The sequence below is a fragment of the Streptomyces sp. NPDC051913 genome (assembly GCF_044593635.1).
Lineage (GTDB): Bacteria > Actinomycetota > Actinomycetes > Streptomycetales > Streptomycetaceae > Streptomyces.
Window position 1 is genome coordinate 365,066 of the sequence record NZ_JBIUCI010000006.1, and the last position, 55,540, is coordinate 420,605.

Consider the following 55,540-nt stretch of genomic DNA (forward strand, 5'->3'; position numbering starts at 1 on the left):
AGCGGCGGCTGGACGGAGTTCCTCGCGGACTTCCGTACGGCCCTGCGTGGCGGCTGGGTCGTCGGGGCCGCCGGGTGGGCCGTCGCCGCCGTGGTCTGGGTGGACGTCCTGGCCGCGCGGGCCGGGCTGCCCGGTGGGCCGCTCGTCGGGGCCGTCGGCATCTTCGCGCTGATCGGAGCCGTCGTGGCCCTGCTGCGGGCGGCCGCCGTCTGGGCGCCCGGGGACAGCTGGCGGGCGCTGCTCGCCGCTGCCGGGCGGCGGACCGTGCTCGATCCCGCCGGGTCCTTCCTGGTCGTCTGCGGGCTGGGTGTGGTCGCCCTGTCCGCCATGTTCGTCGCGCCGCTGGCGGTTCCCGTCCTGGGAGCCGTCGCGGCGGCCGCCGTCGCCGTCGAGGAGCGGTACCGCAACCGCTGACGGCCGGTGTCCTCGCACCACAAGGTCGGCGCCCCCGGGCGCCGTACCTCCCTCTGTCATGCCCCTGACCAGCCGCACCGTCGCACATGGAAAGGAATGACCATGTCTCCCATCCCTCGCAGGTCCCTCCTCAAGGCAGCCGCCGTCGCCGGCGCCGCCGCGCAGTTCAGCTGGGCGCTAGGAGCGAAGGACGCGCAGGCCGCGCCCAGAGCCGCCGAGGCCGACGCCGATCCCGTGACCCTGGACTGGCTGGAGGACGGCGGACTCGGCGCCGCCCCCGGCTCCACCCTCGGTGTGCCCTGGCCCAAGGGCGTCTACCAGGAGGACCAGACCTTCGCGCTGACGGACGCCGACGGCAAGTCCGTACCCGTGCAGTCCTGGCCGCTCGCCTACTGGCCGGACGGCTCCCTCAAGTGGACCGCCCACGCGGTGAGTTCGGGCAACGGCAAGCTCACGCTTGCCGCGGGCGAGGCCGCCGTGCCCGACAAGAAGGTCACCGTCGACCAGGGCGGCGGCATGATCACCGTGTCCACCGGTGTCATCACCGCGAAGATCGGCAAGTCCGGTGCCACGCTGATCAAGTCCGTCACCCGCGGCTCCACCGAGATCGCCAAGAACGGCAAGCTCGTGCTGATCCGCCAGCCCGAGATCGAGGACGAGGACCAGGGCGCGGTCAAGACCGAGCGCTTCGACGGGGCCATCTCGCAGGTGACCGTCGAGCAGGACGGTCCGGTCCGCGCGGTCGTCCGCATCGACGGCAAGCACCGCAAGGGCGACCGGAGTTGGCTGCCGTTCTCCATCCGCCTGTACTTCTACGCCGGCGCCGACTCCTTCCGCATGGTGCACACCATCACCTTCGACGGCACCCAGGAGCCGGGCAAGGCCAGCGGTGACTTCATCCGCGGCATCGGCGTCCGCTTCACCGTGCCGATGCGCGACCAGTCCTACGACCGCCACATCCGCATCGGCGGCGAGGGCACCGGTCTGCTGCGCGAGGCCGTCAAGGGCATCACCGGTCTGCGCCGCGACCCGGGAGCCGCCGTCCAGGCCGCCCAGTACGCGGGCGAGAGGCTGCCCGATCCCTCCACCTGGGACCAGCGGGTGACGACCAGGTTGCAGTACATCCCCGAGTGGGGCGACTACACCCTTTCCCAGCTCTCCGCCGACGGCTTCACCCTGCGCAAGCGCACCAAGAAGGGGCACGGCTGGATCGGCGCGGGCGGCGGCAAGCGGGCCTCCGGGTTCGGCTACGTCGGCGGCGTCAGCGGCGGACTCTCCTTCGGCCTGCGCGACTTCTGGGAGAAGTTCCCCGCCCAGCTCGACATCCGCGACGCCCAGACCGACGAGGCCGAGGTCACCCTCTGGCTCTGGTCGCCCGAGGCGCAGCCCATGGACCTGCGCTTCTACCACGACGGCATGGGCCAGGACACCTTCGCCGAGCAACTCGAGGGCCTCAACATCACCTACGAGGACTACGAGCCCGAGTTCGGCACCCCGTACGGCATCGCCCGCACCTCGGAAATGCTGTTCTGGGCCAACGAGTCGACCCCGACCCCGGCCGAGCTCGCCGAACAGGTCGAGGCCGTACGGGTGCTGCCGCAGCTGGCCGCGCCGCCCAAGCAGCTCATCAGGGCGAAGGTCTTCGGGCCCGGCCTGTACTCCGAGCCCGACCGTTCCACCGCCGCCAAGGCGAAGATCGAGGACCACCTCGACTTCCTCTTCACCTACTACAAGGACCAGGTGGAGCAGCGCCGTTGGTACGGCTTCTGGGACTACGGCGACATCATGCACACCTATGACACCGTCAGGCACCAGTGGCGGTACGACATCGGCGGCTACGCCTGGGACAACTCCGAGCTCTCGCCCGACCTGTGGCTGTGGTTCGCGTACATCCGCTCCGGGCGCGCGGACATCTTCCGGTTCGCCGAGTCGATGACCCGGCACACCGGTGAGGTGGACGTCTACCACCTCGGCAAGTGGGCCGGACTCGGCACCCGGCACGGTGTGCAGCACTACGCCGACAGCGCCAAGCAGCAGCGCATCGCCAACACCACCTACCGGCGCTACTACTACTTCCTCACCGCCGACGAGCGGGTCGGCGACCTCATGCACGCCAACGTCGACTCCGACGAGACGTTCCTCGTCCTCGACCCGCTGCGCAAGGTCCGCACCGACGTCTACACCCCTGACCGGCACGCCCTGTCGGTCGGCTTCGGCACGGACTGGAGCGGCCTCGTCTCGGCGTGGCTGACGGAGTGGGAACGCAAGGGCCCCAAGTGGGAGAAGGCCAAGGCGCGGGTCTTGTCCACCATGGAGGGCATCGCCGCGCAGCCCAACGGATTCGTCCAGGGCAGCGGCCTGTACGACCTCGACACCGGCGAGTTCGCGGTCGCCGCGACGCCGGTGGTCGGGGTCTCGCACCTCTCCGCCGTCTTCGGCCTCAACGAGCTGTGCGCCGAACTCATCGACCTCGTCGACATGCCCGAGTTCAACGAGGCGTACTTCGACTACTGCCGCTACTTCAACGCCACCAAGGCCGAGCAGGCGGCGCGGTACGGGTCCAACTTCGGCACGTTGCTGCTGTTCCAGGGGCACTCACGGCTCGACGCGTACGCGGCCGTGAAGACCGGGGACGAGAAGCTGGCCAAGCGGGCCTGGGAGAAGTTCTACAACTCCGACGGGTACAAGGAGTCGGCACCCTGGAAGACGGAGGAGCTGAGCGGGCCGGTGACGTTGGTCGCGGGTAGTGAGGCGGCCTGGATCTCCACCAACGACACGGCTCTGTACGGGCTTGCCGCGATCGAGAACCTGGCGCTGCTCGGGGACAAGATGCCTTCGTAGCGATTCAGGCTGTGGGGAACTGCGGGACCGTTGTGGCTGGTCGCGCAGTTCCCCGCGCCCCTTGGGGGCGTCTCAGTGGAGGTTGCCCAGCTTGTTCCGTAGCCGTCGTACGTCCCTGATGCGTTGCTCGTACGTCGCTCCCAGGGCGAGGAGCAGGAGACCCGCCAGTGCCGGGGGGACCCAGCGGGGGAGGGCGTCCGTCACCTGGACGATGTACGGGGCCAGTTCGTGGAGGGCGTCCAGGGCCAGGACCGAGCCGCCCAGGACCAGGGGAGCCTGGAGGCTGTAGCCGCCGCCCAGCAGAGTGAGGGACAGGGCCGCCAGGCCCAGGAGCAGGGGGCGGGTCCAGTTCGGGTCGCCCCAGGCCGCGGCCAGGCTCGGCAGGAGTGTGGTGGCCAGGCCCGGGCCGTACGCCGTCCAGGACGACGTCCGCGGATCGCGCCGCCTGCGGAGGAAGCCGACGAGCAGGGCCGGGACCGTCACCGGGAGGGTGTAGGCCTCGGGGATGCCGACGTCCCAGGCCGCCAGGCGCACCCAGCTGGCCAGGACGAAGAGGACGGCGGCCGCGTAGCCGACGGAGCGGCGGTCGGGGCGCAGCGCGGTGCCCGTGGCGATCACTCCGCACAGGGCCAGGACCAGGGCGAGCATCGGCAGGTCGGTCGCGGAGAGGGCAAGGGCCAGGAGTGCGGCCACGGCTCCGGTGACCTCCACCGCCACGGTCGCCCGGGCGTCCTTGAGCCGTGCCGCCGACAGGGCCGCCGCCACCGGCACCGCCAGCACGAGCAGGGCCGTGTACTGCGGCTGCCAGTCGGCCGCCGCGCCGGTGGCGCAGGCCAGCGCGGTGGCGTAGGCGAGGGCGGTCGGGGCGGTGATCGCGGTGCACCGCCAGGAGACCACGGCGAAGAACACCGTGAGCGCGCCGAGCGCGGTGAGGGTCGCCGACTGGGAGGCGAGGGCGGTGAAGGCTAGGTCGGCCGAGGTGGCGAGGGCCAGCACGGTCGCGGTCGGCTGCCCGTAGGGAGAGGCCAGGACCACGCCCGTCACCGAGCCCAACACCAACAGGCCGAGCGTGTACGGAAGTTCCAGCACCGCCGGGAGCGTCAGCGCCGCCGCCCACGTCAGTACCAGGGCACCGGTGAGGGCTCGCGGACGCCAGTCCGTGTGCCGTACGGCCAGGGCCAGTACCGCCGCCACGGCCACCAGGACCAGCGGAGCCGTCGCCGCGTCCGGCGGCCAGGGGGCGTCCACCGTGACCGCCTCGCGAAGGTCGGCCGGCGCCCCGGACCAGGCATGGGTCACCCAGGCGACCGGGCCGAGCAAGGTCACCGCCACGACGGGCAGCGCCCACACCACGGCCAGGGCCTGTACGGCACCGGAGGCCATCGCGAACCCGCGCCGCACCTGCTCCGGCAGCCGGCCCGGTCGTACCGCCGCCAACAGGGCGATCCCGCAGGCGAGATGGACCGGAACGGTCCAGACGCCGGGCAGCGCGGAGCGCGCCACGCCGCCGAGCGCGTCGACCGTCAGGAGGGCGGCGGCGACCGAGAGGCCGAGGGCGTGACCGCCGCCCTGTGACGCCGGGGCGTCCGCCGCGCGCCGGCCGTCGCTCGCGCCTCGCCACGCCGCGGCCAGGGTGATGGCCGCGGCGAGGAGGAGGAGCGCCGCCGCACGGGCGGCGGCGCTCGGGCCGGTTGCCGTCCAGGACAAGGAACCGGCCGCCCAAACGCCCGAGCCGCCCAGACCGTACGCGCCGACGACGGCGAGCAGACGTACGGGACCGGCGGTCGCTCGGAGCGCCACACCTGTGTCGAACGCGGCCGTCACCAGCAGGGCCGCCGTGACGCCGTAGGAGTCGGCGTCCAGTGCCAGCGCGCCGAAGAAGAGCGGCAGTTGGGCCGCCAGGAGGGCCGAGGGGAGCGGCAGCCGCAGCTCCCGCAAGGGCGGCAGCAGGCCGTACGCCGGCCACAGGGCCGCCAGCAGCGTCGACGCGATCGCCGTGTAGGGCGCGCCCTCCGCCGCCACGAACACCGCCCCGTGCAGCGCGTACGCGTCGAGGACGGTCAGCGCCAGGCCCAGGCCCGCCACCGACTCGGCGGTGGAGCGCAGGCCCCGCTTCAGCAGCGCAGGGGGTGCGGCCAGCGCGGCCGCGGTGACCGCGCCGAGCACCAGGGCCCGCCCGGTGATCCCCAGCTCACCCCAGCTGACCAGGGTGAACGCCGTCGCCGCGATGACCAGCAGCACACCGCCGAGCATCAGCAGCACGTTCTGCACCCGGGGCGCGGCGGCCTCGGGGCGGGGCGGGGTGGACGGGCGCGGCGGAGCGGACGGCGTCTGGAGCGCGGTGACCAGCCAGGCGCGGCGCCTGAGCAACTGGACCCGGCGCGCGTCGAGATGGAACAGCTCCGCGTCCAGGAGCCGCAACTCCTCGGCCGGGGGCGGAAAGTGCGTCATGCCTTGGAGTGTGGTCCGGGTCACGTCGTACGGCATGAGTGCGCGTACTCAGAACGTACTCAGTTCCCTGCGGGCAGACTCTGTGCATGGACTGGAGCCATTACCGCTTCCACACCGGGTGGACCGTGCCCGCGCCGCCCGCCACCGTCTACGACGTGCTCGAACAGGCCGAGGAATACCCCCGCTGGTGGCCCCAGGTGCGTGCCGTGGAGCGCCTCGACGACACCACCGGCGTCATCAGGATCCGGGCCACGCTGCCGTACGACCTCGTCTTCACCGCGCGTGAAGTGCGGCGCGACCGGGCGGGCGGGGTGCTGGAGATCGCCATGACCGGGGACCTGGAGGGCTGGGCGCGCTGGACGATCACGGCGGACGGGGCGGGCACCCTCGCGCTGTACGACCAGGTCGTCGACGTGAACAAGCCGCTGCTGCGACGGCTCGCCGTGCCGGGGCGGCCGGTGTTCCGGGCCAACCACCGGCTGATGATGCGGGCCGGACGGCGGGGACTGGTCGCGTACTTGGAAGCGGTTTGAAGGAAGCCCGTCGGGGCCTGTATTGTTCAGTGCGTTCCCGGGCGATTAGCTCAGTGGGAGAGCGCTTCGTTCACACCGAAGAGGTCACTGGTTCGAACCCAGTATCGCCCACCGGGAGAAAGCCGGTCCGCATCACGCGGACCGGCTTCTTTCATGCCCGGGTCGCTCTTCAGGCGGCAGCGGCCGGCAGCTCCGGACGCAGGGGCCACGCCGGGTCCACCGCCTCCGGGGTCCCACTGCGCGCGAACCACGCCTGGAGCCCCCGCGCCTGTGCCGCGTGCCAATCCGTCTGGAGGGTGTGCAGCTCGTTCGGGGACAGCCGCTCCAGCCGGGCCGCGAAACGGCGCCCCACCGCTCGTACGACCTCCAGTGCGGCCAGGGCGTCCGCCCCCGCGTCATGCGCGCCGTCCAGCGTGACACCGTAGTGCGCGCACAGGTCGGTCAGGGTGCGGCGGCCCTTGCGGTAGCGGTCCAGATGCTTGTCCAGGACCCGCGGATCGAGGACCCGCAGCGGCGCCGACTCGAACCAGCGGTCCAGGGACGAGGCCCGGTGGCGGCGCAACTCCCGGTCCAGGAGCGTCAGATCGAAGGGCGCGTTCATCACCACCAACGGCCGCCCCGCGGACGCCTGTTCACCCAGGTGTTCCGCTATCTCGTACATCACCGGCGCCGGCCAGCGGCCGTTGCGCTGGAGGTGTTCGTCCGTCAGCCCGTGCACCGCCGTCGCGCCCTCGGGCACCGGCACACCCGGGTTCACCAGCCATCGGGCCACCCGCGGCCGGGTACCCGGGGCGTCCTGGACGACGACGGCGGCCGACACGATCCGGTCGGTCTCCACGTCGACGCCCGTCGTCTCCGTGTCGAAGGCGGCCAGGGGCCCCTCGTACCAGCACGTCATACCAACACAACCCCTCGTTCACCCACGGCAGCTGACGCACCGTCTTCTGCCTGTTTGGTGATACCCGGGCTGTTTGCGCCGTACGCCGGAAGGACACAACAGGAATACGGGTCTTTGCAGTTCAGAGACCCGCGGTTCGGATTCACCGAGCGTGGAAGGCTGTTGGTCATGGCGATAGCGCAGCCCGAGCGGGGCGGGCTGCTGCCCGAACGTACGGGCTCCCTGCGCGGCACACTCGCCACCACCGCCTGCATGGAGACCCTGCAGGTCGGTTATCTGCACGCGGTCGCCGCGGCGGCCGGCTGCTCGCTGTCGCAGCCCTTCCCCGACAACGGCATCGACTGGCACGTCAGTCACGGCTCGCCGGGGCACACCGTCGACGACGAGGTGACCATCAAGGTGCAGCTCAAGTGCACCTACCAGGTCGCCCCGAACCCACCCGGCCGGTTCTTCTCCTTCACCCTCGACAACGACCATCTGCGCAAGCTCGCGCGCACCCCCGTCTCGGTGCACAAGATCCTCGTGGTCATGCTGGTGCCGAGATCCCAGGACGACTGGCTGCGCGCCAGCCACGACCGCCTCGACCTGCGGCACTGCTGCTACTGGGTCAACCTCGCCGGGCACCCGATCACGGGCCGGACCCGGACCACCGTGCGGATACCGACCTCACGCATCTTCGACGACCGGGCGCTGTGCGAGATCATGACGCGGGTCGGGACGGGAGGCAGACCATGACCCACCGCCCCGTGGAGGAGCCCCTGCGGCCGGTGCGACCGCACCCGGTGGACGCCGCCTGGAACCGCGCCCCCGAACCGGACGAGGTCGATCCCGCCGTCCTCAGCGCCCTGCTGCACCGGCACGGCTGGCAGCGCCGAGGCGGCGCTCCCGGGCGCTACGGCCGCTGGACCCCGCCGGGACCGGGCGGTGGCGGCACCAGTCTCCTCGTACCCGAGAGCCGTGCCTTCCCCGACAGCGACGACCTGCTCGGTGAGGCGCTCGACGCGCTCGCCCGCAGCGGCACGCCCTCCGCGCGTGAGGTCCTTGTCGGCCTCGCCGTGCCCAGCGACGAGATCCGCTGGTGGCGGGACACGCCGGCCGGCCCGGCGGGAGCCGCTTCCTGGGCGGTGGAGGAGCAGTTGCGCGCCGCTGCCCGCCAGAGCCTCCTCGCGGGCGCGCTCGCCACGCGCGCGCGTGCCGGTTACTACGGTGCCAGGCATCGCCGTGCCGCGCTCTCCCTGCTGGAGAACGTCCTCGTCGGTGCCGCCACCGACGGCAGACTGACCGCCTTCGTCCCCGTCGGCACCGGCCGCCCCCTCGCCGTACGCCTCCACCAGGCCCTGTACGCCGCCCGCGAGGCCATCGACTACCAGCGGGCCACCGGCGGCATGGACGCCTTCGACGGGGCCGTCGAGGCGGGCGTCAGCCGTGAGCTCACCGAGGCCCTGATCGCGCTCGTGCGCGGTACGGAAGGGGCGCGCATCGCCGTGGACTGGGCACCGGCCGCCGGGGTGCCCGAGGGGTGCGCCGCCTCCGGCGAGCCCGTCGAGTTCTCGCCCGGCGACCTGCCCGTGCTGCGTGAGGCCGGGGCCCGCTATCTGCGCGAGGAGCCGTCCGTGCCGGTGCGGGTCACCGGGACGGTGGTGCGGATGCGCAGGTCGGGGCCGCGCGGGGAGGGCAGCGTACGGCTGCGGGTGATCGCCGGGGTGGAGGTGCCGCACGTCCGGCTGACCCTGGACGAGGAGGCGTACCGGATCGCCGGGCACGCCCATCTCGTCGGGCTGCCGGTGCGGGTGCACGGGCGGCTGGAGAGCCGGGGCGGCTTCCGGCGGCTGACCGCCGCCACCGCGGTCGTGCCCGTGCAGGTGGACGAGGCCGAGCGGGACCGGCTGATGAAGTCCTTGCAGGAGAACCTGGACTTCTTCGAGGAAGCCTGTGGCGGGGAGTACGACGGGGACTGATTTCGCGGTCGGTGGGTGCGGGTCGGTACGATCCCCTATTGCGCGCGCTCACGGTACGGCGCCCGCATCCCCTTCAGTCAGGAGAGACCGGTGTCAGACGTCCGTGTGATCATCCAACGCGATTCCGAGCGGGAAGAGCGCACGGTGACGACGGGCACCACGGCCGCCGAGCTGTTCGCCGGCGAGCGCTCGATCATCGCCGCGCGCGTGGCCGGTGAGCTGAAGGACCTGGCGTACGTGGTCGCCGAGGGCGACGAGGTCGAGGGCGTCGAGATCTCGTCCCAGGACGGCCTCAACATCCTGCGCCACTCCACCGCGCACGTCATGGCACAGGCCGTGCAGGAGCTCTTCCCCGAGGCCAAGCTGGGCATCGGCCCGCCGGTCAAGGACGGCTTCTACTACGACTTCGACGTCGAGAAGCCGTTCACGCCCGAGGATCTCAAGGCCATCGAGAAGAAGATGCAGGAGATCCAGAAGCGGGGGCAGCGCTTCGCCCGCCGTGTGGTGACCGACGAGGCGGCTCGCGAGGAGCTGTCGGACGAGCCGTACAAGCTGGAGCTGATCGGCCTCAAGGGCTCGGCGTCGTCGGACGACGGCGCGGACGTCGAGGTCGGCGCCGGTGAGCTGACGATCTACGACAACCTCGACGCCAAGACCGGCGACCTGTGCTGGAAGGACCTCTGCCGCGGTCCCCACCTGCCCACGACCCGGAACATCCCGGCGTTCAAGCTCATGCGCAACGCGGCCGCCTACTGGCGCGGCAGCGAGAAGAACCCCATGCTCCAGCGCATCTACGGCACCGCCTGGCCCTCCAAGGACGAGCTGAAGGCGCACCTCGACTTCCTCGCCGAGGCCGAGAAGCGCGACCACCGCAAGCTGGGCAACGAGCTCGACCTGTTCTCCATCCCGGAGCAGATCGGTTCCGGCCTCGCCGTCTTCCACCCCAAGGGCGGCATCATCCGCCGGGTCATGGAGGACTACTCGCGCCGCCGGCACGAGGAGGAGGGCTACGAGTTCGTCTACACCCCGCACGCGACGAAGGGGAAGCTCTTCGAGACGTCCGGGCACCTGGACTGGTACGCCGACGGCATGTACCCGCCCATGCAGCTCGACGAGGGCGTGGACTACTACCTCAAGCCCATGAACTGCCCGATGCACAACCTGATCTTCGACGCGCGCGGTCGTTCCTACCGTGAACTGCCGCTGCGCCTCTTCGAGTTCGGGACGGTGTACCGGTACGAGAAGTCGGGCGTCGTGCACGGCCTGACCCGCGCGCGCGGCTTCACGCAGGACGACGCGCACATCTACTGCACCCGTGAGCAGATGTCGGAGGAGCTCGACAAGACCCTCACCTTCGTCCTCGGCCTGCTGCGGGACTACGGTCTGACCGACTTCTACCTGGAGCTGTCCACCAAGGACCCGGAGAAGTTCGTCGGCACCGACGAGGTCTGGGAGGAGGCGACCGAGACGCTGCGCGAGGTCGCCGAGAAGCAGGGCCTGCCGCTGGTCCCGGACCCGGGCGGCGCCGCGTTCTACGGGCCGAAGATCTCCGTCCAGGCCAAGGACGCCATTGGCCGTACCTGGCAGATGTCGACGATCCAGCTCGACTTCAACCTGCCCGAGCGGTTCGACCTGGAGTACACGGGCCCGGACGGCTCGAAGCAGCGCCCGGTCATGATCCACCGCGCGCTCTTCGGCTCGATCGAGCGTTTCTTCGCCGTCCTCCTGGAGCACTACGCGGGCGCGTTCCCGGCGTGGCTGGCGCCGGTGCAGGCGACCGGTATCCCGATCGGCGACGCGCACGTCGAGTACCTGGAGAAGTTCGCCGCCGCCGCGCGGAAGCAGGGGCTGCGCGTGGACGTGGACTCCTCCTCGGACCGGATGCAGAAGAAGATCCGCAACGCCCAGAAGCAGAAGGTGCCCTTCATGGTCATCGCGGGCGACGAGGACATGTCGGCCGGCTCGGTGTCCTTCCGCTACCGCGACGGCTCGCAGGAGAACGGCATCCCGTTCGACGAGGCCATCGCGAAGATCGCGAAGGTCGTCGAGGAGCGCGCACAGATCTGATCGCCCTGTGCTGGAGAGGCCCTCGGGAGGCTCAGCTTCCCGGGGGCCTCTCGTCGTCCTCCCGTGAGAAGACCTGGAGCAGCCAGGAGGCGAAGGTGCCGGTCACCGCGCCCAGCAGGGCCAGTCCTACGGCCATGATCCAGACCGCGATGAACCGCCCGGCCGGGGTGACGGGGGTGACGTCGCCGTATCCCACGGTCGCGAGCGTGGCGCACGTCCACCACATCGCGTCCCCGAAGGTCCGCATGGTCGCCCCCGGCGCCCCGCGCTCCTGCTGGTAGACGGCGAGGGCGCCGGCGAAGCCCAGCAGGACGGTCGAGAGCCCGGCGTAGAAGATCACGCGCGCGTGCAGCGCGAGGCGGGGCTGTCCGTGCCGGCGCTGGACCGCCTCGTACACCTTGACCACCCGCAGCGGGCGCAGCAGCGGCAGCACCAGCACCACCGTGTCCAGCCAGTGCGTCCGCACGAACCGCAGCCGCATCCCGCTGAGCCGCCAGCGCACCGCGTAGTCGACCGCGAACAGCGCCCAGGCGGCCAGTGTCACCGCGAAGCAGAGGTCCTTCCAGCCGTCCGACAGCCCCTCGGCCAGCACCCGGATCGCGTAGGCGGCCAGGAACACCAGCGAGGCCACGGCGAGCGGCAGCTCAGTACGTTGCTCCCAACGACCGTCGGGGCCCGGCTCCTCGCTGTCCTTGCGGCTGTCTGCGTCCACCCGGTCAGCTTCGCGCGGGACGGCTTCGCCGCAACCCCGGCGACACGCCGCGAACGGGCGAAGCCATATGCTTCCCTGCATGACGAGTGAGCCGGAGCAGCAGTGGGGAGTGGGGACCCAGGACGCGTTCCAGCGTCTGTGGACGCCCCATCGGATGGCCTACATCCAGGGCGAGAACAAGCCGACCGGCCCGGGTGCCGACGACGGTTGTCCCTTCTGCTCCATCCCGGCCAAGTCCGACGAGGACGGTCTGATCGTCCGGCGCGGCGAGCAGGTGTACGCGGTGCTGAATCTGTACCCGTACAACGGCGGTCACCTGATGGTCGTGCCCTACCGGCATGTGGCCGACTACACCGATCTGACCGATGAGGAGACGGCTGAGCTGGCGGCTCTGACCAAGCAGGCGATGACGGCCCTGCGCACCGCGTCCGGCGCGCACGGCTTCAACATCGGCATGAACCAGGGCACGGTGGCCGGCGCCGGCATCGCCGCCCACCTCCACCAGCACATCGTTCCGCGCTGGGGCGGCGACACGAACTTCATGCCGGTCGTCGGCCACACCAAGGTGCTGCCGCAGCTGCTCGCCGACACCCGGAAGATGCTGGCGGACGCCTGGCCCGCATAGGGGCTGCCTACGCGTCGTAGAGGTCGGCCTTCCTGGGCGACGGGTCCTGGATCGCCGTGCTGAGGAACGCCGACCTGTTGCCGAACTTCTCCGTGTCGACGCCGTTGTCCTCCAGGACCTTGATCGCCGCCGCGTGCACCACCCGCAGTACCGGCGTCGCCGCGCGCATGGCGTCGTCGGCCATGAAGCGATGGCGCCAGGGCTTGTCGGCCCACACGTGCCGCAGGCCGAAGGGCTCGGGGAGGGCGATGGTCCCGCCGAGCCAGTTCAGCAGCGGCGGGTACCAGGTCAGTGGGGCGCGCACGGTCAGTCGTACGACCTCGTCGGTGGGGACCAGCGGGAGGTTCACCTTGCGGGTCTCCCACGGCTTGAACGACTTCGGGACGTCCTTCGAGGGGGCCTCGGAGGCGCCCGTGAACAAGGAGTTCACGGGACCCAGCGCATGGCCGGTCACCTCGATGCGCAGCGTCTCGTGCAGCACGGTGACGGTGATCATCATGGTGAGGATCAGCTGGCCGTCCCAGAGCGTCCACTGCACGCCGAGGTAGTGCCGGTTGCCGCTGCCGAACTGCTGCTTGTTGCAGATGTCCTGTATCGAGTGCTGGCGGTGCTGGAACGCCTCGATGTCCGCCGACTGCTCGGTGCGGGCCACCGCCTTGGCGTTCTCGCCGACCGGGGTGACGATCCAGTGGCGTATGGACGCCTTCGGGAAGCCGCCCGTGTTGATCGTGTTCCGCTCCAGCATGCGCAGCCGGGCCTCGATGTTGCGGATGACGTCCCAGCTGCGGAACGGGTGGATCTCCCGGGTCGGGTCGGCGGGGGTGAGGTCCTCGGCGAGCTGCCAGCTGCCCCAGCGCGTGCCCATGCCCAGGATGCCCTTGGGACCGGCGTAGAAGACGGAGTTGGACTGCTGCTCGGCGCTCAGCTTGGCCAGGGACTGGCGCTTCTGCTCGGCCTGGGTCTCGCCGGGGCTGCTCGGCACCGCCTCGGGGACCTGGGCGCCGACGCTGCTGCCCGCGATCAGCCCGTCCCAGCGGGCCCGCAGATCCCGCGCGGCGCCGTCGCAGATCTGCTTGGCCCAGAACCAGCCGACGACGGGCGCGACCACGCACGCGCGTGCGTACCAGCCCCAGAAGCCCGTGAACGGCATCTTGATCAGGAAGATGACCGCGAGCGCGCCGACGCCGAGGAGCAGCGTCGTGGCCAGGGCGGAGGCCCGTTTGTTGGGGTTCTTGTCGATGGTGGTGCGGATCGCGAAGACCAGCAGCCACACGATCAGGCCGGGCAGGAACAGCACCCCGCACAGCAGCATCACGGTCGACAGCCGCAGGTCCCGCGCCCGGCGCAGCCGGTAGGCGGCCAGACAGTGGTCGACGACGACCTGGGGCTCGGTACCGAAGGACTGGATGAGCGGCTTGCGGCCCGGACCGATCATGCGGTCGATCACCGCCCGGGAGAACGCCTCACCGAGGTTGGGCTTGAACAGTCCGCCGGCCCAGGACTGGCCCTCCTTGACCGTCGTCTCGTGCCACTCGCTGTTGGCCTTCTTGATGTCGTCGACCGGGTTGTCGCGGTACGCCGCCGAGGCAAGCGCGAACGTCGCCGTCTGGCTCTCGTCCCCCGTGCGCGGAACCTGTGGTCCGAAGACGCTCTCGTACCCGGTGTCAACGGTCATTCCCGCCCCCGATCGCCGCCATGGTCGCTCCTGCGGCCTTCCCGACTTGCTTGCTTCGCACACCTGTTGATCAGGTCATCAGCGTATCCGCAGCCACCGACATTCGTCGGCGGACGGCCGAAGCCGCCCGCCGACTCGGAGGGGAGCGTTCCACAAAGGTCTGTCGTACGGGCACTTGGAGTCTGCCCGGTGCGGACCGTCGGTCAACTCCTAGGCGTCGCGCGTCTCTTCACGGATCCTCTCGGCGACCTGCGCCGGCATCGGTTCGTGCCGCGCGTAGGAGCGGTTGAAGCGGGCCGTGCCGTGCGACAGGGAACGCAGGTCGACGGCGTACCGGCCGATCTCGATCTCCGGCACCTCGGCCTTGACGACGGTGCGGTTGCCGCTGGTCTGCTCGGTGCCCAGCACCCGGCCGCGCCGCCCGGACAGGTCGCTCATCACGGCGCCCACGTAGTCGTCGCCGACCAGGATGCTCACCTCGGCGACCGGTTCCAGCAGATGGATCTTGGCGTCGGCCGCCGCCTCCCGCAGCGCCAGCGCCCCGGCCGTCTGGAAGGCGGCGTCGGAGGAGTCCACCGAGTGCGCCTTGCCGTCGAGGAGCGTGATCCGCACGTCGATGAGCGGATAGCCGGCGGCAACTCCCTTGGTCGCCTGGGCCCTCACGCCCTTCTCGACCGACGGGATGAACTGCCGCGGCACGGCGCCGCCGATGACCTTGTCCACGAACTCGATGCCCGAGCCGTTCGGCAGCGGTTCCACCTCGATCTCGCAGATCGCGTACTGCCCGTGCCCGCCGGACTGCTTCACATGCCGCCCGCGCCCGCCCGACTTGCCGGCGAACGTCTCCCGCAACGGGACCTTGTGGGGTACGACGTCGACCTGGACGCCGTAACGGCTGCGCAGCCGCTCCAGCGCGACGTCGGCGTGCGCCTCGCCGAGGCACCACAGTACGACCTGGTGGGTGTCCTGGTTCTGTTCGAGACGCATCGTCGGGTCCTCGGCGACCAGCCGGGACAGGCCCTGCGAGAGCTTGTCCTCGTCCGCCTTGCTGTGCGCCTGGATGGCGAGCGGCAGCAGCGGGTCGGGCATCTCCCAGGGCTCCATCAGGAGCGGGTCGTCCTTGGCCGAGAGGGTGTCGCCGGTCTCCGCGCGGCTGAGCTTCGCCACGCACACCAGGTCGCCGGCGATGGCGTGGGTCACCGGGCGCTGCTGCTTGCCGAAGGGCATGGACAGGGCGCCGACGCGTTCGTTGACGTCATGGTCCTCGTGGCCGCGGTCGGCCAGCCCGTGCCCGGAGACGTGGACGGTCTCGTCGGGGCGCAGGGTGCCGGAGAAGACACGGACCAGGGAGACGCGGCCCACGTAGGGGTCGGAGGACGTCTTGACGACCTCCGCGACCAGCGGGCCCTCGGTGTCACAGGCCTTGATCTCGCGCGGCTTGCCGTCGATGGTCGTGACGCCCGGCGTCGGGTGCTCGAACGGCGTCGGGAAGCCCCGGGTGATCAGCTCCAGCACCTCGACCGTGCCGAGCCCCTGCTTGCCGCCCTCGCCCGCGGGGGCGGCGGCCAGGACGGGATGGAACACCCCGCGCGCGACGGCCCGTTCGAGGTCCTCGATCAGGGTCTTGACGTCGACCTGCTCGCCGCCGAGATAGCGGTCCATGAGGGTCTCGTCCTCGCTCTCCGAGATGATCCCCTCGATCAGCCGGTTACGTGCGTCCTCCAGCTCCGGGAGCTCGTCCTCGCCCGGCTCGGACTCCTTGCGCTCGCCCGTGGAGTAGTCGAACAGCTTCTGCGACAGCAGCCCGATCAGACCGGTCACGGGCGCGTGCCCGTCCGGCCCCTGCGGGCCGTGCAGCGGCAGATACAGCGGGAGCACGGCGTCCGGGTCGTCGCCGCCGAAGGCCTCCGCGCAGGTGCGCGTCATCTCCTCGAAGTTCGCGCGGGCGGCCTCCAGGTGTGTGACGACGATCGCGCGGGGCATGCCGACGGCCGCGCACTCCTCCCACACCATGCGGGTCGAGCCGTCCACGCCGTCCGAGGCGGAGACGACGAAAAGGGCCGCGTCCGCCGCTCGCAGACCGGCCCTGAGTTCCCCGACGAAGTCGGCGTATCCGGGGGTGTCCAGCAGATTGACCTTGATGCCGTCCCATTCGACGGGCACCAGGGAGAGCTGCACCGAACGATTCTGCCGGTGCTCGATCTCGTCGTAGTCGGAGACGGTGCCGCCGTCCTCCACGCGGCCCGCCCGGTTCACCGCCCCCGCGGTCAGCGCGAGAGCTTCCACCAATGTCGTCTTGCCCGATCCGGAGTGGCCGACCAGCACCACATTCCGTACGGACGCGGGGTGGTCGGCCGCTGTTGCCCTTCCGGCGGCTCCGGGGTGTGCGTTCGCCTTGTCGCCCATGGCCTTGCCTCCCGTGCACGGTGAGGTCACTGTGGGCGCGGACATGCCGGTCCGCGTGCGATGGCGGCTCCGGTGACGCCCGCGGTTCTTCGAGCTTTCCACTCTCGTCACGGTGCGTCCATACGGCGGACGCGATCGCCCCGTGACCCGTATGCCGTCGGGCCGTGACACGGGGCTCGGGTGCCCGGCGGTCGCCCACGCGCGCGCGTGGCTACGATGGGCCAGCCGGTGGCCAGCAGGGGCCGCGCGGCGACACCGACCCTCGGGAAGGCCATGCTGAACAAGTACGCGCGTGCATTCTTCACGCGTGTCCTCACACCGTTCGCCGCGTTTCTGATCCGCAGGGGCGTCAGCCCCGACACGGTGACCCTCCTCGGAACCGCCGGGGTGGTCGCGGGTGCGCTGGTCTTCTACCCCATGGGCGAGTTCTTCTGGGGCACGGTCGTGATCACGCTCTTCGTGTTCTCCGACCTCGTCGACGGCAACATGGCCCGCCAGCTCGGCCGTTCCAGCCGCTGGGGCGCCTTCCTGGACTCCACCCTGGACCGGGTCGCCGACGGCGCGATCTTCGGCGGCTTCGCCCTCTGGTACGCCGGTGGCGGCGACGACATCGCGCTGTGCGCCGTCTCGATCTTCTGCCTGGCGAGCGGCCAGGTGGTGTCGTACACCAAGGCCCGGGGCGAGGCGATCGGGCTGCCGGTCGCGGTGAACGGACTGGTCGAGCGGGCCGAGCGGCTGGTGATCTCCCTGGTCGCGGCCGGCTTCGCGGGCCTGCACAAGTTCGGCGTGCCGGGTATCCAGTACCTGCTGCCCGTCGCCCTGTGGATCGTCGCCGTGGGCAGCCTGGTGACCCTGATCCAGCGCGTGGTCACGGTCCGCCGCGAGTCGGCGGAGGCGGACGCGGCGGCGGGCGCGCAGGAGGCCGCGAAGTGAGCGCACAGGACCGGCTGACCGATGCCGTGTACGGCCTCGGTTGGGGAGCGGTCAAGAAACTCCCCGAGCCGGTCGCCGTGCGCCTCGGACGGACCATCGCCGACCTCGCCTGGAAGAAGCGCGGCAAGGGCGTCCAGCGCCTGGAGAGCAACTACGCGCGCGTGGTGCCCGACGCGAGCCCGGAGCGGCTCGCCGAGCTGTCCCGCGCGGGCATGCGTTCGTACCTGCGCTACTGGATGGAGTCCTTCCGGCTGCCCGCGTGGAGCGCCGAGCGGGTAAGGACCGGCTTCGACCCCGAGGACGTCCACCACCTGACCGACGGCATCGCCTCCGACCGGGGCGTCATCCTGGCGCTGCCCCACATGGCCAACTGGGACCTCGCGGGTGCCTGGGTCACCACCAAGCTGGAGACGCCTTTCACGACCGTGGCGGAGCGCCTCAAGCCCGAGAGCCTGTACGACCGTTTCGTCGCCTATCGCGAGGGCCTCGGCATGGAGGTCCTGCCGCACAGCGGCGGCTCCGCCTTCGGCACTCTGGCACGGCGGCTGCGCGACGGCGGTCTGGTCTGCCTGGTCGCCGAGCGCGATCTGTCGTCCTCCGGTGTCGAGGTCCAGTTCTTCGGCGAGGTGACCCGTATCCCGGCCGGGCCCGCGCTGCTCGCCCAGCAGACCGGGGCGCTGCTGCTCCCGGTGACGCTCTGGTACGACGACTCACCGGTGATGCGGGGCAGGGTGCATCCCCCGATCGAGGTGCCCGAGTCAGGTACGCGGGCGGAGAAGACGTCTGTCATGGCACAGGCGCTGGCCGATGCCTTCGCCTCGGGGATCGCCGACCATCCGGAGGACTGGCACATGCTGCAACGGCTGTGGCTCAAGGATCTCGACCCCAGTAAGGCGCCCTCGTGAGGATCGGCATCGTCTGCCCGTACTCCTGGGACGTGCCGGGCGGCGTCCAGTTCCACATCCGTGATCTCGCCGAGTACTTCATCCGGCTCGGCCACGACGTCTCCGTCCTCGCCCCCGCCGACGACGACACCCCGCTGCCGCCGTACGTCGTCTCGGCCGGCCGCGCGGTGCCGGTGCCGTACAACGGCTCGGTGGCCCGGCTGAACTTCGGGTTCCTGTCGGCGGCACGCGTGCGCAGATGGCTGCACGACGGCGAGTTCGACGTGGTCCACATCCACGAGCCGTCCTCACCATCGCTCGGCCTGCTGACCTGCTGGGCGGCGCAGGGCCCGCTGGTCGCCACCTTCCACACCTCCAACCCGCGCTCCAAGGCGATGATCGCCGCGTACTCGATCCTCCAGGCCGCCCTGGAGAAGATCAGCGCGCGGATCGCGGTGAGCGAGTACGCCCGGCGCACGCTGGTGGAGCACCTCGGTGGCGACGCGGTCGTGATCCCCAACGGCGTCGACGTCGACTTCTTCGCCAAGGCCGAGCCCAAGCCGGAGTGGCAGGGCGAGACCATCGGCTTCATCGGCCGCATCGACGAGCCCCGCAAGGGCCTGCCGGTGCTGATGAGGGCCCTGCCGAAGATCCTCGCCGAGCGGCCCCGGGCCAGGCTGCTGGTGGCGGGCCGCGGCGACGAGGAGGAGGCGGTGGAGTCGCTGCCCGTGGAACTCCGCTCGCGCGTCGAGTTCCTCGGCATGATCAGCGACGAGGACAAGGCCCGCTTCCTGCGCAGCGTCGACCTGTACATCGCCCCCAACACCGGCGGTGAGAGCTTCGGCATCATCCTGGTCGAGGCCATGTCGGCGGGCGCCCCGGTGCTCGCCTCCGATCTGGACGCCTTCGCCCAGGTCCTCGACCAGGGCGCCGCGGGCGAGCTCTTCACCAACGAGGACGCGGACGCGCTCGCCGCGGCGGCGGTACGCCTCCTGGCGGACCCGGACCGGCTCGCCGAACTGCGGGAGCGGGGAAGCGCACATGTGCGCCGCTTCGACTGGTCGACGGTCGGCGCGGACATCCTCTCGGTCTACGAGACGGTGACGGCCGGCGCGGCGGCGGTGGCCGCGGCGGACGACGACAGGGCGACGGGGCTGCGGGCGCGGTTGGGGCTGGCGCGGGACTGAGCGGGCGGAGCCGGCCCGCCAGGGTCCCGGTGAGTCCGAAGCGAGGGGCGGGTAGGACGGCGGCCGGGCGTCGGTAGGGTTTGGGCCCGTGACCGCAACCCTCATCTGGACCCTCGTCGCCCTCGTGGCGGTCGGCCTGTACTTGAGCTGGACCGCAGGCCGGCTGGACCGCCTGCATGCCCGGATCGACGCCGCCCGCGCGGCGCTCGACGCGCAGTTGCTGCGCCGTGCCTCGGTGGCCCAGGAGCTGGCCACGTCCGGCGTCCTCGACCCGGCCGCGTCGATCGTCCTCTACGAGGCCGCCCACGCCGCCCGGCAGGCCGAGGAGGAGCAGCGGGAGGTCGCCGAGAGCGAGCTGAGCCAGGCTCTGCGGGCGGTTTTCGCGGAGAGTCCGCAGGTGGAGACGGTCAAGGAGGCACCCGGGGGAGAGGCCGCGATCCATGAGCTGACCGAGGCGGTACGCCGGGTGCCGATGGCCAGGCGCTTCCACAACGACGCCGTCGGCGCGGCCCGCCGACTGCGCGAGCACCGCAAGGTCCGCTGGTTCCGGCTGGCCGGCCACGCCCCCTTCCCGATGGCGTTCGAGATGGACGACGAGCCTCCGGTGGCCCTGGTGGACCGGTCCACCTGAGGCCACGGCGCGGCTGATCCACTCGTAGAACCCGCAAAACGATCCACCGCCTCACCATTGGCCCTTGCTGTGGCCTGGTCTCTTCACGTTTCCTCGGTGCCGTAGAAATCCTCTTTTCACATCAGTGAGGTCAACCCGTGTCCAGCACCGAGAACCAGACCCCCGAGACCGGCACCGCGCGCGTGAAGCGTGGCATGGCCGAGCAGCTCAAGGGCGGCGTGATCATGGATGTCGTGACCCCGGAGCAGGCGAAGATCGCCGAGGACGCGGGCGCCGTCGCCGTCATGGCCCTGGAGCGGGTCCCGGCCGACATCCGCAAGGACGGCGGCGTGGCCCGGATGTCCGACCCGGACATGATCGAGGGCATCATCAACGCGGTCTCCATCCCCGTGATGGCCAAGTCCCGCATCGGCCACTTCGTCGAGGCCCAGGTCCTTCAGTCCCTCGGGGTCGACTACATCGACGAGTCCGAGGTCCTCACCCCGGCCGACGAGGTCAACCACTCCGACAAGTGGGCCTTCACGACCCCGTTCGTCTGTGGTGCCACCAACCTCGGTGAGGCCCTGCGACGGATCGCCGAGGGCGCGGCCATGATCCGCTCCAAGGGCGAGGCCGGTACCGGCAACGTCGTCGAGGCCGTCCGCCACCTGCGCCAGATCAAGAACGAGATCGCCAAGCTGCGCGGCTTCGACAACAACGAGCTGTACGCCGCCGCCAAGGAGCTGCGCGCCCCGTACGAGCTCGTCAAGGAAGTCTCCGAGCTCGGCAAGCTCCCCGTGGTGCTGTTCTCCGCCGGTGGCGTCGCCACCCCGGCCGACGCCGCGCTCATGCGCCAGCTCGGCGCCGAGGGCGTCTTCGTCGGCTCCGGCATCTTCAAGTCCGGCGACCCGGCCAAGCGCGCCGCCGCCATCGTGAAGGCCACCACCTTCTACGACGACCCGAAGATCATCGCGGACGCGTCCCGTGACCTCGGCGAGGCCATGGTCGGCATCAACTGCGACACCCTCCCCGAGGCCGAGCGTTACGCGAACCGAGGCTGGTAATGACCGATCCCGTGATCGGAGTGCTCGCACTCCAGGGGGACGTACGGGAGCACCTGATCGCCCTGGCCGCGGCTGACGTCGTGGCCAGGCCGGTCCGGCGCCCCGAGGAGCTCGCCGAGGTGGACGGCCTGGTCCTCCCCGGCGGCGAGTCCACGACCATCTCCAAGCTGGCCGTCCTGTTCGGCGTCATGGAGCCCCTCCGCGCGCGCGTGCGGGCCGGTATGCCGGTCTACGGCACCTGCGCGGGCATGATCATGCTGGCCGACAAGATCCTCGACCCGCGCTCGGGCCAGGAGACGATCGGCGGCATCGACATGATCGTGCGCCGCAACGCCTTCGGCCGGCAGAACGAGTCCTTCGAAGCGGCTGTCGACGTGACCGGCGTCGAGGGCGATCCTGTAGAAGGCGTCTTCATCCGCGCCCCCTGGGTCGAGTCGGTCGGCGCCGAGGTCGAGGTGCTCGCCGAGCACGACGGCCACATCGTCGCGGTCCGCCAGGGCAACGCGCTCGCCACGTCGTTCCATCCGGAGCTGACCGGCGACCACCGTGTGCACTCCCTGTTCGTCGACATGGTGCGCGCGAACCGGGCGGCGGAGTCCTTGTAGGATCTCTGGCGTTCGTTGTTTGGATGGGTTACGCGAAGGAGACAGGCAGATGTCCGGCCACTCTAAATGGGCTACGACGAAGCACAAGAAGGCCGTGATCGACGCCAAGCGCGGCAAGCTCTTCGCGAAGATGATCAAGAACATCGAGGTCGCGGCCCGCACGGGTGGCGCCGACGTGTCCGGCAACCCGACGCTGTTCGACGCCATCCAGAAGGCCAAGAAGAGCTCGGTCCCCAACAAGAACATCGACTCCGCGGTCAAGCGCGGCGCCGGTCTTGAGGCGGGCGGCGCCGACTACGAGACGATCATGTACGAGGGCTACGGCCCGAACGGTGTCGCGGTGCTCATCGAGTGCCTCACCGACAACCGCAACCGTGCCGCCTCGGACGTGCGGGTCGCCATGACCCGCAACGGCGGTTCGATGGCCGACCCGGGCTCCGTCTCTTACCTCTTCAACCGCAAGGGCGTCGTGATTGTCCCCAAGGGCGAGCTGACCGAGGACGACGTCCTGGGAGCCGTCCTGGACGCGGGCGCCGAGGAAGTCAACGACCTCGGCGAGTCCTTCGAGATCCTCTCCGAGGCCACCGACCTGGTCGCGGTCCGCACCGCGCTCCAGGACGCCGGGATCGACTACGACTCCGCCGACGCCAACTTCGTCCCGACCATGCAGGTCGAGCTCGACGAGGAAGGCGCCCGGAAGATCTTCAAGCTGATCGACGCGCTCGAGGACAGCGACGACGTGCAGAACGTCTTCGCCAACTTCGACGTCAGCGACGAGGTCATGGAGAAGGTAGACGCCTGAGCCGACGCTCCGGATGCGAACGGGCCGACGGGACACACCCGTCGGCCCGTCGCATTGTCGGTGGCACCCGATAGCCTGCACAAACAGGCGATCGAGTGGGAGGGGGCACGGTGCGTGTACTCGGGGTCGACCCCGGACTGACGCGGTGCGGAGTCGGGGTGGTCGAGGGGGTCGCCGGCCGGCCGCTCACCATGATCGGCGTCGGAGTCGTCCGCACGCCCGCCGACGCCGAGTTGGGGCAACGGCTCGTCGCCATCGAGCAGGGCATCGAACAGTGGCTGGACGAGCACCGGCCCGAATTCGTCGCCGTGGAGCGGGTGTTCAGCCAGCACAACGTCCGTACGGTCATGGGCACCGCCCAGGCCAGCGCCGTCGCCATGCTCTGCGCCGCCCGCCGCGGCATCCCCGTCGCCCTGCACACCCCCAGCGAGGTCAAGGCCGCCGTCACCGGCAGCGGCAGGGCCGACAAGGCCCAGGTCGGCGCCATGGTCACCCGGCTGCTGCGGCTCGACGCCCCGCCCAAGCCGGCCGACGCCGCCGACGCCCTCGCGCTCGCCATCTGCCACATCTGGCGCGCCCCCGCGCAGAACCGACTCCAGCAGGCCGTGGCCCTGCACGCATCGAAAGGCCGTAGGGCATGATCGCCTTCGTGAGCGGCACGATCGCCGCGCTCGCCCCCGACACCGCAGTCGTCGAGGTCGGCGGTGTCGGCATGGCCGTGCAGTGCACGCCGAACACGCTGTCCACGCTCCGCCTGGGCAAGCCGGCCAAGCTCGCCACCTCCCTCGTCGTACGAGAGGACTCGCTGACCCTCTACGGTTTCGTGGACGACGACGAGCGCCAGACCTTCGAGCTGCTCCAGACCGCGAGCGGCGTCGGCCCGCGCCTGGCCCAGGCGATGCTCGCGGTCCACACCCCCGACGCCCTTCGCAGAGCGGTGGCCACCGCCGACGAGAAGGCGCTGATCGCGGTCCCCGGCATCGGCAAGAAGGGCGCCCAGAAGCTGCTCCTCGAACTGAAGGACCGGCTCGGCGAGCCGATCGGCGCCCCCGCGATCGGCGCCCCCGTCACCCAGGGCTGGCGCGACCAGCTGCACGCGGCGCTCATCGGGCTGGGCTACGCGACCCGCGAGGCCGACGAGGCGGTGTCCGCGGTGACCCCGCAGGCCGAGGCCGCCGAGGGCACGCCCCAGGTGGGCCAGCTGCTGAAGGCCGCCCTGCAGACCCTGAACCGCGCCCGCTAGGAGAACGTCAGTGAACTGGGACGACACGACCGACGAGACGGCCGCCGCCGAGCGGCTGGTGGGCTCTGTCGCCGACCGTGAGGACCAGGCCGTCGAGGCCGCCCTGCGCCCCAAGGACCTGGGCGAGTTCATCGGCCAGGAGAAGGTCCGCGAACAGCTCGACCTCGTCCTGCGCGCCGCACGCGCGCGGGGCGCCACCGCGGACCACGTGCTGCTCTCCGGCGCCCCGGGGCTCGGCAAGACCACCCTGTCGATGATCATCGCGGCCGAGATGGGCGCCCCCATCCGCATCACGTCCGGCCCCGCCATCCAGCACGCCGGCGACCTCGCCGCGATCCTCTCCTCCCTCCAGGAGGGCGAGGTCCTCTTCCTCGACGAGATCCACCGCATGTCCCGGCCCGCCGAGGAGATGCTCTACATGGCGATGGAGGACTTCCGGGTCGACGTCATCGTCGGCAAGGGCCCCGGCGCCACCGCGATCCCCCTCGAACTGCCCCCGTTCACCCTGGTCGGCGCCACCACGCGCGCGGGGCTGCTGCCGCCCCCGCTGCGCGACCGCTTCGGCTTCACCGCGCACATGGAGTTCTACGAGCCGGCCGAGCTCCAGCGCGTCATCCACCGCTCGGCGGGCCTCCTCGACGTCGAGATCGACACCGACGGCGCCGCCGAGATCGCCGGCCGCTCCCGGGGCACGCCCCGCATCGCCAACCGCCTGCTGCGCCGGGTCAGGGACTACGCGCAGGTCAAGGCCGACGGCGTGATCACGCGCGAGATCGCGGGCGCCGCGCTCCAGGTCTACGAGGTGGACGCGCGCGGGCTCGACCGGCTCGACCGCGGTGTCCTCGAAGCCCTGCTCAAGCTGTTCGGCGGCGGCCCGGTCGGCCTGTCCACGCTCGCGGTCGCGGTGGGCGAGGAGCGCGAGACCGTGGAAGAGGTCGCCGAACCCTTCCTCGTCCGGGAGGGACTGCTCGCCCGCACCCCGCGCGGCCGGGTCGCCACCCCCGCGGCATGGGCGCATCTCGGCCTCACCCCGCCCCGCCCCGCGGGCACAGGAAACGGACAACAGGACCTGTTCGGGGCGTGACGACCCGTGTGACGGCCGACGTGATGGGTTTGTGACGGCGGGGTATTGGCCGGGCCAGGAACCCGGGTGCCATGCTGAGCGTTGTTCCATGCGCGCGGACTCGCTTAGACTCCGCCGATGCCGCCTTTGTCGGCGGCGCACACACCCCCAACCATCAGGCCGCTCAGCATCGCGGTCGCGTGAAGGAAGTACCGACCCGTGAGTCTCGTGACCCTCCTCCCGTTCATCGTGCTCATCGGGGCCATGTTCCTGATGACCCGGTCGGCGAAGAAGAAGCAGCAGCAGGCCGCCAACATGCGGAATGACATGCAGCCCGGCAGTGGCGTCCGCACCATCGGGGGGATGTACGCCACGGTCAAGGAGGTCAACGAGGACACGGTCCTCCTCGACGCCGGCCCGGGTGTCGACCTTCTCTTCGCGAAGAACGCGATCGGTGCCGTCCTGACGGACGACGAGTACAACCGCATCGTGCACGGCATCGAGCACGACCTGAAGACCGACGTCGTCCCCGACGACGCCTCCTCTCTTGCCGGCCCCGACGAGTCCGACGACGAAGCTGCCGCCGCCTCCGACGAGAAGTCCGTCGACCTCGGCAAGAAGGACGAGCCCGCCGAGGAGGCCGTCAAGGCCGACGAGGCCGCCGAGGCGAAGACGGACGACGAGCCGAAGAAGACCGACGGCGACTCCGACGCGAAGTAGTCGTACCCGGGGCGCGCGGGCCACGCCTGCGCGCCCTCGGATGTACGCAGCTCGCACGGGATCGACACCATGTCATGGCCGCCCGCCCGCAGACCCGGCGCGCAGCGGCCCGAGAGGGAGTACGAGAAGGTGGCAGCACCTAAGAGGGGCCGGAGCGCGAGCGCCCAGAGCAAGCCAGGGCGCTCGCTGGTCCTGATCCTGATCGCCATCGTGGCGCTCACCGGGGGAATGTTCCTCTCCGGGCACACGACCCCGCGCCTCGGCATCGACCTGGCCGGCGGCACGAGCATCACGCTCGAGGCGAAGGCCGATCAAGGGTCCGCGATCAACAAGGCCAACATGGACACCGCGGTCGAGATCATGAACCGCCGTGTCAATGGTCTGGGCGTCTCCGAGGCGGAGGTGCAGACCCAGGGCGACAAGAACATCATCGTCAACATCCCCAAGGGCACCAACTCCAAGGAAGCCCGGGACCAGGTCGGCACCACCGCCAAGCTGTACTTCCGTCCCGTCCTGGCACAGGACGCCACCGGCTCCGCCGCTGCGGCCTCGCCGAGCCCGTCCGCGAGCGGCTCCTCCAGCGCCTCGCCGAGCCCCTCCGCGAGCAAGTCGGGCTCCACGGGCGAGACGGCGACCTCGTCGTCCTCCCCGTCGGCCTCCGCCACCACCCAGGGCCGTCCCGTCACCGACGCGCTGAAGGCCGACGCCTCCCCGTCGGCGTCCGCCACCGCGTCGTCCTCCGCGAGCCCCTCCGCCTCGGCGAGCGGCGACACCGGCACCTCCGCCGACGCCAAGCTCCAGGCCGCGTACACCGCCCTCGACTGCTCCAAGCCGGCCCAGCGCGCCAAGGCGGGCGAGGGCGCCAAGCCCGGCGAGTCCACCGTGGGCTGCGGCGAGATCAACGGCGTCTGGTACAAGTACCTGCTCGGCCCGGCCAGCCTGGCCGGCACCGAGGTCAAGAAGGCCGACGCCATCTACAACACGCAGACGGCGGCCGGCTGGCAGGTCAACATGACCTTCACCGGCAGTGGCGCCAAGAAGTTCGGCGAGGTCACCGGCCAGCTCGCGCAGAACGCCACGCCCCCGCTGAACGAGTTCGGCATCGTCCTCGACGGCGAGGTCGTCTCCAGCCCGACCGTCAGCCAGGCCATCACCGGCGGCGAGGCCCAGATCTCCGGCAGCTTCACGCAGGAGGAGGCCCAGAGCCTCGCCAACATGCTGTCGTACGGCGCGCTCCCGCTCTCCTTCCAGGAGCAGAGCGTCACGACCGTGACCGCCGCGCTCGGCGGCGACCAGCTGCACGCCGGTCTGCTGGCCGGTGCGATCGGCCTCGCCCTGGTCGTGCTCTACCTGGTGTTCTACTACCGCGGACTGTCCGTCGTGGCCATGGCCTCGCTGCTGGTCTCCGGCATCCTCACCTACGTGATCATGGCGCTCCTCGGCCCGGCCATCGGCTTCGCGCTGAACCTGCCGGCCGTCTGCGGTGCCATCGTCGCCATCGGTATCACCGCGGACTCGTTCATCGTGTACTTCGAACGGATTCGGGACGAGATCCGTGAGGGCCGCTCGCTGCGCCCCGCCGTCGAGCGGGCCTGGCCGCGCGCCCGGCGCACCATCCTGGTCTCCGACTTCGTGTCGTTCCTCGCCGCCGCCGTCCTGTTCATCGTGACCGTCGGCAAGGTCCAGGGCTTCGCGTTCACACTGGGCCTCACCACCGTCCTCGACGTCGTCGTGGTGTTCTTCTTCACCAAGCCGCTGATGACGCTGCTGGCCCGCCGGAAGTTCTTCGCGAGCGGCAACAAGTGGTCCGGCCTCGACCCGAAGAGCCTGGGCGCCCAGCCGCCGCTGCGCCGCACCCGCCGTCCTGCCGCCCCCGTCGAGACGAAGGAGGCGTGAGCATGTCGAAACTCGGCAACCTCGGCGCCCGACTGCACCGTGGCGAGATCAGCTACGACTTCATCGGTCACCGCAAGCTCTGGTACGGCATCTCGATCCTGATCACCATCACGGCGATCGTGGGCCTCGCGGTACGCGGCCTCAACATGGGCATCGACTTCCAGGGCGGCGCGGTCTTCACCACCGAGAAGACCAGCGTCTCCGTCTCCCAGGCCGAGGACTACGCGAAGGAGGCCTCCGGCCACGACGCGGTCGTGCAGAAGCTCGGCAACGGGACGATGCGCATCCAGATCGCCGGCATGGACACCCAGCAGTCCGACGAGATCAAGAACAAGCTCGCCGAGGACTTCAAGGTCGACCCGGAGAAGATCGCCGCCGACCTCGTCGGCCCCAGCTGGGGTGACCAGATCGCCAACAAGGCCTGGCAGGGCCTGGCGATCTTCATGGTCCTCGTCGTGATCTATCTGGCGATCGCCTTCGAGTGGCGCATGGCCATCGCGGCGCTCGTCGCGCTGATCCACGACATCACCATCACCGTCGGCATCTACGCCCTGGTCGGCTTCGAGGTCACGCCCGGCACGGTGATCGGCCTGCTGACGATCCTCGGTTACTCGCTCTACGACACGGTGGTCGTCTTCGACTCCCTCAAGGAGCAGACGAAGGACATCACCAAGCAGACCCGCTTCACCTACAGCGACGTCGCCAACCGTTCGATCAACGGCACCCTGGTCCGTTCGATCAACACCACGGTCGTCGCCCTGCTCCCGGTCGCCGGTCTGCTGTTCATCGGCGGCGGCTTCCTCGGCGCGGGCACGCTCAACGACATCTCGCTGTCGCTGTTCGTCGGCCTCGCGGCCGGCGCGTACTCCTCGATCTTCATCGCCACGCCGCTCGTCGCCGACCTCAAGGAGCGCGAGCCGCAGATGAAGGCCCTGCGCAAGCGGGTCCTGGCCAAGCGCGCCCAGGCCGCCGCCGAGGAGGAGCTCGCGGAGACCCGCGGCGACGCCACCGCCGACCCCGAGGACGCCACCCCGGCCGTCGTCGGACCGCGCGCCACGCGCCGCCGCCCCTCGGGGAAGCGCCGATGACCGACATCCAGGAGCTGCTGCTCAGCCGCATCCGTGACGTGGCGGACTACCCGGAGCCGGGCGTGATGTTCAAGGACATCACCCCGCTCCTGGCGGACCCGGCGGCGTTCACGGCACTGACGGACACGCTGGCGGAGATCGCGGAGCGCACGGGCGCCACGAAGATCGTCGGCCTGGAGGCCCGCGGCTTCATCCTGGGCGCCCCGGTCGCCGTCCGCGCGGGCCTGGGCTTCATCCCCGTACGCAAGGCGGGCAAGCTCCCCGGAGCGACGCTGGCCCAGGCGTACGACCTGGAGTACGGCTCGGCGGAGATCGAGGTCCACGCCGAGGACCTGACCGGCGACGACCGCATCCTGATCGTCGACGACGTCCTCGCCACCGGCGGCACGGCCGAGGCCGCGATCCAGCTGATCCGCCGCGCCGGCGCCGGGGTGGCGGGCCTGGCGGTCCTGATGGAACTCGGCTTCCTGGCGGGCCGCCCGCGCCTGGAACCGGCTCTGGAGGGCGCTCCTCTGGAAGCGCTGCTGGTGGTCTGAGGTCTCCTCACAGAAGCGGCCGTCCCGGTACGTCAGGGGCGGCCGTTGTCGTGCCCGCCAAGGCTCATCGGCCCCTCACGTTTCACCGGTGGACGTTCCTCACATCGGCCTGAAGGCGATCCCGAGCCGCAGGATCGCTACCATGGGTTCTCCGGAGCCTGATCGGGGGACCCGGTTCGCGCACGAGGAGTCCTCTTGCCAGACGAGGCCCAGCCACTGACCGCCGCCAAGCCCGAGCCCGCCTCGGGCCCCGCGGCGACGCCCGCGAAGAACGCCACGCAGGGCTCGGTCGAGCACGCCCAGTCCGCGCCCGTCGACAAGTCGGCCGAGCAGCCGCGCCCCAAGCCGGCCCCGCCCGAGCGTTCCGCGCCCGCGTCGACGCCCCCCGCGGTCCGCCCACCCGCAGGTCAGCCCGCCCGCTCCGGCTCCTCCAACCGCGTCCGCGCCCGCCTCGCCCGTCTCGGTGTCCAGCGCTCCAACCCGTACAACCCGGTCCTGGAGCCCCTGCTGCGGATAGTGCGCAGCAACGACCCGAAGATCGAGACCGCGACGCTCCGCCAGGTCGAGAAGGCCTACCAGGTCGCCGAGCGCTGGCACCGCGGCCAGAAGCGCAAGAGCGGCGACCCGTACATCACGCACCCCCTCGCGGTGACCACCATCCTCGCCGAGCTCGGCATGGACCCGGCCACGCTCATGGCCGGACTGCTGCACGACACGGTCGAGGACACCGAGTACGGCCTCGACCAGCTCCGCCGCGACTTCGGCGACTCCGTCGCCCTCCTCGTCGACGGCGTCACCAAGCTGGACAAGGTCAAGTTCGGCGAGGCCGCGCAGGCCGAGACCGTGCGCAAGATGGTCGTCGCCATGGCCAAGGACCCGCGCGTCCTGGTCATCAAGCTCGCCGACCGCCTGCACAACATGCGCACCATGCGCTATCTCAAGCGCGAGAAGCAGGAGAAGAAGGCGCGCGAGACCCTGGAGATCTACGCGCCGCTGGCCCACCGCCTGGGCATGAACACCATCAAGTGGGAACTGGAGGACCTCGCCTTCGCGATCCTCTACCCCAAGATGTACGACGAGATCGTGCGTCTGGTGGCCGAGCGGGCGCCGAAGCGCGACGAGTACCTCGCCATAGTGACCGACGAGGTGCAGCAGGACCTGCGCGCGGCCCGCATCAAGGCGACCGTCACCGGCCGCCCGAAGCACTACTACAGCGTCTACCAGAAGATGATCGTCCGCGGTCGCGACTTCGCGGAGATCTACGACCTGGTCGGCATCCGAGTCCTCGTGGACACGGTCCGGGACTGCTACGCGGCCCTGGGCACCGTCCACGCCCGCTGGAACCCGGTTCCGGGGCGGTTCAAGGACTACATCGCGATGCCCAAGTTCAACATGTACCAGTCGCTGCACACCACGGTCATCGGCCCCAACGGCAAGCCCGTCGAACTCCAGATCCGCACCTTCGACATGCACCGCCGCGCCGAGTACGGCATCGCCGCGCACTGGAAGTACAAGCAGGAGGCCGTCGCCGGTACCTCCAAGGTCCGCTCGGACCAGCCGCGGACCACCGGCAAGGACGACCACCTCAACGACATGGCGTGGCTGCGCCAGTTGCTCGACTGGCAGAAGGAGACCGAGGACCCAGGCGAGTTCCTGGAGTCCCTGCGCTTCGACCTGTCGCGCAACGAGGTCTTCGTCTTCACGCCCAAGGGCGACGTGATAGCGCTGCCGGCCGGCGCCACCCCCGTCGACTTCTCGTACGCGGTCCACACCGAGGTCGGCCACCGGACGATAGGGGCACGCGTCAACGGACGCCTCGTCCCGCTCGAATCCACCCTGGACAACGGCGACCTGGTGGAGGTCTTCACCTCCAAGGCGGCAGGCGCGGGACCGTCCCGCGACTGGCTCGGCTTCGTCAAGTCACCGCGCGCCCGCAACAAGATCAGGGCCTGGTTCTCCAAGGAGCGCCGCGACGAGGCGATCGAGCAGGGCAAGGACGCCATCGTCCGCGCCATGCGCAAGCAGAACCTGCCGATCCAGCGCATCCTCACCGGCGACTCCCTGGTCACGCTCGCGCACGAGATGCGCTACCCCGACATCTCCGCCCTGTACGCGGCGATCGGCGAGGGCCATGTCTCCGCGCAGAACGTCGTCCAGAAGCTCGTCTCCGCCCTCGGCGGCGAGGAGGCCGCCACCGAGGAGATCGACGAGGCGGTCCCGCCGACCCGCACCCGAGGCCGCAAACGCCGCTCCAGCGCCGACCCCGGCGTCGTGGTCAAGGGCGTCGACGACGTGTGGGTCAAGCTCGCCCGCTGCTGCACCCCCGTACCCGGCGACCCCATCATCGGTTTCGTCACACGCGGTAGCGGCGTATCGGTTCACCGCAGCGACTGCGTCAACGTGGAGTCACTGTCCCGCGAGCCCGAGCGCATCCTCGACGTCGAGTGGGCGCCCACCCAGTCCTCGGTCTTCCTGGTCGCCATCCAGGTCGAGGCCCTCGACCGCTCCCGGCTCCTCTCCGACGTCACCCGCGTCCTGTCCGACCAGCACGTCAACATCCTCTCCGCGGCCGTCCAGACCTCCCGCGACCGCGTCGCCACCTCCCGCTTCACCTTCGAGATGGGCGACCCCAAGCACCTCGGCCACGTTCTGAAGGCGGTACGCGGCGTGGAGGGCGTCTACGACGTCTACCGCGTGACGTCGGCACGCGCCCGGTCGTAGGGCATACGACGAGAAGGGCCCCGTACACGAGGTACGGGGCCCTTCTCGTCGTAGCAGCGGAACCGCGGCCTGTCAGCCGCCGAACTCGTGCAGACCCTTCAGCGCCTGGTCCAGAAGCGCCTGGCGGCCCTCCAGCTCACGCTCGAGCTTGTCGGCGCGGGCGTTGTTGCCCTGGGCGCGCGCCTGCTCGATCTGGCCGCGGAGCTTGTCCACGGCGGCCTGGAGCTGGCCCGTCAGACCCTCGGCACGCGCGCGTGCCTCCGGGTTGGTGCGACGCCACTCGGTCTCCTCGGCCTCCTGGATGGCCCGCTCGACGGCGTGCATCCGGCCCTCGACCTTGGGGCGGGCGTCGCGCGGGACATGGCCGATGGCCTCCCAGCGCTCGTTGATCTGACGGAACGCGGCCCGCGCGGCCTTCAGGTCGGTCACCGGGAGGATCTTCTCGGCCTCGTCGGCCAGCTCCTCCTTGAGCTTGAGGTTCTCGCCCTGCTCGGCGTCGCGCTCGGCGAAGACCGAGCTGCGGGCGGCGAAGAAGACGTCCTGGGCGCCGCGGAAGCGGTTCCACAGGTCGTCCTCGTGCTCGCGCTGGGCGCGGCCCGCGGCCTTCCACTCCGCCATCAGCTCGCGGTAGCGGGCCGCCGTCGGACCCCAGTCGGTGGAGTTGGACAGCGCCTCGGCCTCGGAGACCAGCCGCTCCTTGGTCTTGCGGGCCTCCTCGCGCTGCGCGTCCAGCGAGGCGAAGTGCGCCTTGCGGCGCTTGGAGAACGCCGACCGGGCGTGCGAGAAGCGGTGCCACAGTTCGTCGTCCGACTTGCGGTCCAGACGCGGCAGACCCTTCCAGGTGTCCACCAGGGCCCGCAGCCGCTCGCCGGCCGCGCGCCACTGGTCGGACTTCGCCAGTTCCTCGGCCTCGACGACCAGCGCCTCCTTGGCGTGCCGGGCCTCGTCGGACTGCTTCGCGCGCTGCTGCTTGCGCTCCTCGCGACGCTTGTCGACGGTCTCCACGAGCTTGTCGAGACGCACCTTGAGGGCGTCCAGGTCGCCGACCGCGTGGTGCGCGTCGACCTGCTCACGGATGTGGTCGATGGCTACCGACGCGTCCTTCGCCGACAGATCGGTGGTCTTCACTCGCTTCTCGAGGAGGCCGATCTCGACCACCAGGCCCTCGTACTTGCGCTCGAAGTAGGCCAGCGCCTCCTCAGGGGAGCCGGCCTGCCAGGAACCGACGACCTGCTCGCCGTCGGCCGTACGCACGTACACGGTCCCCGTCTCGTCGACGCGGCCCCACGGGTCGCTGCTCACAGCGCCTCCTCCACATGATGCCTGCGGAAGGCTTCAGCGCCCCCGGGCATCGTCCACAGTTTCGTCACGGCCAACATAGGCGACCGGCGGGTTGCCTGTCCGCATCCCGCGCGACCGAAATTTCGCTGCTGAGGGTCAGGATTTGCTGACCGTTGCCTTGTTGATCACGACCGTCGCGTTGGGAGCGCCGTCGCCCGCGCCGGTGTTCTCACCCGCAGCGGCGATCTTCTTCAGGACGGTCATACCGGATTCGGACACGGTACCGAACGGTGTGTAGTTGGCCGGCAGTGGACTGTCCTGGTAGACGAGGAAGAACTGGCTGCCGCCGCTGTTCTTGCCCTCGCCCGTCTGGGCGTTGTACTGGTTCGCCATCGCGACCGTGCCGGCCGGGTAGGTGTCGCCCTTGAGCGACTTGTCCTTCAGGTTCTCGTCCGGAATCGTGTAGCCGGGGTCGCCGCTGCCGCTGCCCGTGGGGTCACCGCACTGGAGCACGTAGATGCCGTTGGTGGTGAGCCGGTGGCACTTGGTGTGGTCGAAGTAGCCCTTCGACGCCAGGAAATTGAACGAGTTCACCGTGTGCGGGGCCGCGGAGGTCTTGAGCGCTATGTCGATGTCGCCGCAGGTCGTCGCCAGCTTCATCGTGTACTTGGCCGACTTGTCGATCGTCATCGCCGGCTCCTTCTTCCACGTCGCCGTCTTGACCTTGCCCTCGGCGGCCTTCTTGCACGGGTCGGAGACCGCGCTGGGCGTCGCGGACGCCGTCGCGCTCGCGTTGGCCTTGTCGTCGCCGTCGTCCTTGAGGACACCGGTCGTGTAGAGCGCCAGGCTGCCCACGATGATCACGCCGAGCACCGACGCGATCACGGAGTTGCGCATGCGGGCCTTGCGCCGCGCGGCGGTGCGCCGCTGCTGCTGCCGCAGAAACTTCTCCCGGGCGAGCTGCCGCTTCCGCTGTTCCTGGGTGACCACCGGGTTCTCTCCTCATGCGTCTCGTACGCCGACTGGGACGCGTGCGTCTTATGAGCCGACCGCCTGCGTGTGCCCCGTACCGTATATGGGTTCGCTGAGGAAACGGCAGCGCCGGTAGGCTCTCACCACAGGTGCAGCCGTTTTGAGGCCACCGCAGTCCGCACTTATCGACACAACGAAGGACGATCGTGCTCATTGCCGGGTTCCCCGCCGGGGCCTGGGGGACGAACTGTTTTCTCGTCGCCCCCGCCGCGGGTGAGGAGTGCGTGATCATCGACCCGGGCCACCAGGCCGCCCAGGGAGTCGAGGAGACGCTCAGGAAGCATCGGCTCAAGCCCGTCGCCGTCGTCCTCACCCATGGCCACATCGACCATGTGGCCTCGGTCGTCCCGGTCTGCGGCGCGCACGACGTGCCCGCGTGGATCCACCCCGAGGACCGGTTCATGATGAGCGACCCCGAGAAGGCGCTCGGCCGCACCATCGGCATGCCGCTCATGGGCGAACTGGCCGTGGGGGAGCCCGACGACGTCAAGGAGCTGACGGACGGGGCGAAGCTGGAGCTGGCGGGCCTTGAGCTCACCGTCGCGCACGCGCCGGGCCATACCAGGGGGTCGGTGACCTTCGGCCTGCCCGAGACGGCGGACATCCCGCCGATCCTGTTCTCGGGCGACCTGCTGTTCGCCGGCTCCATCGGACGCACCGATTTCCCCGGTGGCTCCATGGACGACATGCTCGAGTCCCTGGCCCGCGTGGTCCTGCCGCTCGACGACTCGACCGTGGTGCTGCCCGGCCACAACGAGCAGACGACCATCGGCCGTGAGCGTGCCACCAACCCGTATCTGCGGCAGGTGGCAGCCGGCCCGGGAGCGGATGTCGACGCTCCCCGACGAGGAATGTGACGAGACTTTCCGTGAGCACCTTCAAGGCCCCCAAGGGCACGTACGACCTGATCCCGCCGGACAGCGCCAAGTTCCTCGCGGTCCGCGAGGCGATCGCCGCCCCGCTGCGCAACTCCGGCTACGGCTACATCGAGACGCCCGGCTTCGAGAACGTGGAGCTCTTCGCGCGCGGTGTCGGCGAGTCCACCGACATCGTCACGAAGGAGATGTACGCCTTCGAGACCAAGGGCGGCGACCAGCTCGCCCTGCGCCCCGAAGGCACCGCCTCCGTCCTGCGGGCGGCCCTGGAGGCCAACCTGCACAAGGCGGGCAACCTCCCCGTCAAGCTCTGGTACTCGGGCTCGTACTACCGCTACGAGCGCCCGCAGAAGGGCCGTTACCGCCACTTCTCCCAGGTGGGCGCCGAGGCGATCGGCGCCGAGGACCCGGCCCTGGACGCCGAACTGATCATCCTGGCCGACCAGGCGTACCGGTCGCTGGGGCTGCGGAACTTCCGCATCCTCCTCAACAGCCTGGGCGACAAGGAGTGCCGTCCGGTGTACCGCGAGGCGCTGCAGACCTTCCTGCGCGGTCTGGACCTCGACGAGGAGACGCTGCGCCGGGCGGACATCAACCCGCTGCGTGTCCTGGACGACAAGCGCCCCGACGTCCAGAAGCAGCTCGGCGACGCCCCGCTGCTGCGCGACTACCTCTGCGACGCCTGCAAGGCGTACCACGAGGAGGTCCGTGAGCTGATCACGGCCGCGGGCGTCGCCTTCGAGGACGACCCGAAGCTGGTCCGCGGCCTGGACTACTACACCCGTACGACCTTCGAGTTCGTCCACGACGGTCTGGGCTCCCAGTCCGCGGTGGGCGGCGGCGGCCGCTACGACGGCCTCTCCGAGATGATCGGCGGCCCCGCGCTCCCGTCCGTGGGCTGGGCCCTCGGCGTCGACCGCACGGTCCTCGCCCTGGAGGCGGAGGGCGTCGAGCTCCCACTCCCCTCCACGACCAGCGTCTTCGCGGTGCCGCTCGGCGAGGAGGCCCGCCGGGTCCTGTTCGCCAAGGTGACGGAGCTGCGCAAGGTCGGCATCGCGGCCGACTTCTCCTACGGCGCCAAGGGCCTCAAGGGCGCGATGAAGAACGCCAACCGCAGCGGCGCCCGCTACACGGTCGTCGCCGGCGAGCGCGACCTCGCCGAGGGCGTCGTTCAGCTCAAGGACATGGAGTCCGGTGAGCAGACGGCGATCGGCGTGAACGAGATCGTGGCCGAGCTGGAGGCCCGTCTCGGCTGACGGACCGCCACGAGGGCCGGACGGCGATGTTGCCGTCCGGCCTTCGGGTTTTCCGGCGGCGGACCGGCCCCGAGGGGGGTGGCCGGAGACGGGAACCGGCCAGATCTCGCCGCTCGTCAACGCCGTGGACGCCGATTCGCTCTGCCGGGCGGTTCCCCCACGGGACCTCCACGCGCGCGTGGAGGTCGCCGGATCGGCGCCGACATCCCCGCGCTGTTCGCTCAGCTCCCGCACACTCCGTCGCGAGTCTGTTCGCGCGGGTCGTCATCGCATTCGAAGCCCGGCCGGAACCGAGCGTTCAGGGACGGCCGTGCGTCCTTCCTTATCTCCAGCGAACGGTGGACAGAGCCCTGTGTGCGGCACAATGGCCCTGCCCGAAGAAGGTCCAACTCTCAAGCAGACGGAATCGGCGTGATGAGCAAGACGACAGTCAAGGACGTCTCCACCGAGCCCGGGCCGGACCGCTCGGCCGCCGAGCCACGGACGGAGGGCGGCAGCCGTGCCTTCGCCATCCTGCTGGTGCTCACCGGCGCGGCCGGCCTGCTCGCCGCGTGGGTCATCACGTTCGACAAGTTCAAGCTCCTCGAAGCCAAGGTCGAGGGCAAGTCCTTCACCCCCGGGTGCAGCCTGAACCCCGTGGTCTCCTGCGGCAGTGTCATGGAGTCCAAGCAGGCCGCCGTCTTCGGCTTCCCCAACCCGATGCTCGGTCTCGTCGCCTACGGCATCGTCATCTGCGTCGGCATGAGCCTGCTCGCCCGCGCCCGCTTCCCGCGCTGGTACTGGCTGACCTTCAACGCCGGCACCCTCTTCGGTGTCTCGTTCTGCGCCTGGCTGATGTTCCAGTCCCTGTACCGGATCAACGCGCTGTGCCTGTGGTGCTCCCTGGCATGGGTCGCGACGATCATCATGTTCTGGTACGTGACCTCGTTCAACGTGCGCAACGGCTTCATCCCCGCCCCGCGTTGGCTGAAGAGCTTCTTCGGCGAGTTCACCTGGGTCCTGCCGGTCCTGCACATCGGGATCATCGGCATGCTGATCCTGACGCGCTGGTGGGACTTCTGGACCAGCTGACCGTCGGGACCGACTGTCAGTGCGGTGATTTAGGGTTTTGGACGTGGAGCCCGATCTGTTCACCGCCGCAGCCGAAGAACGCCAGGAGAAGGACCCCGCCGGGAGTCCCCTGGCGGTGCGGATGCGTCCGCGCATCCTCGACGAGGTGGTGGGCCAGCAGCATCTGCTGAAGCCCGGCTCGCCGCTGCGCCGCCTCGTCGGCGAAGGCGCGAGCGGCCCGGCCGGGCCGTCCTCCGTGATCCTGTGGGGCCCGCCCGGCACCGGCAAGACGACCCTCGCCTACGTCGTCTCCAAGGCCACCAACAAGCGCTTCGTCGAGCTGTCGGCGATCACCGCGGGCGTCAAGGAGGTCCGCGCGGTCATCGACGGCGCCCGCCGCGCCACCGGGGGATACGGCAAGGAGACCGTCCTCTTCCTCGACGAGATCCACCGCTTCAGCAAGGCCCAGCAGGACTCCCTGCTCCCGGCCGTCGAGAACCGCTGGGTCACCCTCATCGCGGCGACCACCGAGAACCCCTACTTCTCGGTGATCTCCCCGCTCCTGTCGCGCTCCCTCCTCCTCACCCTCGAACCCCTCACCGACGACGACCTGAGCGGTCTGCTCCGCAGGGCCGTCACCGACGAGCGCGGCCTCAAGGGCGCCGTCACCCTCCCCGAGGACACCGAGAACCACCTTCTGCGCATCGCCGGTGGTGACGCCCGCCGCGCGCTGACCGCCCTGGAGGCCGCCGCCGGGGCAGCCCTCGACCAGGACGAGAGCGAGATCAGCCTCCAGACCCTGGAGCAGACGGTCGACCGCGCGGCCGTGAAGTACGACCGCGACGGCGACCAGCACTACGACGTCGCCAGCGCCCTGATCAAGTCCATCCGCGGCTCGGACGTCGACGCAGCGCTGCACTACCTGGCCCGCATGATCGAGGCGGGCGAGGACCCCCGCTTCATCGCCCGGCGTCTGATGATCTCGGCGAGCGAGGACATCGGCCTCGCCGATCCGAACGCGCTGCCCATCGCGGTCGCCGCCGCCCAGGCCGTCGCCATGATCGGCTTCCCCGAGGCCGCCCTCACCCTCAGCCACGCCACCATCGCCCTCGCGCTCGCCCCCAAGTCCAACGCCGCGACCATGGCGATCGGCGCCGCCCTGGACGACGTACGCAAGGGAATGGCGGGCTCCGTGCCGCCCCACCTGCGGGACGGGCACTACAAGGGCGCCGCCAAGCTCGGGCACGCGCAGGGGTACGTGTATCCCCACGACCTGCCCGAGGGCATCGCCGAGCAGCAGTACGCGCCGGAGGAGGTCAAGGACCGCGAGTACTACGCGCCGACCCGGCACGGCGCGGAGGCGCGGTACGCGGACGCCGTCGAGTGGACCCGCAAGCACCTCGGTCGCAAGCGGTCCTGAGCAGCCTGTAGAATCCCTCGAAGTGCTGTGTCCCGTGCAGTCAGAACGGGACGGTCAGCCGGAACCCCCAGGGGTTCCAGGAGCGTCGCGCACCGTTCGAATGGTGTCGCGGGCCGCCCACCACCACTCACCAGCAGGTGAGACCGGTCGGTGGGCCACTCGCGTGCTGCACGTATGTGCCCAGACCAGGGAGCGGCTGCCCACCAGGCCCGGCAACGGACCCGGAGGGTTTCCCCGGCTGCGGATGCGACCTCCCGCAACCCTGACAAGCCGAACACTGAGAAATGAGAGATTGTGGCGAACCAGTCCCGCCCCAAGGTCAAGAAGTCGCGTGCCCTCGGCATCGCGCTGACCCCGAAGGCCGTCAAGTACTTCGAGGCCCGTCCCTACCCGCCGGGTGAGCACGGCCGTGGCCGCAAGCAGAACTCGGACTACAAGGTCCGTCTGCTGGAGAAGCAGCGCCTGCGTGCGCAGTACGACGTCTCCGAGCGTCAGCTGGTCCGCGCCTACGAGCGTGCCTCCAAGGTGCAGGGCAAGACCGGCGAGGCCCTGATCATCGAGCTCGAGCGCCGTCTCGACGCCCTGGTCCTGCGTTCGGGCATCGCCCGCACCATCTACCAGGCCCGTCAGATGGTCGTCCACGGCCACATCGAGGTCAACGGTGGCAAGGTCGACAAGCCGTCGTTCCGCGTCCGTCCCGACGACGTCGTGATGGTCCGCGAGCGCAGCCGCGAGAAGACCCTCTTCTCGATCGCCCGCGAGGGCGGCTTCGCCCCCGAGGGTGAGACCCCGCGCTACCTCCAGGTGAACCTCAAGGCCCTGGCGTTCCGCCTGGACCGTGAGCCGAACCGCAAGGAGATCCCGGTGATCTGCGACGAGCAGCTCGTCGTCGAGTACTACGCCCGCTGATCACCAGCAGGCCGTAGGACACGCACCACCTCAGCCCGCCGTCTCCCCGCCCTTACGGGCACGGGAGGCGGCGGGTTCGTGCATGGTGACGGGGCCGCGCGCATGCCGCGCCTGACCGCGCGGACCGGGCAGCGGCGCCGGCGGCCGCCCCAGCGCACGGGCCACCGCCGCCTCACGGCCGAGCCGGGCCCCTTCCCGTACGCACTCCTCGTACCGCCCGTCGCCCAGCCGCTCCCGCGCCGTCGCCTCGCACAGTTCGTGCGGGGCGTTGTAGTAGGCCGAGCCGAACAGCGGCAGCCCCACCGAAGGCCACATCGCCCCCGCCGCGCCCTGCAACACCGCCGCCTCGACGGCGTCCGCGGCCTCGCCCCGCGCGGCCGTGACCAGGGCCAGCAACTCGATCGACAGCACCGAACCCAGCAGATCGCTGAACGCGTGCGCGGCACCGAGGCAGTCGGTGAGCAGCTCCCGGGCGCCGGCCAGGTCCCCCTCGGTCCAGGCCGCGTACGCCAGCACATACAAGGCGTACGACCTGGTCCAGCGCTCCCCGTGGTCCTCGCAGACCCGGCGGACGTCCTCGCACAGCTTCACGGCCTGAGGCAGGTCGCCCTGGAAGGCCCGCGTCATCGCCAGTTCGACCTGCCCCATCAGCACGTTGCTGTTCAGCTCGCCGATCTCCTGGTAGCGCTCCAGCGCCGAGCGCAGCAGCGTTTCTGCGCGGGGCATGTCGTCCGTGACCAGCGCCAGACAGCCGGTGCGGTGCTCGGCGTAGGCGATCGCCGTCGGGTTCGCCGAGAACTCCGCCTCCTCCCGGCACTCCTGGAGCGCCGCCAGCGCGGGCACCTTGTCGCCCTGGAGGATCGCGACATAGCCGAGCACCCACAGCGCCTTCAGCCGGGACAGCTCATGGTCGGACTCCAGCTGAACGGACTGCTCCAGCCAGTGCCGGCCCTCCGACAGCCGCCCGCACCCGACCCAGTAGAACCAGAGCGAGCCCGCGAGGTACTGCCCCAGATACGCCTCGTCCGGGTCGGCCAGACAGCGCTCCAGGGCGCAGCGCAGATTCGGCAGCTCCGCCTCGATCCGCGCCGCCACCTCGCCCTGCCGCGGTGAGAACCAGTCCAGCTCGCACCAGGTGGCCAGGCCCAGATACCAGTCGCGGTGGCGGCGGCGCAGCCGGTCCGCGTCCCCGGTCGCCTCCAGCCAGTCCTCGCCGTACGCCCGGACCGTGTCCAGCATCCGGTAGCGCACCCCCGCCGTCGTCTCCTCGCGCCCGACCACCGACTGCGCCAGCAGTTCCGTCAGCACGTCCAGGACGTCCTGCTCGGCCAGGCCGTTGCCGCTGCACACGTACTCCACGGCCTCCAGGTCGAACAGCCCGGCGAACACCGAGAGCCGCGACCACAGCAGCCGCTCCTCGGGCGTGCACAGTTCGTGGCTCCAGCCGATCGCCGTGCGCAGCGTGCGGTGCCGCGCCGGGACCCCGTGGGACGCGCCCGTCAGCAGCCGGAAGCGGTCGTCGAACCGGGTCAGCAACTGGGCGGGGGACAGGGCCCGCAGCCGCCCGGCCGCCAGCTCGACGGCGAGCGGGATGCCGTCCAGCCGCCGGCACAGCTCCCGTACGTCGGGATCGTCACCGACGGCCGCACCCTGCCCGCCGGCGCGGTCGACGAAGAGCTCCACGGCCTCGTCCTCGCCCAGGGGCGCCAGCGTGAACACCCGCTCGCCCGGCACGGACAGGGGCCTGCGGCCCACGGCGAGCACGGTGAGCCCCGGCACCCGGCCCAGCAGCTCCGCCACCAGCTCGGCGCACGCCTCGACGAGATGCTCGAACCCGTCCAGGACGAGCAGCAGTTGCCGGTCGCACCGCCCGAGACGCGCGAGCAGCGTCTCGCGCGGCAGCCGCGTGGTGTGGTCGGTCAGCCCCAAAGCCTGTACGACCGCGTAGTCGACGAACTCCGGGTCACGCACCGGCGCCAGCTCGACCCGCCAGGCCGCCCTGTCCAGGGCGGCCCGCGCCGCCAGCCGGGACTTGCCCACGCCACCGGCGCCGGTCACGGTCACCAGGCGTGAGGTCTCCAGCAGTCGGGACAGCGCGGCGAGTTCGGCCGTGCGGCCCACGAACGCGTCCAGTTCGAGAGGCAGATTGCCGTCGCTGAGCCGATCATCCCGCATAGGACACGGAGCGTACTGAACCGTATTCACTCCGTACAATCGCTTCGTGCAACTCGGGCCCGCGCGGGCGGTAATCCGGTGCGGAGCCCCACCCACGGCGCGATAGGCTCGGGCCACTGTTTTTTTCTGGGTTCCGATGTTCAGAGCACGTATCAGGGAGCGGGTGCGCAGTGTCCGGTGGAGAGGTGGCCGGCATCCTGGTGGCCGTCTTCTGGGCGATCCTGGTCTCCTTCCTCGCCGTCGCGCTGGCGAGGCTGGCCCAGACGCTCAGGGCGACCACCAAGCTGGTGGCGGACGTGACCGACCAGGCCGTACCGCTCCTCGCGGACGCCTCCTCGGCGGTGCGCTCCGCGCAGACCCAGATCGACCGGGTGGACGCGATCGCCTCCGACGTCCAGGAGGTCACCTCCAACGCCTCCGCGCTCTCCACCACCGTCGCCTCCACCTTCGGCGGCCCGCTGGTCAAGGTCGCGGCCTTCGGCTACGGCGTGCGCCGGGCGATCGCCGGCCGCAAGGACGACGTGCCCGCCAAGACACCCCGGCGTACCGTGATCGTGGGCCGCACGGTTCCGGCGTCACGACGGAGCAAGCGGAAGAAGGACTGAGACCAGCGATGTTCCGCCGTACGTTCTGGTTCAGCACGGGCGTCGCCGCCGGTGTGTGGGCCACCACCAAGGTCAACCGCAAGCTGAGGCAGCTGACCCCGGAGCACCTCGCCGTCGCCGCGACGAACAAGGCGATCGAGGCCGGGCACAAGCTCAAGGACCGTGCGGTGGGCTTCGCGCTCGACGTCCGCGACAACATGGCCCAGCGGGAGGAAGAGCTGGGGGAGGCGCTGGGTATCAACGCGAACCCCGAACTCCCCGCGCCCCGGCGGTTCGCCGCCATCGAGAACCGCAACAACCCGAAGTACGCCGAGGGATCGACGTACAAGACGTACCCGTACAACCGGAATGAGGACCACTGATGGAGTCGGCCGAGATTCGCCGCCGCTGGCTGAGCTTCTACGAGGAGCGCGGTCACACCGTCGTCCCTTCGGCGTCGCTCATCGCGGACGACCCGACTCTGCTCCTGGTCCCCGCCGGCATGGTCCCCTTCAAGCCGTACTTCCTCGGTGAGGTCAAGCCGCCGTGGGCGCGCGCGACCAGCGTGCAGAAGTGCGTGCGCACGCCCGACATCGAAGAGGTCGGCAAGACCACCCGCCACGGCACGTTCTTCCAGATGTGCGGCAACTTCTCCTTCGGCGACTACTTCAAGGAAGGCGCCATCAAGTACGCCTGGGAGCTGCTCACCAGCCCCCAGGACAAGGGTGGTTACGGCCTGGAGCCCGAGAAGCTCTGGATCACGGTCTACCTGGAGGACGACGAGGCCGAGCGCATCTGGCACGAGGTCGTCGGCGTGCCCAAGGAGCGCATCCAGCGCCTCGGCATGAAGGACAACTACTGGTCCATGGGCGTCCCCGGACCCTGTGGCCCCTGTTCCGAGATCAACTACGACCGCGGCCCCGAGTTCGGCGTCGAGGGCGGCCCCGCCGTCAACGACGAGCGGTACGTGGAGATCTGGAACCTCGTCTTCATGCAGTACGAGCGCGGCGAGGGCATCGGCAAGGACAACTTCGAGATCCTCGGCGAGCTCCCCAGCAAGAACATCGACACCGGCCTCGGCCTCGAGCGCCTCGCGATGATCCTGCAGGGCGTGCAGAACATGTACGAGATCGACACCTCGATGGCCGTCATCAAGAAGGCCACCGAGCTGACCGGTGTCGCCTACGGCGACGCCCACGGCTCGGACGTCTCCCTGCGCGTGGTCACCGACCACATGCGGACGTCCGTCATGCTCATCGGCGACGGTGTCACTCCTGGCAACGAGGGCCGCGGTTACGTCCTGCGCCGCATCATGCGGCGCGCCATCCGCAACATGCGTCTCCTCGGTGCCACCGGTCCGGTCGTGCTCGACCTGATCGACACCGTGATCGCCATGATGGGCCAGCAGTACCCCGAGCTGGTCACCGACCGCGAGCGCATCGAGAAGGTCGCCGTCGCCGAGGAGAACGCCTTCCTCAAGGCTCTCAAGGGTGGCACGAACATCCTCGACACCGCCGTCACCGAGACCAAGGCCGCCGGTGGCACGGTCCTCGCCGGTGACAAGGCGTTCCTGCTGCACGACACCTGGGGCTTCCCGATCGACCTCACCCTGGAGATGGCCGCCGAGCAGGGCCTCTCCGTGGACGAGGACGGCTTCCGCCGCCTGATGAAGGAGCAGCGGGACCGCGCCAAGGCCGACGCCCAGGCCAAGAAGACCGGCCACGCCGGTGCCGGTGCCTACCGGGAGATCGCCGACAAGACGGGCGAGACCGAGTTCATCGGCTACAGCGACACCGAGGGCGAGTCCACGATCGTCGGCATCCTCGTCGACGGCACCTCCTCCCCGGCCGCCACCGAGGGCGACGAGGTCGAGATCGTCCTGGACCGCACCCCGTTCTACGCCGAGGGCGGCGGCCAGATCGGCGACACCGGCCGGATCAAGGTCGACTCCGGTGCCGTGATCGAGATCCGTGACTGCCAGAAGCCGGTCCCGGGCGTGTACGTCCACAAGGGTGTCGTGCAGTTCGGCGAGGTCACCGTCGGCGCCAAGGCCCACGCCTCGATCGACGCCCGCCGCCGCACGGCCATCGCCCGCGCCCACTCGGCCACCCACCTGACCCACCAGGCCCTGCGCGACGCGCTCGGCCCGACGGCCGCCCAGGCCGGTTCCGAGAACCAGCCCGGCCGCTTCCGCTTCGACTTCGGCTCCCCGGCCGCCGTTCCGACGGCCGTGATGACCGACGTCGAGCAGAAGATCAACGAGGTGCTCGCGCGCGACCTCGACGTCCGCGCCGATGTCATGGGCATCGACGAGGCGAAGAAGCAGGGCGCCATCGCCGAGTTCGGTGAGAAGTACGGCGAGCGCGTGCGTGTCGTGACCATCGGCGACTTCTCCAAGGAGCTGTGCGGCGGTACGCACGTCCACAACACCTCGCAGCTCGGCCTGGTCAAGCTGCTCGGTGAGTCGTCCATCGGCTCCGGCGTCCGCCGTATCGAGGCCCTCGTCGGTGTCGACGCCTACAACTTCCTCGCCCGGGAGCACACGGTCGTCGCCCAGCTCCAGGAGCTGATCAAGGGCCGTCCGGAGGAGCTGCCGGAGAAGGTCTCCGCGATGCTCGGCAAGCTGAAGGACGCCGAGAAGGAGATCGAGAAGTTCCGCGCGGAGAAGGTGCTCCAGGCCGCGGCCGGCCTCGCCGAGTCGGCGAAGGACATCCGTGGCATCGCCCTCGTGACCGGCCAGGTCCCGGACGGCACGACCGCCGACGACCTGCGCAAGCTGGTCCTCGACGTGCGGGGCCGTATCCAGGGCGGGCGGGCCGCGGTCGTGGCCCTGTTCACCACGGCCAACGGCAAGCCGCTGACGGTCATTGCCACCAACGAGGCCGCCCGCGAGCGCGGCCTCAAGGCCGGTGACCTGGTCCGTACGGCCGCCAAGACCCTCGGCGGCGGCGGTGGCGGCAAGCCGGACGTCGCCCAGGGCGGCGGCCAGAACCCGGCCGCGATCGGCGAGGCCGTCGAGGCCGTCGAGCGTCTGGTCACGGACACCGCGAAGTGACGATACGCAGAGGGCGTCGACTCGCGATCGACGTCGGGGACGCCCGGATCGGGGTCGCCTCGTGCGACCCCGACGGGATCCTCGCCACTCCGGTGGAGACGGTGCCGGGCCGGGACGTACCGGCCGCCCACCGCCGGCTGAAGCAGCTGGTGGAGGAGTACGAACCGATCGAGGTCGTCGTCGGACTCCCTCGCTCCCTCAAGGGGGGCGAGGGCCCGGCCGCGGTGAAGGTCCGAGGCTTCGCTCAGGAGCTGGCCCAGGGCATCGCGCCGATCCCGGTCCGCCTGGTGGACGAGCGGATGACCACGGTCACGGCCAGCCAGGGGCTGCGCGCGTCGGGCGTGAAATCCAAGAAGGGCCGCTCCGTCATCGATCAAGCAGCCGCTGTGATCATCCTTCAGCAGGCGCTCGAATCCGAACGGGTGTCAGGTAAAGCACCCGGAGAGAGCGTCGAAGTGGTCATCTGATCGCGATACGGTAACGTTCCGCGCGATCGCGGCGCTGTTCGAACAGGTGCCGCACAGAGAGAGGCGGAACGGATGCCGAGCCACAAGCCGCGCGACCGCCGCCTCGCGGCTCTAGGGGATCGATGACTGAGTATGGCCGGGGCCAGGAAGGCTCCGAACCGTGGCATCCGCAGGACCCGTATTACGGGGACGGCGGATGGGAAGGGCAGCAGGGCCACGCCGGCCATCAAGCTGCCTACGGCGGCCAGCCGCAGCACTATCCGCAAGCGCCGCAGCAGTCGGAGTACGGCGACTGGGGCACCGGCCAACAGGCCGACTACGGTCAGGCGCAGCAGCAGTACGAGCAGCAGCACTACGGCCAGCAGCACCAGCAGCAGTACGACCCGAACCAGCAGTACGGCCAGCAGCAGTACGCGCCGCAGCAGGCCCAGCAGCAGTACGACAACGGCGCCTGGGGCACCGGGACGCACACGCATGTCCAGTACCAGGACCCCTCGGACCCGTACGGCCAGCAGGCCGCCGCGTACGGCGCCGGTGACCAGCCCGACTACTACGGCACCCCCGACGCGTACCCACCGCCGGAGCCGCCCAGCCGTCGCCGAGCCGAGCCGGAACCGCAGCGGACGGACTGGGACCCGGGCCCCGACCAGGGCGAGCACGCCTTCTTCGCGGGCGGCGGGGACGATGACGGCGACGACGCCCCCGAGGACGAGGGCGGCCGTGGCGACCGCAGGGGCCGCGGCGGCAAGAAACCCAAGAAGCGGCGCAGCGGCTGCGCCTGCCTGGTGGTCGTGCTGGTCTTCGGCAGCGGTATCGGCGGTATCGGCTATTTCGGTTATCAGTTCTACAAGGATCGTTTCGTCTCGGCGCCGGATTATTCGGGTGACGGTACTGACACGACGGTGTCGATCGTCGTCCAGAAAGGGGCGGGCGGCGCCGACATCGGGCGATTGCTGAAGGCGAAGGGTGTCGTCAAGAGCGTCGACGCGTTCGTTTCTGCGTTCACTCGGAACGAGGGGGAGAAGAAAGTCCAGGCCGGCGCCTATCTGCTGAAGACGCAGATGTCCGCCGAGAGCGCCGTGAAGATGATGCTCGACCCGAAGAGCCAGAACGCCGTGATGGTCACGCCGGGGCAGCGCAATATTGCGGTCTACAAGCTTATCGACGACAAACTCGACCTGAAGTCGGGCACCACCAGAAAGGCCGCCAAGGCGGATTACAAGAGCCTTGGACTGCCGGACTGGGCGGAACAGAACAACGAGATGAAGGACCCGCTGGAGGGATTCCTGCACCCGGGTACCTATCCGGCGGCCAAGGGGATGAAGCCCGAGGCGGTCCTGAAGGACATGGTGTCCGAGGCCACCCAGAAGTACGACTCGCTCAATCTGGAAGCCAAGGCCAAGGCGCTCAAGCTGGACAGCCCCATGGACATCATCACCATCGCGAGCCTCGTCCAGGCCGAGGGCAAGACCACCGACGACTACCGCAGGATGGCGGAAGTGGTCTACAACCGCCTCGACTACGGAAACCCGCAGACCTACGGTTTCCTGCAGTTCGACTCGACCTACAACTACGCGAAGAACGAGAGCAACATCGACATCAGCGAGTCCGAGATCAGCAAGGACAAGGACCCGTACAACACGTACACCAACAAGGGTCTGCCGCCCGGCCCGATCGGGAACCCGGGCGACAGCGCGCTGAAGTCGACGCTGAACCCCACCGACGACGGTTGGTACTACTTCGTGGCGACGGACGGCGTGAGCAAGACCGAATTCGCCAGGACGCACGAAGAGTTCCAGAAACTCAAGGACAAGTTCGATGCCACCAGGGGCAACTGACGCCCGTCGGGCCGCCGTGCTCGGGTCGCCCATCACCCACTCCCTCTCCCCGGTGCTGCACCGCGCCGCGTACGAGGAACTGGGGCTCAAGGGCTGGTCGTACGACCGCTTCGAGATCGACGAGGCGGCACTGCCCGGGTTCTTCGCGGAACTCGGGCCCGAGTGGGCCGGGCTGTCGCTGACCATGCCGCTGAAGCGGGCCGTCATCCCGCTGCTCGACGAGATCAGCGAGACGGCTGCCTCGGTCGAGGCGGTCAACACGGTCGTGTTCACCGAGGACGGCCGCAAGGTCGGCGACAACACCGACATCCCCGGCATGGTCGCCGCGCTGCGCGAGCACGGCATCGAGACGGTGGACTCCGCCGCGATCCTCGGCGCCGGCGCCACGGCGTCCTCGGCGCTGGCCGCGCTGGCCCGGGTCTGCACCGGTGAGGTGGTCGTCTACGTCCGCAGCGAGGCCCGCGCCGCCGAGATGCGGCAGTGGGGGGAGCGGTTGGACGTGGAGGTCCGTACGGAGGACTGGTCCGCGGCGGCCGACGCGCTGCATCGGCCGCTGGTGATCGCCACCACCCCGGCGGGCACCACGGACGTCCTGGCCGCCGAGGTCCCCGAGCGGCCCACCACCCTCTTCGACGTGCTGTACGAGCCGTGGCCCACCCAGCTCGCGGCCCGCTGGTCGATGTTCGGCGGGGCCGTCGTCAGCGGGCTCGACCTGCTGGTGCACCAGGCGGTGCTCCAGGTCGAGCAGATGACGGGCCGCACCCCCGCGCCACTGGCCGCGATGCGCGCGGTGGGCGAACGGAGCCTCGCGCGCGCGTGATGAGGCCGTGGTGCGACGGTATGCCGTTCCTCCGCATTCGGAATTCACAGTTCCGCGTGATCTTGACGTGCGAAGCGATCAGTGTGCGATCTCTCGCAATGATCATGGAAGAGGAATTGCGATAAAGAGACGCATCAGTTCGGTCGCGGCGGGGCTCGGAATAGCGGGCGTCGTCGGCCTGGTCGGCGCGACGCCGGCCGCCGCGGCCGAAGATCTTCTGGGACAGCTACACCAGCGGGTCCGGCCACTGCGGCTGAGGCGCTGACAGGGGGCCCGGTCGCCCGACGCGGCAACCGGGCCCCTCGGCACGATCGGCTCCGCCTGAGCCTTGCTAGTGGATGTCCGTCCGCCTGGTGGACCGGCGGCCGGACATGTCCGTGGGACGTGGGAGGATCGAAGGTGGCGGGCCCGGGCCGCGCACCTGGTCACGCCATTGCCGTACGCGAGGACGCGCGTACGCAGGGCAGTACGAGGGCGCGAGCATGGAGGAGCACCGTTGAGCAGGTTGCGCTGGCTGACCGCGGGGGAGTCCCACGGTCCCGCACTCGTCGCGACGCTGGAGGGTCTGCCCGCCGGCGTGCCGATCACCACGGAGATGGTGGCGGACCACCTGGCCCGGCGCCGGCTCGGCTATGGACGCGGTGCCCGGATGAAGTTCGAGCAGGACCAGGTCACCTTCCTCGGTGGCGTCCGGCACGGCCGCACGCTCGGCTCGCCGGTCGCCGTCATGGTGGGCAACACCGAGTGGCCCAAGTGGGAGCAGGTCATGTCGGCCGACCCGGTGGACGAGGAGATCCTGGCCGGGCTCGCCCGCAACGCGCCGCTGACCCGCCCGCGTCCCGGTCATGCCGACCTCGCGGGGATGCAGAAGTACGGCTTCGACGAGGCTCGGCCGATCCTGGAGCGTGCCTCGGCGCGTGAGACGGCGGCCCGGGTGGCGCTGGGGGCGGTGGCCCGGTCGTATCTGAAGGAGACGGCGGGGATCGAGATCGTCAGCCATGTCATCGAGCTGTGCTCGGTGAAGGCGCCGCAGGGTGTGTACCCGACGCCGGCGGACGTGGAGAGGCTGGACGCCGATCCGCTGCGCTGTCTGGACGCGGACACGTCGAAGGCGATGGTGGCGGAGGTCGACCAGGCTCACAAGGACGGCGACACCCTGGGGGGTGTGGTCGAGGTCCTGGCCTACGGCGTTCCTGTCGGTCTGGGCTCGCATGTGCACTGGGACCGCAAGCTCGACGCCCGTCTGGCGGGTGCGCTGATGGGCATCCAGGCCATCAAGGGTGTCGAGATCGGCGACGGCTTCGAGCTGGCGCGGGTGCCGGGTTCGAAGGCGCACGACGAGATCGTCAACACGCCGGAGGGCATCCGCCGTGTCTCGGGCCGTTCCGGTGGTACCGAGGGTGGTCTGACCACGGGCGAACTGCTGCGTGTGCGTGCTGCGATGAAGCCGATCGCCACTGTGCCGCGTGCCCTTCAGACCGTCGATGTGTCCACCGGTGAGGCGGCTCCGGCCAATCATCAGCGTTCCGACGTCTCCGCGGTTCCGGCCGCGGGGATCGTCGCCGAGGCGATGGTCGCGCTGGTCCTCGCGGACGCGGTCGCCGAGAAGTTCGGGGGCGACAACGTCGTCGAGACCCGCCGCAACGTCCAGTCGTACCTCGACCACCTGGCCATCCGATGAGCCCTCGGGTGGTGCTCGTCGGCCCGATGGGCGTGGGCAAGTCCACCGTCGGGCAGTTGCTCGCCGAGCGGCTCGGCGTGCGCTACCGGGACACCGACGACGACATCGTCGCCGAGCAGGACCGGACCATCGCCGAGATCTTCGTCGACGAGGGCGAGCCCGCCTTCCGCGCCATCGAGAAGGCGGCGGTACAGCGGGCGCTGACCGAGCACGACGGCGTCCTCGCCCTCGGCGGCGGCGCGATCCTCGACGAGGACACGCGCGCGTCGCTCGCCGGGCTGCCGGTCGTCTACCTCTCGATGGACGTCGAGGAGGCCGTCAAGCGCACCGGTCTCAACGCGGCCCGCCCGCTGCTCGCGGTCAACCCGCGCAAGCAGTGGCGCGAGCTGATGGAAGCGCGGCGGCATCTCTACGAGGGCATCGCCACCGCGGTCGTCGCGACGGACGGCCGTACCCCCGAAGAAGTCACCGAAGTCGCCCTGGACGCACTGGAGTTGAAGCAGGCATGAGTGAGGCAGTGACCCGGATCCAGGTCGGCGGCACCGCGGGCAGCGAGCCGTACGAGGTCCTGGTGGGTCGTCAACTCCTGGGCGAGCTCGGCGGGTTGATCGGCGACAAGGCCAAGCGGGTGGCGATCGTGCACCCCGAGGCGCTCGCCGAGACCGGCGAGGCCCTGCGGGGCGACCTCGCCGAGCAGGGCTACGACGTCGTCGCCATCCAGGTGCCCAACGCGGAGGAGGCCAAGACCGCCGAGGTCGCCGCCTACTGCTGGAAGGCGCTCGGACAGTCCGGCTTCACCCGTACCGACGTCGTCGTGGGCGTCGGCGGCGGCGCGACCACGGACCTCGCCGGCTTCGTGGCCGCCACCTGGCTGCGCGGGGTGCGCTGGATCGCCATCCCCACCACCGTCCTGGCGATGGTGGACGCGGCCGTCGGTGGCAAGACCGGTATCAACACCGCCGAGGGCAAGAACCTCGTCGGCGCCTTCCACCCGCCGGCCGGCGTCCTGTGCGACCTGGCCGCGCTGGACTCCCTCCCGGTCAACGACTACGTCTCCGGCCTCGCCGAGATCATCAAGGCCGGCTTCATCGCCGACCCGGCGATCCTGGAGCTCATCGAGTCCGACCCGCAGGCCGCGCGCACTCCGGCGGGCCCGCACACGGCCGAGCTGATCGAGCGGTCCATCCGGGTCAAGGCCGAGGTCGTCTCGTCCGACCTCAAGGAGTCGGGCCTGCGGGAGATCCTCAACTACGGCCACACGCTCGCCCACGCCATCGAGAAGAACGAGCGCTACAAGTGGCGACACGGCGCCGCGGTCTCCGTCGGCATGCACTTCGCCGCCGAACTCGGCCGTCTGGCGGGCCGGTTGGACGACGCCACGGCGGACCGCCACCGCACGGTCCTCGAGTCGGTCGGCCTGCCGTTGCACTACCGTTACGACCAGTGGCCCAAGCTGCTGGAGACCATGAAGGTCGACAAGAAGTCCCGCGGTGACCTGCTGCGCTTCATCGTCCTGGACGGACTGGGCAAGCCCACCGTCATGGAGGGCCCGGACCCGGCCGTCCTGCTGGCCGCGTACGGAGAAGTGGGCCAGTAACCGGCCGCGACCCCCTCCGTCCCATGTGCCTTGCGGTCCCGGGCACTCAGGGCCGTCCCCGGCCGTTCACCAAACGGCGACCGGGGACGGTACCGTTCGGTAAGGAGCGGGTCCGTACCCGCTCGGCCAGCGCCCATTGCCTTGTACGAGACGGAGTGGCACCGGATGCAGCACGCAGTGGGTTCTCCGCTGCCGCCGCCCCACCAGCCGGGGCACGGACCGGCCGTCGGCCGGTCACCGGCCGCACACCACCCGGGTCCCCAGCACCCGGGCGCGCACCAGGGCCCGGCCCCGGTGCCCCCACCGCCCCCGGCCCCGGGTTTCGTGCCTCCGTCGCACCAGCCCCCACCCCAGCACCCCTCCGCGCCGCACCAGCCGACGGCGCCGCACCCGTCGGCACCCCCGGCCCCGGACACCACCGGTCATGTCCCGCTGCCGCCCGGCGGCCCGGTCGGCGTGCCCAGCACCCCGCCCGCCGCGGCCATGCCCGACCCGACGGCCACGACCCTCGCGGTGCTGCTCATCGGCCCCGCCGGCGCGGGCAAGACCAGCGTCGCCAAGTACTGGGCCGAGCACCGCCGGGTGCCCACCGCCCACATCAGCCTCGACGACGTCCGCGAATGGGTCCGTTCCGGATTCGCCGACCCCCAGTCCGGCTGGAACGACCACTCCGAGGCCCAGTACCGCCTGGCCCGCCGCACCTGCGGCTTCGCCGCCCGCAACTTCCTGGCCAACGGCATCTCCTGCATCCTCGACGACGCCGTCTTCCCGGACCGCCCGGTGGTCGGCCTCGGCGGCTGGAAGCGCCACGTGGGCCCCGGGCTCCTCCCCGTGGTCCTGCTGCCGGGCCTGGAGATCGTCCTGGAACGCAACGCCGAACGCTCGGGCAACCGCCGCCTCACGGACGAGGAGGTCGCGCGGATCCATGGCCGTATGGCGGGGTGGTACGGGTCGGGCCTGCCGATCATCGACAACTCCCAGCTCGACGTTCCCCAGACGGCCCAGGTCCTGGACGACGTACTCGCACGGTCCATCGCAAGCCCGCCCAGCTGGTAAAGGCTTTTGGCTTGTAGGGGCGCGGGGCTGTATCGGTCTGCGGCCCCGCCGCGTGGGCGCGACAAGCCCCCACCGGCCCGCGGACGGCACGCAACCCCCCATTGGCACCCCCTCAACCGGCGCAAACCGGACACCGCTCCTACGCTCGTCTCATGTCAGAGGTCTACGCGGCCCGCCGCTCCAAACTGAGGGCACAGTGCAACGCGGCCGGTAGCGCGGCAGCACTGGTCACGCGCCCCGCCAACGTGCGCTACCTGTCCGGCGCCGCCCCCCGGGGCGCCGTCCTGCTGCTCGGCAAGACCGAGGACCTGCTCGTGTGCGCCGGCCCGCCGGAGGACCGTCCCAGCGACGGCCGCCCGGACGAGGTGCTGCGGCTGCACACCCTGCCCGGCGCCGGCGGCGACCCCGCCGTCGCGGCGGCCGACTTCGCCGCGGCGCAGGGCGCGGACTCGCTCGCCGTGGAGGAACACCACCTCACGGTGGCCCGGCACAGGGAGATCCGTTCCGTCGTCCCCCGTCTGCGCCTCGCCGAACTGGGCGGCGCCGTGGAGCAGCTCCGCGTCGTCAAGGACGAGGAGGAGCTCTCCTGCCTGCGCATCGGTGCCGAGATCGCCGACCAGGCCCTCGGTGAGCTCCTCGAATCCATCCTCGTCGGCCGTACCGAGCGGCATCTCGCCCTCGAACTCGAACGCCGCCTCGTCGACCACGGCGCTGACGGGCCCGCCTTCCCCACCTCCGTCGCCACCGGCCCCCACTCCGGCCGCCGCGCTCACCACCCCACCGACCGGCGCGTGGAGGAGGGCGACTTTCTCTCCGTCTGCCTCGGCGCGACCTACCGCGGCTACCGGTGTGAGATCGGCCGTACTTTCGTGATCGGTACGTCCCCCGCCGACTGGCAGATCGAGCTGTACGACCTCGTCTTCGCCGCTCAGCGCGCCGGACGGGAGAGCCTCGCACCCGGCGTCGCCTACCGCGACGTGGACCGTGCGGCACGCCAGGTGCTGGACTCCGCCGGGTACGGAGAGAGCCTGCCGACCCTGACCGGACACGGCGTCGGACTCGAAATCGACGAGGACCCGCAGTTGGCCCCCGCGGCCATGGGTAAACTGGACGCTTGCGTGCCGGTCACCGTCGAACCGGGGGTCCACCTCCCGGGCCGGGGCGGTGTCCGGATCGATGACACGCTCGTCGTACGCCCCGAGGCGGACGGCGGACCCGAGCTACTCACCATCACGACCAAGGAGCTGCTCGCGCTGTAGCTTCCCGCTACGCGCGTGCGCCGGGGTCGTCCACGTCAGTCCAGGAGATTCCGCAACCGTGGCTTCCACGAACGACCTCAAGAACGGCCTCGTGCTCAAGCTCGACGGAGGCCAGCTCTGGTCCGTCGTCGAGTTCCAGCACGTCAAGCCCGGCAAGGGCCCGGCCTTCGTGCGCACCAAGCTGAAGAACGTGCTCTCCGGCAAGGTCGTCGACAAGACGTTCAACGCCGGCGTCAAGGTCGAGACGGCCACGATCGACAAGCGCGACATGCAGTTCTCGTACATGGACGGCGAGTACTTCGTCTTCATGGACATGGAGACCTACGACCAGCTCATGGTCGACCGCAAGGCCGTCGGCGACGCCGCCAACTTCCTGATCGAGGGCTTCACGGCCACCGTCGCGCAGCACGAGGGCGAGGTGCTCTTCGTCGAGCTGCCGGCCGCCGTCGAGCTCGTCATCCAGGAGACCGAGCCGGGCGTCCAGGGCGACCGCTCCACCGGTGGCACCAAGCCCGCCACCCTGGAGACCGGCCACCAGATCCAGGTCCCGCTCTTCATCACCACCGGTGAGAAGATCAAGGTCGACACCCGCACCAGCGACTACCTCGGCCGGGTGAACAGCTAACCGTGGCTGCCCGCAACACGGCCCGCAAGCGCGCCTTCCAGATCCTCTTCGAGGGCGACCAGCGCGGGGCCGACGTCCTGACGGTCCTCGCGGACTGGATCCGGCTCTCCCGGACCGACACCCGGCAGCCGCCGGTGAGCGAGTACACCATGCAACTGGTCGAGGGCTACGCGCAGCACGCGAAGCGCATCGACGAGCTGATCGCGCAGTACTCGGTCGGCTGGACGCTGGACCGGATGCCGGTCGTCGACCGCAACATCCTGCGGCTCGGCGCCTATGAGCTGATCTGGGTCGACGGGACCCCGGACGCGGTCGTGCTCGACGAGATGGTCGAGATCGCCAAGGAGTTCTCCACGGACGAGTCACCGGCGTTCGTGAACGGCCTCCTCGGCCGTCTCAAGGACCTGAAGCCCACGCTGCGCCGCGAAGAGGCGTAAGCACAGAGGTACGACATCGCCAGGGGCCCACAGCGTGAGCGCTGTGGGCCCCTGGCGTATCCGTGCGGGTATCGGTGCCCGGGAGGCTCCTGAGGAGCGCAGAAAGCCGCCGGGGTGGCCGGAACCATGAAGTTCCGGCCACCCCGGCGGCATGTTTCTGCTGAGGCGTGAAGCGTCTCAGCTCTCCTCGT

Annotated in this window: 48 protein-coding genes and 1 tRNA gene (1 of these 49 only partly in view); 41 read left to right on the plus strand and 8 right to left on the minus strand. The window is 70.3% G+C overall.

Annotated features, from left to right (window positions below):
• Positions 1–414: the 3' portion of a hypothetical protein gene (locus ACIHIX_RS21025; RefSeq protein ID WP_399958187.1), read on the plus strand. Its footprint begins 180 nt before the window's first position; 414 of the gene's 594 nt are visible here — the last part of the coding sequence; the start codon falls outside the window, past its left edge; its stop codon occupies positions 412–414.
• A 102-nt stretch (positions 415–516) separates the two neighbouring features.
• On the plus strand, positions 517–3,255 hold the full coding sequence (locus tag ACIHIX_RS21030; protein ID WP_399958189.1) for a Tat pathway signal sequence domain protein: 2,739 nt from the start codon (positions 517–519) through the stop codon (positions 3,253–3,255).
• A 72-nt stretch (positions 3,256–3,327) separates the two neighbouring features.
• On the opposite strand, the gene ACIHIX_RS21035 is transcribed toward ACIHIX_RS21030, so the two are convergent.
• Entirely contained in the window at positions 3,328–5,706 is a 2,379-nt protein-coding gene (locus ACIHIX_RS21035) for an SCO7613 C-terminal domain-containing membrane protein (protein WP_399958192.1), read from the minus strand.
• A gap of 86 nt (positions 5,707–5,792) precedes the next feature.
• Here ACIHIX_RS21035 and ACIHIX_RS21040 point away from each other — a divergent pair, with 86 nt between their 5' ends.
• Entirely contained in the window at positions 5,793–6,239 is a 447-nt protein-coding gene (locus tag ACIHIX_RS21040; protein WP_399958195.1) for an SRPBCC family protein, read from the plus strand.
• A 39-nt stretch (positions 6,240–6,278) separates the two neighbouring features.
• A tRNA-Val gene (locus tag ACIHIX_RS21045) sits at positions 6,279–6,350 on the plus strand.
• A gap of 58 nt (positions 6,351–6,408) precedes the next feature.
• On the opposite strand, the gene ACIHIX_RS21050 is transcribed toward ACIHIX_RS21045, so the two are convergent.
• Positions 6,409–7,137 (minus strand): 3'-5' exonuclease, encoded by a 729-nt coding sequence (locus ACIHIX_RS21050; protein WP_399958198.1) that lies wholly within the window; start codon positions 7,135–7,137, stop codon positions 6,409–6,411.
• Between the two features lie 168 nt (positions 7,138–7,305).
• On the opposite strand from ACIHIX_RS21050, the gene ACIHIX_RS21055 reads away from it, so the two are divergent.
• The 3 genes from ACIHIX_RS21055 to thrS all read left to right on the plus strand — a co-directional run bounded on the left by ACIHIX_RS21055 (position 7,306) and on the right by thrS (position 11,162).
• Positions 7,306–7,872: a DUF4365 domain-containing protein gene (locus ACIHIX_RS21055; RefSeq protein WP_399958201.1), complete on the plus strand. Its 567-nt coding sequence runs from the start codon at positions 7,306–7,308 to the stop codon at positions 7,870–7,872.
• A complete protein-coding gene (locus tag ACIHIX_RS21060; protein WP_399958203.1) occupies positions 7,869–9,095 on the plus strand; it encodes a hypothetical protein in 1,227 nt (408 codons plus the stop codon). Before ACIHIX_RS21055 ends, ACIHIX_RS21060 begins: the two co-directional genes overlap by 4 nt.
• A gap of 90 nt (positions 9,096–9,185) precedes the next feature.
• Positions 9,186–11,162 (plus strand): threonine--tRNA ligase, encoded by a 1,977-nt coding sequence (gene thrS / locus ACIHIX_RS21065; protein ID WP_399958206.1) that lies wholly within the window; start codon positions 9,186–9,188, stop codon positions 11,160–11,162.
• 31 nt (positions 11,163–11,193) lie between these two features.
• On the opposite strand, the gene ACIHIX_RS21070 is transcribed toward thrS, so the two are convergent.
• A complete protein-coding gene (locus ACIHIX_RS21070; protein WP_399958209.1) occupies positions 11,194–11,874 on the minus strand; it encodes a potassium channel family protein in 681 nt (226 codons plus the stop codon).
• A 67-nt stretch (positions 11,875–11,941) separates the two neighbouring features.
• On the opposite strand from ACIHIX_RS21070, the gene ACIHIX_RS21075 reads away from it, so the two are divergent.
• Complete coding sequence (locus ACIHIX_RS21075) at positions 11,942–12,499, plus strand: HIT family protein (protein WP_399958212.1); 558 nt, start codon at positions 11,942–11,944, stop codon at positions 12,497–12,499.
• A gap of 7 nt (positions 12,500–12,506) precedes the next feature.
• Here ACIHIX_RS21075 and ACIHIX_RS21080 read toward each other — a convergent pair whose 3' ends face one another.
• Entirely contained in the window at positions 12,507–14,174 is a 1,668-nt protein-coding gene (locus ACIHIX_RS21080) for a hypothetical protein (protein ID WP_399958215.1), read from the minus strand.
• A 210-nt stretch (positions 14,175–14,384) separates the two neighbouring features.
• Positions 14,385–16,580 carry an elongation factor G-like protein EF-G2 gene (locus ACIHIX_RS21085; protein ID WP_399958218.1) on the minus strand — a complete coding sequence of 732 codons (2,196 nt, stop codon included), beginning with the start codon at positions 16,578–16,580 and terminating at the stop codon, positions 14,385–14,387.
• A gap of 216 nt (positions 16,581–16,796) precedes the next feature.
• Between ACIHIX_RS21085 and pgsA the strand changes: the two genes are divergently transcribed.
• The 15 genes from pgsA (at position 16,797) to ACIHIX_RS21160 (ending at position 31,932) form a co-directional block, all read left to right on the plus strand.
• Entirely contained in the window at positions 16,797–17,513 is a 717-nt protein-coding gene (gene pgsA, locus ACIHIX_RS21090) for a phosphatidylinositol phosphate synthase (RefSeq protein ID WP_399958588.1), read from the plus strand.
• Entirely contained in the window at positions 17,510–18,418 is a 909-nt protein-coding gene (locus ACIHIX_RS21095) for a phosphatidylinositol mannoside acyltransferase (protein WP_399958220.1), read from the plus strand. The genes pgsA and ACIHIX_RS21095 overlap by 4 nt, the downstream gene beginning before the upstream one ends.
• Complete coding sequence (locus tag ACIHIX_RS21100; RefSeq protein ID WP_399958222.1) at positions 18,415–19,584, plus strand: glycosyltransferase family 4 protein; 1,170 nt, start codon at positions 18,415–18,417, stop codon at positions 19,582–19,584. The genes ACIHIX_RS21095 and ACIHIX_RS21100 overlap by 4 nt, the downstream gene beginning before the upstream one ends.
• A gap of 88 nt (positions 19,585–19,672) precedes the next feature.
• Complete coding sequence (locus ACIHIX_RS21105) at positions 19,673–20,215, plus strand: hypothetical protein (protein WP_399958224.1); 543 nt, start codon at positions 19,673–19,675, stop codon at positions 20,213–20,215.
• A gap of 137 nt (positions 20,216–20,352) precedes the next feature.
• Entirely contained in the window at positions 20,353–21,258 is a 906-nt protein-coding gene (pdxS, locus tag ACIHIX_RS21110; RefSeq protein ID WP_399958227.1) for a pyridoxal 5'-phosphate synthase lyase subunit PdxS, read from the plus strand.
• Complete coding sequence (pdxT, locus tag ACIHIX_RS21115; protein ID WP_399958230.1) at positions 21,258–21,863, plus strand: pyridoxal 5'-phosphate synthase glutaminase subunit PdxT; 606 nt, start codon at positions 21,258–21,260, stop codon at positions 21,861–21,863. Before pdxS ends, pdxT begins: the two co-directional genes overlap by 1 nt.
• A gap of 49 nt (positions 21,864–21,912) precedes the next feature.
• Positions 21,913–22,665 carry a YebC/PmpR family DNA-binding transcriptional regulator gene (locus ACIHIX_RS21120; RefSeq protein WP_266833215.1) on the plus strand — a complete coding sequence of 251 codons (753 nt, stop codon included), beginning with the start codon at positions 21,913–21,915 and terminating at the stop codon, positions 22,663–22,665.
• 110 nt (positions 22,666–22,775) lie between these two features.
• Complete coding sequence (ruvC, locus tag ACIHIX_RS21125; RefSeq protein ID WP_399958234.1) at positions 22,776–23,306, plus strand: crossover junction endodeoxyribonuclease RuvC; 531 nt, start codon at positions 22,776–22,778, stop codon at positions 23,304–23,306.
• Entirely contained in the window at positions 23,303–23,908 is a 606-nt protein-coding gene (gene ruvA / locus ACIHIX_RS21130; protein ID WP_399958237.1) for a Holliday junction branch migration protein RuvA, read from the plus strand. The genes ruvC and ruvA overlap by 4 nt, the downstream gene beginning before the upstream one ends.
• A gap of 10 nt (positions 23,909–23,918) precedes the next feature.
• Positions 23,919–24,992, plus strand: coding sequence for a Holliday junction branch migration DNA helicase RuvB (gene ruvB / locus ACIHIX_RS21135; protein ID WP_399958240.1), 1,074 nt, complete (start codon positions 23,919–23,921; stop codon positions 24,990–24,992).
• A 198-nt stretch (positions 24,993–25,190) separates the two neighbouring features.
• Positions 25,191–25,691 carry a preprotein translocase subunit YajC gene (gene yajC / locus ACIHIX_RS21140; protein WP_399958243.1) on the plus strand — a complete coding sequence of 167 codons (501 nt, stop codon included), beginning with the start codon at positions 25,191–25,193 and terminating at the stop codon, positions 25,689–25,691.
• A 129-nt stretch (positions 25,692–25,820) separates the two neighbouring features.
• On the plus strand, positions 25,821–27,587 hold the full coding sequence (gene secD / locus ACIHIX_RS21145; RefSeq protein WP_399958246.1) for a protein translocase subunit SecD: 1,767 nt from the start codon (positions 25,821–25,823) through the stop codon (positions 27,585–27,587).
• A 2-nt stretch (positions 27,588–27,589) separates the two neighbouring features.
• Complete coding sequence (gene secF / locus ACIHIX_RS21150) at positions 27,590–28,675, plus strand: protein translocase subunit SecF (protein ID WP_399958249.1); 1,086 nt, start codon at positions 27,590–27,592, stop codon at positions 28,673–28,675.
• Complete coding sequence (locus tag ACIHIX_RS21155; RefSeq protein ID WP_399958253.1) at positions 28,672–29,211, plus strand: adenine phosphoribosyltransferase; 540 nt, start codon at positions 28,672–28,674, stop codon at positions 29,209–29,211. The genes secF and ACIHIX_RS21155 overlap by 4 nt, the downstream gene beginning before the upstream one ends.
• Positions 29,212–29,406: 195 nt before the next feature.
• Positions 29,407–31,932, plus strand: coding sequence for a RelA/SpoT family protein (locus ACIHIX_RS21160; protein ID WP_399958256.1), 2,526 nt, complete (start codon positions 29,407–29,409; stop codon positions 31,930–31,932).
• A 72-nt stretch (positions 31,933–32,004) separates the two neighbouring features.
• Here the strand turns inward: ACIHIX_RS21160 and ACIHIX_RS21165 are convergent, their stop codons facing one another.
• Both ACIHIX_RS21165 and ACIHIX_RS21170 read right to left on the minus strand, forming a co-directional pair.
• Positions 32,005–33,234: a DUF349 domain-containing protein gene (locus ACIHIX_RS21165; RefSeq protein ID WP_399958259.1), complete on the minus strand. Its 1,230-nt coding sequence runs from the start codon at positions 33,232–33,234 to the stop codon at positions 32,005–32,007.
• A 135-nt stretch (positions 33,235–33,369) separates the two neighbouring features.
• On the minus strand, positions 33,370–34,203 hold the full coding sequence (locus ACIHIX_RS21170; protein WP_399958262.1) for a peptidylprolyl isomerase: 834 nt from the start codon (positions 34,201–34,203) through the stop codon (positions 33,370–33,372).
• Between the two features lie 188 nt (positions 34,204–34,391).
• Here ACIHIX_RS21170 and ACIHIX_RS21175 point away from each other — a divergent pair, with 188 nt between their 5' ends.
• The 5 genes from ACIHIX_RS21175 (at position 34,392) to rpsD (ending at position 39,755) form a co-directional block, all read left to right on the plus strand.
• A complete protein-coding gene (locus tag ACIHIX_RS21175; protein WP_399958265.1) occupies positions 34,392–35,102 on the plus strand; it encodes an MBL fold metallo-hydrolase in 711 nt (236 codons plus the stop codon).
• 11 nt (positions 35,103–35,113) lie between these two features.
• On the plus strand, positions 35,114–36,376 hold the full coding sequence (gene hisS / locus ACIHIX_RS21180; protein WP_399958268.1) for a histidine--tRNA ligase: 1,263 nt from the start codon (positions 35,114–35,116) through the stop codon (positions 36,374–36,376).
• 414 nt (positions 36,377–36,790) lie between these two features.
• Complete coding sequence (locus ACIHIX_RS21185; RefSeq protein ID WP_399958271.1) at positions 36,791–37,447, plus strand: vitamin K epoxide reductase family protein; 657 nt, start codon at positions 36,791–36,793, stop codon at positions 37,445–37,447.
• A gap of 43 nt (positions 37,448–37,490) precedes the next feature.
• A complete protein-coding gene (locus tag ACIHIX_RS21190) occupies positions 37,491–38,846 on the plus strand; it encodes a replication-associated recombination protein A (protein WP_399958274.1) in 1,356 nt (451 codons plus the stop codon).
• A gap of 294 nt (positions 38,847–39,140) precedes the next feature.
• Positions 39,141–39,755: a 30S ribosomal protein S4 gene (gene rpsD / locus ACIHIX_RS21195; RefSeq protein ID WP_030053239.1), complete on the plus strand. Its 615-nt coding sequence runs from the start codon at positions 39,141–39,143 to the stop codon at positions 39,753–39,755.
• A gap of 30 nt (positions 39,756–39,785) precedes the next feature.
• Here the strand turns inward: rpsD and ACIHIX_RS21200 are convergent, their stop codons facing one another.
• Positions 39,786–41,930: an ATP-binding protein gene (locus tag ACIHIX_RS21200; protein ID WP_399958277.1), complete on the minus strand. Its 2,145-nt coding sequence runs from the start codon at positions 41,928–41,930 to the stop codon at positions 39,786–39,788.
• A gap of 170 nt (positions 41,931–42,100) precedes the next feature.
• Here ACIHIX_RS21200 and ACIHIX_RS21205 point away from each other — a divergent pair, with 170 nt between their 5' ends.
• The 13 genes from ACIHIX_RS21205 (at position 42,101) to nusB (ending at position 55,349) form a co-directional block, all read left to right on the plus strand.
• Entirely contained in the window at positions 42,101–42,535 is a 435-nt protein-coding gene (locus ACIHIX_RS21205) for a DUF948 domain-containing protein (RefSeq protein ID WP_399958280.1), read from the plus strand.
• Between the two features lie 8 nt (positions 42,536–42,543).
• Positions 42,544–42,897, plus strand: a complete 354-nt coding sequence (locus tag ACIHIX_RS21210) for a hypothetical protein (protein ID WP_329341339.1) — start codon at positions 42,544–42,546, stop codon at positions 42,895–42,897.
• Entirely contained in the window at positions 42,897–45,569 is a 2,673-nt protein-coding gene (gene alaS, locus ACIHIX_RS21215; RefSeq protein ID WP_399958283.1) for an alanine--tRNA ligase, read from the plus strand. The genes ACIHIX_RS21210 and alaS overlap by 1 nt, the downstream gene beginning before the upstream one ends.
• A 2-nt stretch (positions 45,570–45,571) precedes the next feature.
• Positions 45,572–46,036 (plus strand): Holliday junction resolvase RuvX, encoded by a 465-nt coding sequence (gene ruvX / locus ACIHIX_RS21220; protein WP_399958590.1) that lies wholly within the window; start codon positions 45,572–45,574, stop codon positions 46,034–46,036.
• A 122-nt stretch (positions 46,037–46,158) separates the two neighbouring features.
• Positions 46,159–47,874 (plus strand): endolytic transglycosylase MltG, encoded by a 1,716-nt coding sequence (gene mltG / locus ACIHIX_RS21225; RefSeq protein WP_399958286.1) that lies wholly within the window; start codon positions 46,159–46,161, stop codon positions 47,872–47,874.
• Positions 47,855–48,694, plus strand: a complete 840-nt coding sequence (locus tag ACIHIX_RS21230; RefSeq protein WP_399958289.1) for a shikimate dehydrogenase — start codon at positions 47,855–47,857, stop codon at positions 48,692–48,694. The genes mltG and ACIHIX_RS21230 overlap by 20 nt, the downstream gene beginning before the upstream one ends.
• 496 nt (positions 48,695–49,190) lie before the next feature.
• Entirely contained in the window at positions 49,191–50,375 is a 1,185-nt protein-coding gene (gene aroC, locus ACIHIX_RS21235; protein ID WP_399958292.1) for a chorismate synthase, read from the plus strand.
• Positions 50,372–50,884 carry a shikimate kinase gene (locus ACIHIX_RS21240; RefSeq protein WP_399958294.1) on the plus strand — a complete coding sequence of 171 codons (513 nt, stop codon included), beginning with the start codon at positions 50,372–50,374 and terminating at the stop codon, positions 50,882–50,884. The genes aroC and ACIHIX_RS21240 overlap by 4 nt, the downstream gene beginning before the upstream one ends.
• Positions 50,881–51,972 (plus strand): 3-dehydroquinate synthase, encoded by a 1,092-nt coding sequence (aroB, locus tag ACIHIX_RS21245; protein WP_399958297.1) that lies wholly within the window; start codon positions 50,881–50,883, stop codon positions 51,970–51,972. The genes ACIHIX_RS21240 and aroB overlap by 4 nt, the downstream gene beginning before the upstream one ends.
• Positions 51,973–52,137: 165 nt before the next feature.
• Entirely contained in the window at positions 52,138–53,028 is an 891-nt protein-coding gene (locus ACIHIX_RS21250) for a Pro-rich N-terminal domain-containing protein (RefSeq protein ID WP_399958300.1), read from the plus strand.
• 152 nt (positions 53,029–53,180) lie between these two features.
• A complete protein-coding gene (locus ACIHIX_RS21255; protein WP_399958302.1) occupies positions 53,181–54,287 on the plus strand; it encodes an aminopeptidase P family protein in 1,107 nt (368 codons plus the stop codon).
• A gap of 58 nt (positions 54,288–54,345) precedes the next feature.
• Positions 54,346–54,912 (plus strand): elongation factor P, encoded by a 567-nt coding sequence (efp, locus tag ACIHIX_RS21260; protein ID WP_059196374.1) that lies wholly within the window; start codon positions 54,346–54,348, stop codon positions 54,910–54,912.
• Between the two features lie 2 nt (positions 54,913–54,914).
• The gene (gene nusB, locus ACIHIX_RS21265) at positions 54,915–55,349 is read left to right on the plus strand and encodes a transcription antitermination factor NusB (RefSeq protein ID WP_097261491.1); all 435 of its coding nucleotides are present in this window, start codon (positions 54,915–54,917) and stop codon (positions 55,347–55,349) included.
• The last annotated feature ends 191 nt before the right edge of the window (positions 55,350–55,540 follow it).

Bases quoted from the DNA above. Each gene is read 5' to 3' on its own strand.
- ACIHIX_RS21030 (WP_399958189.1), top strand. From the start codon at position 517: ATGTCTCCCATCCCTCGCAGGTCCCTCCTCAAGGCAGCCGCCGTCGCC.
- ACIHIX_RS21035 (WP_399958192.1), bottom strand. From the start codon at position 5,706: ATGACGCACTTTCCGCCCCCGGCCGAGGAGTTGCGGCTCCTGGACGCG.
- ACIHIX_RS21040 (WP_399958195.1), top strand. From the start codon at position 5,793: ATGGACTGGAGCCATTACCGCTTCCACACCGGGTGGACCGTGCCCGCG.
- ACIHIX_RS21050 (WP_399958198.1), bottom strand. From the start codon at position 7,137: ATGACGTGCTGGTACGAGGGGCCCCTGGCCGCCTTCGACACGGAGACG.
- ACIHIX_RS21055 (WP_399958201.1), top strand. From the start codon at position 7,306: ATGGCGATAGCGCAGCCCGAGCGGGGCGGGCTGCTGCCCGAACGTACG.
- ACIHIX_RS21060 (WP_399958203.1), top strand. From the start codon at position 7,869: ATGACCCACCGCCCCGTGGAGGAGCCCCTGCGGCCGGTGCGACCGCAC.
- ACIHIX_RS21075 (WP_399958212.1), top strand. From the start codon at position 11,942: ATGCTTCCCTGCATGACGAGTGAGCCGGAGCAGCAGTGGGGAGTGGGG.
- ACIHIX_RS21080 (WP_399958215.1), bottom strand. From the start codon at position 14,174: ATGACCGTTGACACCGGGTACGAGAGCGTCTTCGGACCACAGGTTCCG.
- ACIHIX_RS21085 (WP_399958218.1), bottom strand. From the start codon at position 16,580: ATGGGCGACAAGGCGAACGCACACCCCGGAGCCGCCGGAAGGGCAACA.
- pgsA (WP_399958588.1), top strand. From the start codon at position 16,797: ATGGGCCAGCCGGTGGCCAGCAGGGGCCGCGCGGCGACACCGACCCTC.
- pdxT (WP_399958230.1), top strand. From the start codon at position 21,258: ATGACCGATCCCGTGATCGGAGTGCTCGCACTCCAGGGGGACGTACGG.
- ACIHIX_RS21120 (WP_266833215.1), top strand. From the start codon at position 21,913: ATGTCCGGCCACTCTAAATGGGCTACGACGAAGCACAAGAAGGCCGTG.
- ruvA (WP_399958237.1), top strand. From the start codon at position 23,303: ATGATCGCCTTCGTGAGCGGCACGATCGCCGCGCTCGCCCCCGACACC.
- secF (WP_399958249.1), top strand. From the start codon at position 27,590: ATGTCGAAACTCGGCAACCTCGGCGCCCGACTGCACCGTGGCGAGATC.
- ACIHIX_RS21155 (WP_399958253.1), top strand. From the start codon at position 28,672: ATGACCGACATCCAGGAGCTGCTGCTCAGCCGCATCCGTGACGTGGCG.
- ACIHIX_RS21185 (WP_399958271.1), top strand. From the start codon at position 36,791: ATGAGCAAGACGACAGTCAAGGACGTCTCCACCGAGCCCGGGCCGGAC.
- ACIHIX_RS21200 (WP_399958277.1), bottom strand. From the start codon at position 41,930: ATGCGGGATGATCGGCTCAGCGACGGCAATCTGCCTCTCGAACTGGAC.
- ACIHIX_RS21210 (WP_329341339.1), top strand. From the start codon at position 42,544: ATGTTCCGCCGTACGTTCTGGTTCAGCACGGGCGTCGCCGCCGGTGTG.
- alaS (WP_399958283.1), top strand. From the start codon at position 42,897: ATGGAGTCGGCCGAGATTCGCCGCCGCTGGCTGAGCTTCTACGAGGAG.
- mltG (WP_399958286.1), top strand. From the start codon at position 46,159: ATGACTGAGTATGGCCGGGGCCAGGAAGGCTCCGAACCGTGGCATCCG.
- ACIHIX_RS21230 (WP_399958289.1), top strand. From the start codon at position 47,855: ATGCCACCAGGGGCAACTGACGCCCGTCGGGCCGCCGTGCTCGGGTCG.
- ACIHIX_RS21240 (WP_399958294.1), top strand. From the start codon at position 50,372: ATGAGCCCTCGGGTGGTGCTCGTCGGCCCGATGGGCGTGGGCAAGTCC.
- aroB (WP_399958297.1), top strand. From the start codon at position 50,881: ATGAGTGAGGCAGTGACCCGGATCCAGGTCGGCGGCACCGCGGGCAGC.
- ACIHIX_RS21250 (WP_399958300.1), top strand. From the start codon at position 52,138: ATGCAGCACGCAGTGGGTTCTCCGCTGCCGCCGCCCCACCAGCCGGGG.
- ACIHIX_RS21255 (WP_399958302.1), top strand. From the start codon at position 53,181: ATGTCAGAGGTCTACGCGGCCCGCCGCTCCAAACTGAGGGCACAGTGC.